51 protein-coding genes, 2 pseudogenes and 1 riboswitch (2 of these 54 cut by a window edge) are annotated in these 57,671 nt (G+C 44.8%); of the genes and pseudogenes, 41 read left to right on the plus strand and 12 right to left on the minus strand.

Features of this window, described 5'->3' with window-relative positions:
* On the plus strand, positions 1-287 hold the final stretch of the coding sequence (locus CVD19_RS03175) for a hypothetical protein (protein WP_101580429.1). 982 nt of this gene lie to the left of the window's left edge; 287 of the gene's 1,269 nt are visible here — the last part of the coding sequence; the start codon falls outside the window, past its left edge; the stop codon is at positions 285-287.
* 78 nt (positions 288-365) lie between these two features.
* Here the strand turns inward: CVD19_RS03175 and CVD19_RS03180 are convergent, their stop codons facing one another.
* The 3 genes from CVD19_RS03180 to bglX all read right to left on the minus strand — a co-directional run bounded on the left by CVD19_RS03180 (position 366) and on the right by bglX (position 7,027).
* The gene (locus CVD19_RS03180; RefSeq protein WP_101580430.1) at positions 366-1,337 is read right to left on the minus strand and encodes a LacI family DNA-binding transcriptional regulator; all 972 of its coding nucleotides are present in this window, start codon (positions 1,335-1,337) and stop codon (positions 366-368) included.
* Between the two features lie 166 nt (positions 1,338-1,503).
* Positions 1,504-4,845, minus strand: coding sequence for a GH36-type glycosyl hydrolase domain-containing protein (locus CVD19_RS03185; protein ID WP_101580431.1), 3,342 nt, complete (start codon positions 4,843-4,845; stop codon positions 1,504-1,506).
* Between the two features lie 19 nt (positions 4,846-4,864).
* Entirely contained in the window at positions 4,865-7,027 is a 2,163-nt protein-coding gene (bglX, locus tag CVD19_RS03190; RefSeq protein ID WP_101580432.1) for a beta-glucosidase BglX, read from the minus strand.
* Between the two features lie 909 nt (positions 7,028-7,936).
* On the opposite strand from bglX, the gene CVD19_RS03195 reads away from it, so the two are divergent.
* The gene (locus CVD19_RS03195) at positions 7,937-8,857 is read left to right on the plus strand and encodes a cation diffusion facilitator family transporter (RefSeq protein ID WP_101580433.1); all 921 of its coding nucleotides are present in this window, start codon (positions 7,937-7,939) and stop codon (positions 8,855-8,857) included.
* Here the strand turns inward: CVD19_RS03195 and CVD19_RS03200 are convergent.
* On the minus strand, positions 8,854-9,174 hold the full coding sequence (locus tag CVD19_RS03200; protein WP_101580434.1) for an ArsR/SmtB family transcription factor: 321 nt from the start codon (positions 9,172-9,174) through the stop codon (positions 8,854-8,856). The two genes, CVD19_RS03195 and CVD19_RS03200, sit on opposite strands and share 4 nt — an antisense overlap.
* Positions 9,175-9,534: 360 nt before the next feature.
* Between CVD19_RS03200 and CVD19_RS03205 the strand changes: the two genes are divergently transcribed.
* The 4 genes and pseudogenes from CVD19_RS03205 (at position 9,535) to CVD19_RS03220 (ending at position 12,830) form a co-directional block, all read left to right on the plus strand.
* Positions 9,535-10,011, plus strand: coding sequence for a DUF2975 domain-containing protein (locus CVD19_RS03205; RefSeq protein WP_101580435.1), 477 nt, complete (start codon positions 9,535-9,537; stop codon positions 10,009-10,011).
* An 11-nt stretch (positions 10,012-10,022) separates the two neighbouring features.
* Positions 10,023-10,244: a helix-turn-helix domain-containing protein gene (locus CVD19_RS03210; protein ID WP_101580436.1), complete on the plus strand. Its 222-nt coding sequence runs from the start codon at positions 10,023-10,025 to the stop codon at positions 10,242-10,244.
* A 224-nt stretch (positions 10,245-10,468) separates the two neighbouring features.
* On the plus strand, positions 10,469-11,617 hold the full coding sequence (locus CVD19_RS03215) for a cation:proton antiporter (RefSeq protein ID WP_101580437.1): 1,149 nt from the start codon (positions 10,469-10,471) through the stop codon (positions 11,615-11,617).
* A gap of 327 nt (positions 11,618-11,944) precedes the next feature.
* Positions 11,945-12,830, plus strand: a pseudogene (locus CVD19_RS03220) (YitT family protein).
* 182 nt (positions 12,831-13,012) lie between these two features.
* On the opposite strand, the gene ndk reads toward CVD19_RS03220, so the two are convergent.
* Complete coding sequence (gene ndk, locus CVD19_RS03225) at positions 13,013-13,474, minus strand: nucleoside-diphosphate kinase (protein ID WP_101580438.1); 462 nt, start codon at positions 13,472-13,474, stop codon at positions 13,013-13,015.
* Between the two features lie 321 nt (positions 13,475-13,795).
* On the opposite strand from ndk, the gene CVD19_RS03230 reads away from it, so the two are divergent.
* Positions 13,796-14,287, plus strand: coding sequence for an ABC transporter permease (locus CVD19_RS03230; protein WP_142383498.1), 492 nt, complete (start codon positions 13,796-13,798; stop codon positions 14,285-14,287).
* A gap of 77 nt (positions 14,288-14,364) precedes the next feature.
* Here the strand turns inward: CVD19_RS03230 and CVD19_RS03235 are convergent, their stop codons facing one another.
* Entirely contained in the window at positions 14,365-15,180 is an 816-nt protein-coding gene (locus CVD19_RS03235; protein WP_101580440.1) for a serine/threonine protein kinase, read from the minus strand.
* A 79-nt stretch (positions 15,181-15,259) separates the two neighbouring features.
* Positions 15,260-15,433, minus strand: coding sequence for a hypothetical protein (locus CVD19_RS24490; protein ID WP_180953487.1), 174 nt, complete (start codon positions 15,431-15,433; stop codon positions 15,260-15,262).
* Positions 15,434-15,691: 258 nt separating this feature from the next.
* Positions 15,692-15,776, plus strand: a riboswitch (cyclic di-GMP riboswitch).
* Between the two features lie 110 nt (positions 15,777-15,886).
* Between CVD19_RS24490 and CVD19_RS24495 the strand changes: the two genes are divergently transcribed.
* From CVD19_RS24495 to CVD19_RS03330, 18 genes and pseudogenes are all read left to right on the plus strand, one after another.
* The gene (locus tag CVD19_RS24495) at positions 15,887-16,018 is read left to right on the plus strand and encodes a DUF2187 family protein (RefSeq protein WP_180953488.1); all 132 of its coding nucleotides are present in this window, start codon (positions 15,887-15,889) and stop codon (positions 16,016-16,018) included.
* Between the two features lie 366 nt (positions 16,019-16,384).
* Positions 16,385-16,654 carry a hypothetical protein gene (locus tag CVD19_RS03250; protein ID WP_180953489.1) on the plus strand — a complete coding sequence of 90 codons (270 nt, stop codon included), beginning with the start codon at positions 16,385-16,387 and terminating at the stop codon, positions 16,652-16,654.
* A 35-nt stretch (positions 16,655-16,689) separates the two neighbouring features.
* Positions 16,690-17,265, plus strand: a complete 576-nt coding sequence (locus CVD19_RS03255; protein ID WP_101580443.1) for a helix-turn-helix domain-containing protein — start codon at positions 16,690-16,692, stop codon at positions 17,263-17,265.
* Positions 17,266-17,477: 212 nt separating this feature from the next.
* Complete coding sequence (locus CVD19_RS03260) at positions 17,478-18,458, plus strand: BMP family lipoprotein (protein ID WP_101580444.1); 981 nt, start codon at positions 17,478-17,480, stop codon at positions 18,456-18,458.
* A 579-nt stretch (positions 18,459-19,037) separates the two neighbouring features.
* Positions 19,038-19,187: pseudogene (locus CVD19_RS25800) on the plus strand (HAMP domain-containing protein); the annotation flags it as partial.
* Between the two features lie 93 nt (positions 19,188-19,280).
* Positions 19,281-20,129 carry a methyl-accepting chemotaxis protein gene (locus tag CVD19_RS25805; RefSeq protein ID WP_374702861.1) on the plus strand — a complete coding sequence of 283 codons (849 nt, stop codon included), beginning with the start codon at positions 19,281-19,283 and terminating at the stop codon, positions 20,127-20,129.
* Between the two features lie 322 nt (positions 20,130-20,451).
* Positions 20,452-20,913, plus strand: coding sequence for a MarR family winged helix-turn-helix transcriptional regulator (locus tag CVD19_RS03270; RefSeq protein ID WP_101580446.1), 462 nt, complete (start codon positions 20,452-20,454; stop codon positions 20,911-20,913).
* A gap of 2 nt (positions 20,914-20,915) precedes the next feature.
* Positions 20,916-24,044, plus strand: a complete 3,129-nt coding sequence (locus CVD19_RS03275; RefSeq protein WP_101580447.1) for an MMPL family transporter — start codon at positions 20,916-20,918, stop codon at positions 24,042-24,044.
* Between the two features lie 384 nt (positions 24,045-24,428).
* Positions 24,429-26,288 (plus strand): GAF domain-containing sensor histidine kinase, encoded by a 1,860-nt coding sequence (locus CVD19_RS03285; protein WP_101580449.1) that lies wholly within the window; start codon positions 24,429-24,431, stop codon positions 26,286-26,288.
* Complete coding sequence (locus CVD19_RS03290) at positions 26,263-26,910, plus strand: response regulator (RefSeq protein WP_101580450.1); 648 nt, start codon at positions 26,263-26,265, stop codon at positions 26,908-26,910. Before CVD19_RS03285 ends, CVD19_RS03290 begins: the two co-directional genes overlap by 26 nt.
* A gap of 176 nt (positions 26,911-27,086) precedes the next feature.
* Positions 27,087-28,526, plus strand: a complete 1,440-nt coding sequence (locus CVD19_RS03295) for a S8 family serine peptidase (RefSeq protein WP_101580451.1) — start codon at positions 27,087-27,089, stop codon at positions 28,524-28,526.
* A 561-nt stretch (positions 28,527-29,087) separates the two neighbouring features.
* Entirely contained in the window at positions 29,088-31,559 is a 2,472-nt protein-coding gene (locus CVD19_RS03300) for a S8 family serine peptidase (RefSeq protein WP_101580452.1), read from the plus strand.
* A 129-nt stretch (positions 31,560-31,688) separates the two neighbouring features.
* Positions 31,689-31,919 (plus strand): CsbA family protein, encoded by a 231-nt coding sequence (locus tag CVD19_RS03305; RefSeq protein WP_101580453.1) that lies wholly within the window; start codon positions 31,689-31,691, stop codon positions 31,917-31,919.
* Between the two features lie 490 nt (positions 31,920-32,409).
* On the plus strand, positions 32,410-34,389 hold the full coding sequence (gene uvrB, locus CVD19_RS03310) for an excinuclease ABC subunit UvrB (RefSeq protein WP_101580454.1): 1,980 nt from the start codon (positions 32,410-32,412) through the stop codon (positions 34,387-34,389).
* A gap of 7 nt (positions 34,390-34,396) precedes the next feature.
* Positions 34,397-37,276, plus strand: coding sequence for an excinuclease ABC subunit UvrA (uvrA, locus tag CVD19_RS03315; protein ID WP_101580455.1), 2,880 nt, complete (start codon positions 34,397-34,399; stop codon positions 37,274-37,276).
* A gap of 290 nt (positions 37,277-37,566) precedes the next feature.
* A complete protein-coding gene (locus tag CVD19_RS03320; RefSeq protein WP_101580456.1) occupies positions 37,567-38,727 on the plus strand; it encodes a DUF4097 family beta strand repeat-containing protein in 1,161 nt (386 codons plus the stop codon).
* Between the two features lie 11 nt (positions 38,728-38,738).
* Positions 38,739-38,939 carry a PspC domain-containing protein gene (locus tag CVD19_RS03325; RefSeq protein ID WP_101580457.1) on the plus strand — a complete coding sequence of 67 codons (201 nt, stop codon included), beginning with the start codon at positions 38,739-38,741 and terminating at the stop codon, positions 38,937-38,939.
* Positions 38,936-39,292, plus strand: coding sequence for a phage holin family protein (locus CVD19_RS03330; protein ID WP_101580458.1), 357 nt, complete (start codon positions 38,936-38,938; stop codon positions 39,290-39,292). The genes CVD19_RS03325 and CVD19_RS03330 overlap by 4 nt, the downstream gene beginning before the upstream one ends.
* A gap of 220 nt (positions 39,293-39,512) precedes the next feature.
* Here the strand turns inward: CVD19_RS03330 and CVD19_RS03335 are convergent, their stop codons facing one another.
* From CVD19_RS03335 to nagA, 4 genes are all read right to left on the minus strand, one after another.
* Positions 39,513-40,202 carry an N-acetylmuramoyl-L-alanine amidase gene (locus CVD19_RS03335; RefSeq protein ID WP_101580459.1) on the minus strand — a complete coding sequence of 230 codons (690 nt, stop codon included), beginning with the start codon at positions 40,200-40,202 and terminating at the stop codon, positions 39,513-39,515.
* Between the two features lie 113 nt (positions 40,203-40,315).
* Positions 40,316-40,549 (minus strand): DUF2164 domain-containing protein, encoded by a 234-nt coding sequence (locus tag CVD19_RS03340; RefSeq protein WP_257985011.1) that lies wholly within the window; start codon positions 40,547-40,549, stop codon positions 40,316-40,318.
* Positions 40,550-40,623: 74 nt separating this feature from the next.
* A complete protein-coding gene (nagB, locus tag CVD19_RS03345) occupies positions 40,624-41,358 on the minus strand; it encodes a glucosamine-6-phosphate deaminase (RefSeq protein WP_101580460.1) in 735 nt (244 codons plus the stop codon).
* Positions 41,355-42,545 (minus strand): N-acetylglucosamine-6-phosphate deacetylase, encoded by a 1,191-nt coding sequence (gene nagA / locus CVD19_RS03350; RefSeq protein ID WP_101580461.1) that lies wholly within the window; start codon positions 42,543-42,545, stop codon positions 41,355-41,357. Before nagA ends, nagB begins: the two co-directional genes overlap by 4 nt.
* A 357-nt stretch (positions 42,546-42,902) precedes the next feature.
* Here nagA and hprK point away from each other — a divergent pair, with 357 nt between their 5' ends.
* The 6 genes from hprK (at position 42,903) to CVD19_RS03380 (ending at position 48,296) form a co-directional block, all read left to right on the plus strand.
* On the plus strand, positions 42,903-43,838 hold the full coding sequence (hprK, locus tag CVD19_RS03355; protein WP_101580462.1) for an HPr(Ser) kinase/phosphatase: 936 nt from the start codon (positions 42,903-42,905) through the stop codon (positions 43,836-43,838).
* Between the two features lie 80 nt (positions 43,839-43,918).
* Complete coding sequence (lgt, locus tag CVD19_RS03360; protein ID WP_101580463.1) at positions 43,919-44,734, plus strand: prolipoprotein diacylglyceryl transferase; 816 nt, start codon at positions 43,919-43,921, stop codon at positions 44,732-44,734.
* 24 nt (positions 44,735-44,758) lie between these two features.
* Positions 44,759-45,703, plus strand: coding sequence for a nucleoside recognition domain-containing protein (locus CVD19_RS03365; protein ID WP_101580464.1), 945 nt, complete (start codon positions 44,759-44,761; stop codon positions 45,701-45,703).
* Positions 45,693-46,337: a pyrophosphatase PpaX gene (ppaX, locus tag CVD19_RS03370; RefSeq protein ID WP_101580465.1), complete on the plus strand. Its 645-nt coding sequence runs from the start codon at positions 45,693-45,695 to the stop codon at positions 46,335-46,337. Before CVD19_RS03365 ends, ppaX begins: the two co-directional genes overlap by 11 nt.
* Before the next feature lie 2 nt (positions 46,338-46,339).
* Positions 46,340-46,873 (plus strand): acyltransferase, encoded by a 534-nt coding sequence (locus tag CVD19_RS03375; protein WP_101580466.1) that lies wholly within the window; start codon positions 46,340-46,342, stop codon positions 46,871-46,873.
* A gap of 163 nt (positions 46,874-47,036) precedes the next feature.
* Positions 47,037-48,296 carry a cation:dicarboxylate symporter family transporter gene (locus CVD19_RS03380; protein ID WP_101580467.1) on the plus strand — a complete coding sequence of 420 codons (1,260 nt, stop codon included), beginning with the start codon at positions 47,037-47,039 and terminating at the stop codon, positions 48,294-48,296.
* A 116-nt stretch (positions 48,297-48,412) separates the two neighbouring features.
* Here CVD19_RS03380 and CVD19_RS03385 read toward each other — a convergent pair whose 3' ends face one another.
* The gene (locus tag CVD19_RS03385) at positions 48,413-49,258 is read right to left on the minus strand and encodes an MBL fold metallo-hydrolase (protein WP_101580468.1); all 846 of its coding nucleotides are present in this window, start codon (positions 49,256-49,258) and stop codon (positions 48,413-48,415) included.
* A gap of 406 nt (positions 49,259-49,664) precedes the next feature.
* Here CVD19_RS03385 and CVD19_RS03390 point away from each other — a divergent pair, with 406 nt between their 5' ends.
* The 10 genes from CVD19_RS03390 to CVD19_RS03435 form a co-directional block, all read left to right on the plus strand.
* The gene (locus tag CVD19_RS03390; RefSeq protein WP_101580469.1) at positions 49,665-50,849 is read left to right on the plus strand and encodes an ATP phosphoribosyltransferase regulatory subunit; all 1,185 of its coding nucleotides are present in this window, start codon (positions 49,665-49,667) and stop codon (positions 50,847-50,849) included.
* On the plus strand, positions 50,846-51,493 hold the full coding sequence (hisG, locus tag CVD19_RS03395) for an ATP phosphoribosyltransferase (RefSeq protein WP_101580470.1): 648 nt from the start codon (positions 50,846-50,848) through the stop codon (positions 51,491-51,493). The genes CVD19_RS03390 and hisG overlap by 4 nt, the downstream gene beginning before the upstream one ends.
* 6 nt (positions 51,494-51,499) lie before the next feature.
* Positions 51,500-52,768 carry a histidinol dehydrogenase gene (gene hisD, locus CVD19_RS03400; RefSeq protein ID WP_101580471.1) on the plus strand — a complete coding sequence of 423 codons (1,269 nt, stop codon included), beginning with the start codon at positions 51,500-51,502 and terminating at the stop codon, positions 52,766-52,768.
* Positions 52,769-52,791: 23 nt separating this feature from the next.
* Positions 52,792-53,379, plus strand: coding sequence for an imidazoleglycerol-phosphate dehydratase HisB (gene hisB / locus CVD19_RS03405; protein ID WP_101580472.1), 588 nt, complete (start codon positions 52,792-52,794; stop codon positions 53,377-53,379).
* On the plus strand, positions 53,380-54,021 hold the full coding sequence (hisH, locus tag CVD19_RS03410; protein WP_101580473.1) for an imidazole glycerol phosphate synthase subunit HisH: 642 nt from the start codon (positions 53,380-53,382) through the stop codon (positions 54,019-54,021).
* Positions 54,014-54,754, plus strand: a complete 741-nt coding sequence (gene hisA / locus CVD19_RS03415) for a 1-(5-phosphoribosyl)-5-[(5-phosphoribosylamino)methylideneamino]imidazole-4-carboxamide isomerase (protein ID WP_101580474.1) — start codon at positions 54,014-54,016, stop codon at positions 54,752-54,754. Before hisH ends, hisA begins: the two co-directional genes overlap by 8 nt.
* Entirely contained in the window at positions 54,748-55,506 is a 759-nt protein-coding gene (hisF, locus tag CVD19_RS03420) for an imidazole glycerol phosphate synthase subunit HisF (protein WP_101580475.1), read from the plus strand. The genes hisA and hisF overlap by 7 nt, the downstream gene beginning before the upstream one ends.
* Positions 55,503-56,147, plus strand: coding sequence for a bifunctional phosphoribosyl-AMP cyclohydrolase/phosphoribosyl-ATP diphosphatase HisIE (gene hisIE, locus CVD19_RS03425; RefSeq protein WP_101580476.1), 645 nt, complete (start codon positions 55,503-55,505; stop codon positions 56,145-56,147). The genes hisF and hisIE overlap by 4 nt, the downstream gene beginning before the upstream one ends.
* Before the next feature lie 320 nt (positions 56,148-56,467).
* Positions 56,468-57,433, plus strand: coding sequence for a nuclease-related domain-containing protein (locus CVD19_RS03430; RefSeq protein ID WP_180953490.1), 966 nt, complete (start codon positions 56,468-56,470; stop codon positions 57,431-57,433).
* A 233-nt stretch (positions 57,434-57,666) separates the two neighbouring features.
* A protein-coding gene (locus tag CVD19_RS03435) for a tetratricopeptide repeat protein (protein ID WP_101580478.1) crosses the window boundary here: on the plus strand, positions 57,667-57,671 show its beginning. Its footprint extends 1,501 nt past the window's final position; only the first 5 of its 1,506 coding nucleotides appear in the window; it begins with the start codon at positions 57,667-57,669; its stop codon lies off the right edge, out of view.

Consider the following 57,671-nt stretch of genomic DNA (forward strand, 5'->3'; position numbering starts at 1 on the left):
CAGGATTCCTGCCTGTTTATCCTGCCGGGATTTATGACCTGTATGCTCTATACCGCCTTCATATTCCATATGATGTCTACACCAATCCGGAAGACCAGGAAGATGAACGGAAATTCAGGGCAGCTTATAAGTATGGATTGCACAGATATTCGTGGTGGCATCTTGAGCAGCCAGAAAGATGGTATCCTACTGCTGTTACTCTGATAGACTGGAGTTCCATGTTATACGGTCTGACAGCTTTTAAACGGGGAATGACATTCTTTACCGAACGTCTTGTAAAAGGTTAAAACAAATAAAAACGCCCGCCGAACTCAGGAAAACTGGGTCTGGCGGGCTATTTCTTTCTATGCGAGACAATAACAAAATTAGTTGTTTTTCCTTTTGACAGATTCTCCTTCCAATAATGTCACTGGAATCTGTTTGTTTTCTACAGGCTGATTCGAAATCAAATTTATTAATTGCTCGGAAGCCAGCGCTCCCCAATTTTCCTTGGAATAATCAATCGTTGTTAAGCGTGGCTGTAAATAGTGGGATACCTCGATATTATCAAATCCAATAATATGGAAGTGATCACCAACGCGATAATTGGTTTTCGCCAAATAATTATACATGCCAATCGCCATTTCATCATTTAAGCAAAATACGGCAACAGGAGCAGAATACTCCCTTGCCAGTTGCCGGGCTGCTTCTTCTCCTGAAGACTTTGTAAAATCTCCATCCATTTCTATAATGGTCATGTTTTGTTTATGTTTAACAGTTTCCCTGACAGCACTAAGGCGCTGGTTGGAATCGTAAGAGCCATCCGGCCCTGACAGGATATACACTTCCGTAAAATTCTGTTTGTCAAAGTATTGAATGGCCGATTCCGAGCCGTTCTTATTATCAAGCAACACTTTCGTGATATTAGGGTGATTGATTTCCCGATCGAGAACTACCAATTTATGTCCAAGATCTGCGAAACGCATAATCTCTTCACTTGAAAACGTCTCATCCAAAATAATCGCTCCATCAATCATTCGTTCAGGTATGAAGCGATGTGATTGTGAGCCGCTGCAGACTATCAAGTCATAACCTTTTTGTGAAAGTGTTTCACGCATCCCCTGCAGCAGCTGGCCGTAAAAGGCTCCCGTATATTCTGAAAAAAAGACTCCAATAATTTTTGTTTCCCTTTTTTTCAGGTTCCTTGCAGCTGCAATAGGAGTGTAATTTAATTCTTTAGCAATGGCTAAAATTTTTGCCGAGGTTTCTGGTGTTACTTTGGAGCTTCCATTTAAAGCATAGGAAACTGTGGAAATGGACACACCAGCTTTTTTTGCGATATCTTTAATATTTGCCAAACATTATCACCTCATGTTCAATCATACACTTAACTTATCGATTATATAAAGGGGAGCAATGAAAAAGACGGCGGTTAAAGGAAACCGCCGTCTTTTTTTAAAAGATAGCTATAGTAAACTTGGCTGTTGTTTTTGGTCCAATCAAAATAGTTGAAACATAGCTTCTTTATAGATAGACCTCAATTATATTTGTATCTTTGGTCAGGTTTTGGTCAAGCTGCTGTCGATTAATCCGTAATCCGCCCTGGCGATACCGGTTTGAAATGCTTTCGGCATCCGTGATTTGACCATTGATCAATACTCGTTTTTCACTCTGATTATCTAAATGGTAGACAAACGTTACAGGGGCACCCATGATCTCAAAGTTAAAGCGCAGCTCACCAAAGCTTTGAGGAAGAACAGGGTCAATGACTAAATCAGTCTCATGGAAACGAATTCCTAGGCAATTGGAAATTAATTGATTCATATAGATTCCTGGGCCGCTGGAATAAATCCGCCAGCCGCCTTTAACCGGCACAGTCCCATTTCGCAATTCATCAAAACGCTCCTGTGCTTCATAGCGGGAGTTGAATTTACCATCTGAACTGCTAAAATACGTATTGCTTTGGCGGATTTCTGCATTTGGTACCACCTGTTTAATGCCGATTGGATTGATCACCTGCAAACCATTCCAGACTTCATCCACTTTGCCGAGTTTTGCCATAGCTTCAACGAAACGAATATGCGCATGAACATATTGGAGACCGATTTCACGCCCGAAATTCGCTGCCTGCTCAGCACGCTTGAAATGTGCGCTGACTCCTCCAATATATTTTGCCGGGCGGTTCATCAGCCGCACTCCGTCCGGGCAGAGCAATTTTTCTTTAATGATTTGATAATGTGTTTCTGCCTGCTCCGGAGTGAACAATTCGCTGATCATGCTCCGTGTCATCGGCAGGAGGCGGTAATTGATCCCTGTCTTGGTATCTTCCGGGTGGAGCATCAATTCCGCTGTCTCCGGGTTTTCCATATAGACAAAGCCCGGGATTACTTCAGTTTGCAAAATATACTTATTAAAGTCATTTTCAATCCCTGAAGCCAATTGTTTCAGCTCAACAGCTTCATTTTCATCGACTTTTCCCATTACTTTGGATAAGTGATTCAGAACCTGATAGGTCAATGAAACCGTCCAACTGCTTATCATGTATTTCTTTAACTGTGCATTCGCAGGCTGAAGCGTATCGTCCCAGTCACCGTCGCCATATGAAGACAGATGCGTGCCATGAAGGAAATTGTCCTTAATGTACGCGATTTCCTTCTTTGCATGTTCCAAAATGGTGGCTGTGTTTTCAGTAAACTGATATGTCTTTGTCGTTGTATACGGAACTTTTTCTTGCAAAATACTAAAATCATTTGTCGCGGCTATATAATCTGTCAGCATTTTAAGCGGCCATACGATGATATCACCATGGCTTTCATGAGCTTGAATGTTGATATAATTATCGAACATAAACCATTGCGGCCAGTTTCCAGTTTCTTCGTATTGATGAGAGAAAACGGTCTTGATGATATCGCGGACAGCATCGTAATTTTGGGTCGCCATGAAATATTCAGTTGGTCCCTGGCAAACATCCCTGGTTCCCCAAGCGGCACCGCTGTATTGCTCAAGGCCATGCGGTACAGAATAGTGGATTAGCATATTGTGTGTGTACCACCAGGCCAGTGCATTTACTTTTTCAAGCTCATCAGTTGTTTTTTCTTTTTGCGAAAGCTGGAAGCCGTTCATAACCTTGCGGTAGACATTGCGATAATTTTCTATTTCGGTTGATGCTTCCCTTTGCACAAACGGTATTTCTTCACCATGAAGAAGGCCTTGTACGGTCATTTCCCATTCAGGAGCAGCGCTTAATTCAAGCACCACAATGGAAGCTGATTGCGGAATCAGATTATTGCCAAACTTCCGTTCATCATCTACGGTAAAATCAGTGCCTTCAATTTTCATACGATAGGATAGATTCGGATAAGCCCTTGCATTATCAGAGTTGGAATCGGCACGGAATGTAAGCGTTTGGCTTTGGTGATCTATATGGAATGGTACTGCGTACTCGTTGTTATTCATGGACACTTGGTTTGTGACAAGGTAGCGGTAGAAATTTCCGCTCAATGAACGTACATTCAACTGGACTTCAGGAGAGTCGACCGTTGTAAAATTGGTAATAATAAACGTTTCCCCGGAAGTCTTGTAATACCAGCGCGCATAGTTAAAGCCCATTTCAAACAGGGAAGGCATAGTGAAGAGCTGGTAAACTCCCTCAATTTCAACATAAATCCGCTGTCCGGATGTTTTTAAGATATTTAAAGGATTCCTAACATTGGTTAACAATTTATTCATTGAAGTATTCCCAACTACCAGTTGAGCATTAAATACCCCATACATATAATTTGTCGTTGTGATAGTGTTTTCTTTCATTTTGCCGGTTTGGCCAGTCATGATAATATGGCCTGTGGGGCGTTCGACAAGCAATTCCTTTTCTTTTAAAACAATATGTTCATAAGTGTCTGTAAAGAAAGAAAGCAGCTTCCCGCCATCCCATTCTTCCTGGTGCCGATTCTGGAACAGGCAGTCAATTTCATCTTGATCAAAGGATAAAGTTTTTAGCGGTTCTCCAATTTGAGGGGAGATCACCGGTTTTTCGATAGGGTTGCATTCTTTTTTCGTTCCTTTTACCTCTGCCCATGCACTACGGATATCATCCTGAAATTCCAATGCAGTTATCGCTTCAGGGTGGTCTGATTTAAAGAGGCCGTAGAAAACGAACTGCGCCTGTCCAGACAATTTGATCTTCTCAGACTGAAGGGCAGTATAGGCAAATTCATATTGGTAAACTTTATTGGCAAGGGACGACTTAGTTAAAACTTCCGGCTTATTCGTCTCTTTATAGGACAAACCAAAAAATTGGAAGCCATCAGTTGAAAACCCAACTGTTTTTGTCAATGAACCTTGCTGCAAGTATGGGAACCCTACTGATTGGGGCTGGTTCTGGCGGGAACAAACGATATATCCTTTAAATTCGTCTTCTAAAACAGTGTGATCAATATATTGGGCCATATATGCTTCATTGGATCTCACAGCACTCGTATCTGCAAGGCCTAAATCCTGTCCATAAATAATATCGGCCTCGATACCATTTCCATCCAGGTTGATATCCCAAAACCAAATACCCTTGTCTGAAAGCATGAAATCCACTTTATAGCGCACTTCATCGGCAGACCCTTGCCAGGAAACGTGGGAATCCGAATAGTGTAAAGTGCTTTCTGAATGTATCCCAAGCAAAGGCACAACTTTGATTCCTTCATTTTTGTACAGCCTTAAGTAAAGGTTGTTTAAAGAACCATCAATCGGGTTTGTCATTACTTGGTTCAGCATAATGTTTTTGTACGTTATTATGGAAATATCCCCGCTGTTTAAAAATTTGAAGGACAAGTCTCCTGCTTGTAATTGGATGGTTGGATTCTGTAGTTTTAACATGGTCTTCACCTCGTGAATGCTATTTTTCTAGTTTAAAAGTCAGAGCGGTTACATCTTTGCTGTTTGGCCCCATATAAGCAGTGAAAGTCCCGGCATCACTTGTATACTGAAGGTCCTCATGATAGTATCGGAGTCTCTCTTCTGTAATTGTAAAGGTCACTTTTTTCGTTTCCTTCGGCTCCAAAGTGATTTTTTGGAAATCTTTCAATTCCTTTACAGGACGGACAATTTCTCCTGCAATATCACGGATATACAGCTGAACCACTTCATCACCCGCGACATCTCCTGTATTGGTGACGTTCACTGATAGAGTAATAGGTTGATCGGCATTCATCTTTTCAGCCGATAAGCTGGCATCGCTGTATAGGAAGGTTGTATAACTCAAGCCAAATCCAAACGGAAGAAGCGGTTCATTAGGAATATCCAAATAATGAGATACATAGCGCTCATATGTCTCAGACACTTTCGGGCGGCCTGTATTAAAATGGTTGTAGTAGACCGGAACCTGCCCAACCGAATATGGGAAAGACATTGACAATCGTCCGGATGGATTCACATCTCCATATAATATGTCGGCGATTGCTGCACCGCCTTCTGTTCCTGGATACCATGCTTCCAAAACAGCGTCTGCTTCATCAATAACACCATGAAGATCGAGAGGGCGACCATTAAATAAAACAGCAACTATTGGTTTATTAAATTTTTTAATTTGGGCAACCAGTTCTAGCTGAACGGCAGGTAAACGAATATCCGCCCGGCTGCCGCCTTCTCCGCTCATACGCGAGCTTTCCCCTAAAGCCAGGATCACGACATCTGCCTGGATTGCAGCCGCCAATGCCTGATTCAGTTCATCTTCTGCACCTGTTTCAATGTCACAGCCGTTAGCTACAGTAAGGAGAGAAGGATTGATTTTCATTTTTACGCCTTCATCCAATTTAATAGCTTCCTCTTTTGAGCCATGCCATGACCAAGGGCCCAATATATCTCCGTTCTGGGCAAACGGACCAATTAGGGCAATTTTCTTGTCTAGTGTTAAAGGAAGAAGGGAGTCTTCATTCTTTAAAAGCACGCAAGATTTTGCCGCCAATTCTCGAGCTGTCTTTCGATGCTCATCGGAGAGAACAACTTCTTTCTCACGATTTACATCCGCACCGCGATTTGGATTTTCAAACAGCCCCAATTTTTGTTTTAACTTCAAAATCCGAAGTACGGCCTCGTCAATCAAGGATTGATCCACGGTTCCATTTTCAACAAGCTGTTTTAAATTATCGATATAGCATGTTGTCATCATTTCGATATCGACTCCTGCCTGAATTGCTTTAACAGCAGCTTCCGCTCCATCTTCAGCAACTCCGTGAGGGATCAATTCCTTGACTGCACCCCAATCGGAAATCAAGACGCCGTCAAATCCCCATTCATCCCGCAGCAAATCTCTCATTAACCATTTATTGCCGGTTGCCGGGATGCCATCGACCGTGTTGAAGGCAGTCATGACCATCTCACAGCCTTCATCCAAGGCAGCTTTATATGCAGGCAAGTAAGACTCACGCATTTGCCTTTCCGACATGTTTACAGTGTTATATTCACGTCCACCTTCCGGCGCTCCATATGCAGCAAAGTGCTTCACACAAGCGGCTACCCGGTTAAGGTCATTTTTTAAATCCTTTCCTTGGAATCCACGAACGAAGGCACGTGCAAAAAGGCTATTTAAATAAGGATCTTCTCCTGTGGATTCCATAACTCTGCCCCATCGCGGGTCCCTGACTAAGTCAACCATTGGGGCAAATGTCACATGAACCCCTGAAACGGAAGCTTCTTTAGCTGCAACTTCGGCACTTTTTTCAGCCAATTCCATGTCCCATGAACACCCAATGGCTAACGGGACTGGAAAAATAGTTTTATAGCCATGAATGATATCAGCCATCATTAATAATGGAATACCAAGGCGATTTGCCTCAATATGTGCCTGTTGGATATTGATTACTTCCTGGGCACCGGAAGCACCTAAAACCGAACCTGCGTTATGTACATCATCATCATTAATTCCCATCTCTGCCATTGGCCCTGTGATTTCACCTTGGTTTGCAGCGCCTTTAAAGAAAGGGGTCGCTAATTGCATTAACTGACCTACTTTTTCGTCAAAAGTCATTTGCTGAATTAATTCGTTCAATTTTTCATTCATATCTATCCTCCAGGATTTCATCGTCTTATTGAAACGTTTCGATAGCTTTCATTTCTGTATTATAAACGCTTTCATTTTTGTGGTCAACTGGAAATCGAAACGTTTCTATTATTTATCCGAAACCGGGACAAGTGCATGGCCGGCATAGTTGGGTGACGGGATCCTTTCACGCAAAAATCTAGGGTGGCTGGCTACATGTGTACTATATCAATTTCCTAATTTTCACGATTTAGTTTGATTGGGCAGGGGAATTGCTGCTTCCAAAAAAGATGGAACCTATGCAAGTACCACACGTTCAGGAGTTAGAATTGGGGAATTGGCCATAATGAAAAAAAGGATATTTGAAAAATAAAAATTTTCATGACTATAATCTAATAGAAGTGGTTGATGTTATTAAGGGTAAGTTCAATCATATTGTTATTAACAATCTCTCTAAGCTGTGAGGGCTTATTTTTTCCGATAAATTGAGAAAACTAGATATTATTTTTTCCGACTAATAATGAAAATTTCAGTTGGAGACTTTATGATAATGTTTAATATTCCGGAAAAAAATGAAAAATAGACATAACAAAGCATTGATAGTTCAAACCTTCATTCCGTAAATTATTGAAAAATTACATTTGATGTAATTTTCCATAAGTATTTGGGTTGCATTGGTAAATATCCGGAATGATTTTTGAAAACTTGTGGAACGACTATAATTAGCCGGAAAGATTTTCATAACTGACAGGAATAATAATCAAATAAAAGAGAAGCGAAGAAAAAAATCGCTTCTCTTTTGTGCTTTGTGCGGTATTTCGTTTTTCTATCACTTATATAAATGTTTGGAAATCGAAAAAACATTGAACAATTAGTTCATTCAATTTATAATATATATGAGCATATATTCATATATATGGAGGTTATAAAATGGGACATCATCATGGACATTCTCACTCACACGGACATTCTCATAATCATACTGGAAACAAGAAGGTACTATTGACCGCGTTTATTTTAATTGCAGCTTTTATGGTTGTAGAAGTTATTGGAGGTATATTGACAAACAGCTTAGCGTTGCTTTCCGACGCCGGCCATATGTTGAGTGATGCAGTAGCACTCGGTTTAAGTTTTTTTGCGATCAAACTAGGGGAAAGAAAAGCTACAAAGAGTAATACGTATGGATTTAAACGGTTTGAAATTATTGCCGCTGCGTTAAATGGCCTCACCTTGATTGGCATTTCCCTGTATATTTTTATTGAGGCATACGACCGCTTTACAGACCCGCCCGAAGTACAAAGCATGGGAATGCTCACGATTTCAGTCATTGGTTTGCTTGTTAATATTGTGGCTGCATGGATACTGATGAAGGGGGATAAAGATGAAAATCTGAATGTGCGCAGTGCGTTCCTTCATGTCATTGGTGATATGCTGGGCTCATTCGGTGCGATTATTGCCGCTTTATTAATTTACTTCATTAGCTGGGGCATCGCAGATCCAATCGCCAGTGTTATTGTGGCCCTTCTGGTGATTATTAGTGGCTGGAGGGTGACTAAAGAATCCCTTCATGTGTTGATGGAAGGTGCACCGGTACAATTGGATGTGGAAAAGGTCAAGAATTCTCTTATAAATATCACAAATGTAAGAGGAGTTCATGATTTGCATATCTGGTCGATCACGTCAGGAGCTCCGATGTTAAGTTGCCATATCGCTATCGAAGGAGAGGGAGTGCATGACGATGTTCTTCATCAGGCACAATCCATTCTTCACGACGATTTTGGCATTGAGCATAGTACTATTCAGGTAGAACGGGACAATGGCTGTCCTAGCCATCATGGAGTATGTAATTAATGATGCAAAGCATGATCAATGGTTTGTTTGAGAATGCTCATTACATGCTCGTCATCATGTGAATAAAATAAAGTGGTACCTTCTCTTCTGAATTTCACCAGGCGGAGATTTTTAAGGAAGCGAAGTTGATGTGAGACGGTTGATTGGAGCAAACCAAGATTTTCAGCAATATCGTTTACAGAATGTTCCCCCTGGAATAATAGATGCAAAATGCGTAATCGGGTAGGATCTGAGAGGGCTTTAAAGGTCTGCGAAACAATAAATAGTGTTTCTTCATCCAACGACTCAAGTTCTTCCTGTTTTTTTTCATGTTCCATTTTAATCAGCCTCCTATAAATAGTATAACGGTATGCAGGATAAATAAAAATCTCGGGATTTACATTGTCCCATGATGAATTAAGAAAATAACATTTCATGTTGTAATTTTCCATAATTAGTTGGAATATCTGTCAATATTCTTTGTAAAGCTGGTTAGTCCTTTGAGATTATAATCTCGAAGGACTTTTGTTTTTTACGCTTTGTGAAGCTATACACCTAAACTAAAGGGAATGCTTTATTTTTGTCTAAAGTCAACATTTATTATCAACAAAAACATTATATAAATAAATAAAAAATTATTGTAAATCGATAAATAGAGTGTTAAATTCAAATTGACAATAATAAGTGAGGTGCTTTTTATGAAGCGAGGGTCAACACTATTTTTAAGGATGGCAGTTTTTCTTATTGGAACTCCAGTTCTTGCTTTGTGTATATTTGGGTTGTCTTGGTTAGCTAAAAATCCAGTGAATCCAGTTTATGCCCATATTCTATATCCCATTGTAATCGGTATGTATGTATCAGCGATACCGTTTTTCGTTGCATTGTATCAGGCTTTTAGACTTTTAAGTTATATTGACCAAAACAAAGCTTTCTCACAAATTTCTGTTAAAGCTTTAAAGAATATAAAATATTGTGCAATCACAATCAGTACCTTTTATGTGGTATTGATGCCATTCGTTTATGTCGTAGCAGAGAAAGACGATGCCCCAGGTCTGATCATAATTGGAATGGTCCCTATCTTTGCATCAATGGTGATTGCGATCTTTGCTGCTGTTCTTCAAAGGCTTTTAAAAGAGGCGATTGATATAAAATCAGAAAATGATTTAACGGTCTGAGGTGAAAAACAATGCCAATTATAATCAATATTGATGTGATGCTCGCTAAAAGGAAAATGAGCGTAACAGAACTTTCGGAGAGGGTTGGAATAACAATGGCTAACCTTTCTATATTGAAAAATGGAAAGGCAAAAGCAATCAGGCTGTCAACTTTAGAGGGAATTTGCAAAGCATTACAATGCCAACCTGGAGACATTTTGGAATACAAAAGTGACGAAGACACTCAAGAATAACAGACAACAAATTTCTTCAACAGGGCGTTAGTTGAAGATCCAGTTGCCGAACCAGGCGTTTTTCATTTTGTAGTAACAGTGCAGGAACTTGTGACAAGGAAATATAAATTTTTACTTAATAGTTGATTTCCTTCTTATTAAATTTCTTAAAGGGAACTTAAGAGTGCATAATTGAAAATAAATTCGGGTAGAGGATAGCACAGATGTGAAAAAGGTGTGGTTTGATGAATTTACCCTTGGCAATCGGGCTATTCCTGCTTATTTTATTCAGCGTGGGGATAATTGGCGTAAAGATGATCAATATCCCTGATATATTACTCTTCATTATTTTAGGTATCGGCCTTTCCGCGTTATTCGAAGATACGAAAGTGATTGAAGTCGCTGGTGAAATCGGGCTGGTCCTTCTCTTTTTCCTCCTCGGAATGAAATTCTCACTAAAAAGGCTCAAAGCCAACAGCAAAAAGGTCTGGAAGGCCGGTCTGCTTGATGCAATCCTTGGGATTGCCGTCACTGCAATTATTTCCTGCCTATTTGGCCTGAATTGGGTCGAATCCCTTCTTGTAGGAGGCATTGTATATGCAACTTCGTCCTCGATCACTGCGAAACTAATCGAAGACAAAAACCGTTCCAATAATAATGAATCTGACTTTATTCTTCTCGTCCTGATATTTGAAGACTTGATTGCGCCCATTCTCCTCACTGTACTCATCGGCCTCCAGGGACAAGGTTTTACTGGAATAGATTTAATATTCATTTTTCTCAAAATTGCCCTCTTGGCTGGAGTTGCCATATTCTTCAGCAAGGTTTTCTTCAGGAACATAGAACACCTGCTGGAAAAGATAAAATACGACGATTCCTTCATTGTTCTTGTCGTCGGGATGGCGCTGACATACGGAGGGATTGCCATCCTGCTCGGGCTCTCGGAAGTCATCGGGGCTTTTCTCGCCGGAATCATGGTAGCCGAGGTGGGTGTAAAGGAGAAAATCATCAAGGTCGCACTTCCGGTACGCAACATTTTCCTTCCTTTTTTCTTCCTGGATTTCGGGATGCACATCAAACTCACTACAGTCATTCCGCATCTAGGTTTATTGATAGTTCTCATTATCTGGTCGATGGTGCATAAAATTGCCGTTGGATATTTTGGCGGGCTATGGTATGGGCTGACAAAGAAGGAGTCATTGAGAGCAGGCTTATCACTTACACAAAGGGGCGAGTTTTCCGTTATCATGGCCGGGATTGCCACTGGTTCGTTAAAAATATTCGCCGGCATATACATTCTGATCATCGCGCTTCTCGGCACATTACTATTCCAGATAGCTCCCAGGCTGAACAAGATGATTTTTACAAATGGGTTCAATAAGAAAGCAGGATAATGAAAGAAATGCCCCTTGCTGAACAACTTTTTCGGTTTTCAGGCTAAGTCTGAAAGGTTAAAGGGTCAGTAAAATTTTCGGAATGAAAAAGGAAGACAACATCCCCGGCTTAATCTATGGCTGGGGGTGTTTTTGCATGCCGTAAAATAACTACGAAATGCCCCCTCATATCATCGTACTACAAAGTAGATAGAGAGCCAGAAATGTATTGAGGCCAACGGGTAGTTCTAAAAAAATAATAAGTGATTTAACTACTGACATCATTAAGATTATAAGTTGCCTTATTTTTTGATATGATATAACCAATTAGAATCAAGGAGGTAATACATGAGTGAGCTTGTAAACCAAAATGTAAAACATCGGAAATTGACAAAAATTCAGATTGTTATTCGTGTAATTGCCATTACAACAGGTGCGTTATCCATGGCAACAGGACTTGAAATTTTCTTAGTGCCTAATCATGTAATCGATGGAGGCATTACAGGGATTTCGATCATGCTCTCTCATATTACCGGCATAGAACTAGGAATCTTTTTATTTGTCTTAAATTTACCTTTCGTATATCTCGGTTATAAACAAATAGGTAAGACATTTGCCTTTTCAACGGTCTACGGAATCACGGTTTTATCTATCTTCACAACACTTTTTCATCCAATTCCCGCATTTACGCAGGATTTGTTGCTTGCGACATTATTCGGAGGCATGTTCGTTGGGGTCGGAATCGGAATGGTGATACGGAATAGTGGGGCTTTGGATGGGACAGAAATCATGGCCATCCTGATCAATAAAAGGGTTCCCTTTTCAGTTGGTGAAATCGTAATGTTTTTCAATGTTTTCATTTTAGGTGCAGCAGGTTTCGTATACACTTGGGACCGTGCTATGTACTCTATTTTAGCTTACGTTGTTGCAGCGAAAGCAATTGATACTGTAGTGGATGGTTTGGAACAATCCAAATCTGCCTGGATCATTAGTGAACAAGCGGAAGAGATAGGGGACGCCATATCTGCAAGATTAGGCAGGGGTGTAACGTATCTTCATGGTGAAGGTGCTTATACTGGAGACAATAAAAAAGTGAATATTCTGTGTGATCACACGCCTGGAAGAGTCCAAATTAACTTCGCTCATACGTGATATTGACCCTTCTGCTTTCCTGGCAATTGCAGATATTGCGGAAGTTCGTGGCGGCCGGTTCAAGAAAAAAGACATTCATTAATACTTGAATTTGATATTCATTGCCGGCAAGCTCAATTAGTTATGTTAAAAATTCCTTTTAGATCATGATCTTGATTGGCTTCTATTTGCTGAAGCTATGAGACAAAGCTAAAAAATAACGGTTCTTTCTTTCCAAACAACAAAATCCCCTTAGCATTATTAAGGGGATTTCAAAAATAATATTTAAACTGAACGCCGGTCTTCGAATGGATAATCGTCTTCTAAGCCTGGCCGTTTCAGCAGGCCAAAGAAGTTTTCGATTTCCCGTTCTGCGCTTAAGAGGGAATCTGAACCGTGGATTACATTCTCTTCTTTTATAGCTGCAAAGTCGCCTCGGATTGTACCTGGCAGTGCTTCCAGTGGACTCGTCTTTCCGATCATGAGACGGGAAACCTCAATTATATTTTCGCCTTCCCAAACCATCGCAAAAACAGGCCCGGATGTAATGAAATCCACCAATTCACCGAAAAATGATTTGTCCTGATGTTCCATATAGTGATATTCTGCTTTGCTGCGGTCAATAGTTTGAAGCTGTGCATGTAATAAAGTAAAACCTTTATTCTCAAACCGTTTGATGATTTCTCCGATTAATCCCCGTTTTACCCCGTCAGGCTTTACCATGATAAACGTGCGTTGTAACGTCATACGATCACCTCATTGTAAAATGTTTAAATGAGAACCACCAGTCACGAATTATATGAACTTCATGTTAAGGATGACTCTGGACATTATACATTATGGCAGAATTATACAGATTTCAAACCATCCACATATAAGGAAACATAACATTCAGTTCTGTTAGCAGTATTTTGATTTATCTGGTGCCTGGAAAGGAATATTCTGGAACACTGGTAATTTTAAAAAGCGATCGGTTTGTTGAGCGAAATGAAGAGCTCATACCTACAAGTGAAATTATACCCGTTGAGAATACGGATTTTGATTTCACTCAAGGCAGGAATCTTCCAAATGCCTTTTACATTGCCCGAGCTCGTTTATGCCATTCAGTTTGCCTCAATCTTTTATGCGATTGGACTGGATGAAATGATTCCGGGACTTATCATTGTCAATCTGATTATTGGAATTCCTTATTCGGTGTTCATTTTAATTCCCTATATAGAATCGCTCGATGCAAGGCTTGAATGGGCCGCCGACTCATTGGGAGCGGGAAGGATGAGCATATTCCGGAGGATCATTGTCCCTCAGCTGGTTCCCGGCATTACAGCCTCGGCCATTAATGTTTTAATCCGCATGTTCAGTGCCTTCACGATTATTCTTTTAATCTCGGGACCAAGAACACAGACGCTGCCGGTCATGGTATTCAGCGTGCTGAACAGCGGTGGCAACCAGCCGCCGGCAATGCTCAACTCATTGGCATTGGCGCTCATGTTCCCACTGTTGTTATTCTCTTTTGTAAGTTTGTGGATTTCAGCTTTTTCTCAAAGAAAATTAGGTGAATAGTGTATGTATGACAACACAAAAAGAGGGCGCCCCACTTGCAGCACCCTCTTTATGTTTAGACTCTATTCTGCAGCAGATCAGGACATGGCTTGAAGATCTGTAATGCGTAATAATTCCTCCTGGACGTACCGCCAGTCATCGTAAGGCTCGTCAAGCTGCAGCAGCCGCCTTATCAGTTGCCGTGCGGGAAGGCTGATTTGCAACTCATCTTCCCAGCTTCTTTCCTCTGCCTGCTCATGCTCGGGTGTATAGCCAGAGTAAAGCAAGAACAGCAGGAAATGCCCGAGGCCATAAAAATCGCTGCACACTGAAAGTTCCCTGTACGGGTTTTTGGCCGGCTTTTTTGCAGGATGACGGGTACCACTCGAAAGCTTTCTGGCCAGCCCAAAATCAATCAGTTTTAATTCGTCCCCGACAATCATGATATTCGGTATCCTGACATCCCTGTGCACGATTTGCTGGCTATGGAGATAGCCGATGATCTCATTAAGCTTCATGGCAACAGACAATGCTTCATTTTCATTGTAGATTCTTCCTTCGGAGAAAATTAGCTGCTCAAAAGTTTTTCCATTAATATATTCCATCGTGAAATATGGAATCTTATTGAATTCCCCGCATTCATAAAAACGCGGAAACGCAGGGTGAATGAAACCTCGCAGCAATTCTGTTTCATTGCGGAAGCTGCTTATGTTTCGCTGTGACAGCCTTTTTTGGAGGCGAAGTGCTTTTAGGACAGCTTGGCAGCCCTGCTTGTTGTCGAATACGCGGTAACTTCGTCCGTAGCTACCGGATCCCAGATATTGCTCGACCCGGTAGCGGCCATCAACTGTATAGCCCTCCGCCATTTTAGGCTCTATAGCATCAGAAACTCCTAGAATAATTGATTTTAACATCGAAATTCCTTCCAATCAGGTGCGTTAAGGCACAGCCCCGCAGCACATGTGCTAAAAAATAAGCTTTTCACTTGTTCTATCAGCTGCTGAAGAAGCTGCTGCCACGTGAGAAAAAGCCCTTGCTGCCGTGTTTCCGCTTGTAGTAATGGTGGCCATGTCCGGTATGCCTGTGATGGCGATGCCTGTCACTTGAACTGTAATGTCTTTTGTTGAGCTTCTGTTTTAATATTGATTCAATCATTTTTTTAAGCATCGTTATTACCTCCATTTTGGCTATTATTCGTAATACGTTTCTGAACAGTTAAAGTTTCAATCCTGAGTGAACCCGCTTCTGGCACTTCTCCTCATTTTATAAACGCGAATAGAGCATCTTCCAAGAGGATAAGAACACATTGTTATCCTCTTAATCGTAATTTAAACTAGGTCATTTTTACTATTTTTGCTTTGTTATGTAAATTTTTGGCGAAAATTGTTGATAATTCTATTACTAAGTTTTAGTATAAAAGTAATAATTTGATAAAGGCAAACTTGCTGAAAGGTAAGGACGCAAAGCCGCGAGTCTAAGGTGGGGACACTATGATAGTCGGGTTGCCAAAAAGTCGGATTAATAAATATTCGTTAAAGGATGGCTTTAACGACTTTGTCCACTCTTTTTGGAGTGGGCTTTTTTAGTTGTATCACTATGAAAGAAGGAGGAAACCAGCACATGATAAAAAAAGCCGGCAAGTCTGTGAACATTGGCGATACGATCCGTTTTTCCAGAGCGGATACAGAAATCGATGGCGAAGTGAGAGTTGTCCGGGAAAACTCTGTCATAGTAAACATGCCGAGGAATTAGGCAGGCAACTGGAAATCGAAAATGCGTGTACGGTTGTCAATCATGCCAGATATGAGATCATCAAGCGGTCACCCCACCCGATAGAGCCACCAGGAGTCCAGAATATTTCACGGCGCATTATATAGTAATGAGGAAGAGAGCGACAAAGATTTGATTATTTTAAAACATTATTACCTAAGTGAACTTGAGCGTGAAAAATTTGAGAACGAGTTATTTATAGTAAACCCACACATAGGCAAGGATGACATATTATCACTTGATGACAAAGAATTGGTTGCATTGTACGAAGAACAGACACGAAACCGGCAAATATCTCGTATCGGTGCCAATTCACCCATTATGTAACGGAAAGGGCGGTTGATCACTGTGGCATTTTTCTTTGGTACGGTTGACTTTTTTGAAAGAGAAATTCTCAACCATTCAGCTAAAAGCCCACTGGGAATTTCGACTGAAGACAAGATGTATAAAAAATATAAAACATTACAGAGAGAGCTGTTACACGATTTCGTATGCGATGAAAAAATCAGAAAAGATTGTTTGGTAAACCTTGATTTTGCATACAGAAATCTGGCCGGGCAGGATTATCTGTCCGGATTGAACGGTCCATCATTTCACAAGGGCAGCCAGTGTTCTTAAAGTTAAGGAGAGGGAAAGGAGTTATTTTAATTGCTATGCCAGACTTGCAAAAAGAATTACGTTTTATAGAGGAGAACTTGGGAGCAATTCCTTTAAAAACGATCGCTGACAAGCTGGGAAAACCGGTCAATACAATTGAAATGACGTTAAAGAGAAAAAAGGGATCAGCCAGTACAAAAATACACACTGGGATGCTAACAGCTGGTGAACTTGCAAAGATCCTGAAGGTGGACCGCAATACAGTTATGGGCTGGATTAGGAGACACGGTTTGGCTTCCGTCCAGCGAGTAACTCATACTTCAAAAAGGTTTACCTTTATTGATATAGAGCTATTTTGGAGTTGGGCGGCTGACAATAAAGATAAAATTGATTTTTCGAAACTATCTCCACATGTACTTCCGCCACAACCGAAGTGGGTTGAATTCGAGAGGAAAACAAGCAAAACTATAACTAAATACAAGGCTTGGACTGTCCAGGAAGAAAAACGATTATTAAAGTTAGTCAGCACAGGAATGAACTTCGAGGAGATAGCTGCGATAATGGATAGAACACCGCATTCCATAGAAAAAAAGCACAGCAGGATAAAGGCAGCTCTCCCGAGAATAAAATAAGGGCAGCTAACATGCTCCACATAATGGACGCTGGCTACTTGCCATGCGTTTATTTTTTTGGGAAACCGGATTGCAAAATGACAGTCACACTGAAAATTTGTTAAATTCATAACAAATACAAAATTAAAACTTCTTTTTTGTGTTTAACCTTTTTACATAATGGCCGTTATAAAGTTTATGACAAAATATTCTTTGAATAGGAATGATCTTCTTTGAAAAAGGCACTGGTTTTATTGTTTTCATTTTCCTTGTTTATTGCAGTTTCTGGATGTTCTAAACAATCCCAGGAATCTGATACCAAAAGCAGGATAAAAATAGGCATCATGCTATCTGATGCTGGCTTGGGCGACCAATCCTTCTCGGATGCAGGCTTCGCCGGTCTTGAAAAAGCACGGGATGAAATGGGCGTCTCCTTTGACTATAAGGAAATTGCGGACACAAAAACATATGAAAAAGGCTTAGAAGAGCTGGTAAAGCAAGGCAATGACCTAGTTATCGGACTCGGATTCTCAATGCAGGAGGCCGTCAATAAAATCGCAAAAAAGTATCCGAAAACTTCTTTTTTGCTAATTGACTCAGAATCTGACCTGACAAATGTACATTCCGTTACATTTAAGGAGGAAGAAGGTTCCTACTTAATCGGGGCGATCGCTGGCATGAAAACAAGCAGCAATGTCGTTGGGTTTGTCGGCGGATTGGATGTTCCCCTCATCCGAAAATTTGAGAAAGGCTTTGTTGAGGGTGTCAAAGCTGTGAACCCCGACGCAAGGATCCTTTCACGCTTTGCAGGAAGCTTTGGCGACGACAAGCTTGGCGGGCAGATTGCGGCAGAGATGATCCAGCAACAGGCTGATTATATTTACCCTGCTGCCGGATTTACCGGAGTGGGTGTTTTGAATGAAGCCCAGAAATCAGGGGTTTATTCTTTTGGTGTGGACAGCGACCAATTTTATCTGGCAGAAAAGGCTGTGATCACGTCAATGCTGAAGCGTGTCGATGTCGCCATCTACAACGTGGTAAAGGAAATGGTTGAAGCGGGAAAACTATCGGAAAAACAAATGAAACTTGGTATCAAGGAAAGTGGCATTGATATTGCTCCTATAAGGGTCATTACGCTTTCGCCAGAAGAAAAAAAGCAATTGGACGTTTTTAGGGAAAATCTATCAGAAGGTAAAGTCCAGCTACTGCCGTAGCAAAGGAAAGGAGCTTACAGCATGAAACTAAAACAAAAAATTTTAATGATTTCCCTGATTCCTTTGCTTTTATCAGTCAGCCTGATTGGATATGCCGTTTTACAGATGAAATCTTTAAAATCATCCACTACTGTTATTGTACAGATGTTAGTGAATGTCGAGGAATTAAATAGTTCTGCCAAAAGCCTGCAAAAATCCCTTAATGCCTACTCATTAAATGCTAGTGCGGCTAATGCTAATGAGGTTAAGCAGGATTTACAATTCACCGGCTCTATATCTGGCAAATTAGAAAAGAAACTGTCCAGTGAAACACAAATAAAGACCATAAAGAAAATTATATTGAAATACAATCAGCTGTCCACCGCTTCATCAGAGGCCATAAAGGAAGCAAACCAGGCTGAAGCAAAACGCCAGTCTTTGCGGACAAAAGGGATGGCCAATGATGTAATTGAATTAAAAAGAATGATCAGTGACGAATACAACAGCATGCAGCTGCGGCTCCAAAACCATATCAATTGGATTGTATCCTTTTCAATCATCGCGGCGCTCATTTTAGTCGGAGCCTCTGTAGTTACCTCCATGATTTTCACAGAGCGTATTGTGAGGCCGATCAGGCTGATCACTAACCACGCCGGGCAAATTGCCGCCGGAAACCTGGCGGTGAGTAATGTAACAGTTACTAGTAAAGATGAAATCTCTGTTTTGAACCAGTCATTTCAGGAAATGGTGCGGAATTTACGGCGCCTCATAGAACAAGTCAGCAACAGTTCGAGCCAGGTAGCAGCTTCTGCAGAGGAGCTGATGGCAAGTGCTGAAGAAACAATGAAAGGTACAGAACAGATTACAACGTCCATCCAACAGGTTTCGGCTGGTGCTGAGCAGCAGACTGTGAAATCAGGTGAGTCGGCGCGGGCAGCCGAGGAAAGCACCATGGGGGTCAAAAAAATTGCGGAAAATGCAGCTTCGGTTTTAGAACTTTCTAGATCCGCCAATGACAAAACACAAGAAGGCTCTGAATATGTTAAAGAAACACTGCATCAAATGGACTTGATTCACGCCTCTGTAGAAGAAAGTGATGCGGCACTGAATGAATTAAATAAACGTTCCAAAGAAATTGGGGACATCCTCAACTTAATAACTGGTATCGCAAATCAAACGAATCTCCTTGCTTTAAACGCTGCAATTGAAGCTTCAAGAGCTGGTGAAGCAGGCAAGGGATTTGCTGTTGTTGCGGATGAAGTCCGTAAACTGGCAGAGCAGACAAGGGATTTTGTGGCACATATTGCAGAAATCACTACAGAAATGCAGCAGGACACCGGGAAAAGTGTAGAGTCAATGCAATTCGTTAAAGAAAAAGTGGCTGGCGGCCTGGCCATAGCGAGCAGGACTGAGGAAACGTTTCATGATATCCTAGATTCTGTCGAGAATGTGGGAGAGCAAATGCAAAGCATTACTGCTATATCCAGCGAAATCACTAACGAAGTATCACTCGTTTCAAAGCGGGTGATTGAAATGTCCGATGTTGCGGGCAGCACTTCCTTGGTCGCCGCCGGAGTCGCATCAGCATCCGAGCAGCAGCTGGCATCAATGGAGGAAGTAAACGCAGCCGCGGCTTCGTTGGCCAACCTGGCAGAGGAGCTGCAAAACACTATTTCGAAGTTTCACTTATAGGGATTGGGATAACGTATCAACTATTTATAGTGGTGTTAGCTTGTAGATAAGGTCTTTTTCAGACTCGTCTGCAAGCTTTTTTTATAAAAGCAGGTCTTTGATAATTAAATTATATTAATGTAGGATTTTTGTATGCTGAACAAATTTAATATGGTAAAAGAGCGATTCTTCAATTTGAAGTAACGCTCTTTTTTAATTTAACAAGAAATTCTTGACAATTAACTCTGATTAATGTTAAATACATTAATAGTTAAATAGTTGAACAGTTTCTTTATTGAATAGTTTGTCTAAAGAACAACATTGAAGAGGTGGATGCACTGTTATGTCAGAAAAGAATATACAAGACCTGGTGGATAGGTATATAGCTGTTTCGTTCTCGGTCACAAAAAAAGGGGAGTCACTGATTAAAGAGCAAATTGGCAGTGACCTGACCAGCGACCAGCATTACACATTAAGGTATATCAACCGGGTCGGCTCATGTACATCTTCGGAATTGGCAGAGGAATTTGAAGTGAAGAAAAGCGCGATTACGGCAATCATCAACCGTATGTGGGAAAAGGGGTTGATTAAGCGTACCCGGGATGAAAATGACCGAAGGGTGGTTTATTTGACATTAACGGATAAAGGGGCCGAACTGTATAAAAAAACGGAGGAACGAATTCACAAGCTTGTCGGTTCATTCATTTCAAAATTTGATGCATCTGAAATCAAGCAATTCATTGATACGTATGAAAAGCTCAACAAAGTATTAATTGAAATCAAAGATAAACAGCTGGAGGTATAACAGTGAATTTCATCATCAAGAGAAAGTGGTTTGTCATCGTTGTCTGGATTGCGGTTGTCGCCGGGTTATTCATGGCAGCTCCGAACATGGCGGAACTCGTCCGTGAAAAAGGCCAGATTAATGTGCCTGAAGGCTATTCATCGACCTTGGCCGACGAGATTATGGAAGACGTGCAGAAACAGGAAGGCGGCGGTGATGAATCACAGGTAGCCCTTGTGTTCCACGAAGATAAAAAGCTCACTGCATCACATATTGAGGAAGCCGAAAAAGCAATCCGAAAGCTGGAGGAAAAGAAAGAAAGCCTCGGAATTACAGAAATCCTTACCCATTTTAATGATGAAGCCTTAAGGGACCAGCTTGTCTCTGATAACGGAAAATCGATTCTGGCGTCCGTCACCATCAACTGGAACGGCCGGGAGCCAGGCGACGTAAGCAAAGCTTTATATGATGCGATTGAAGACGTCAACGTTGATCATTACTACACAAGTAATTGGATGATCAATGAAGATTTGGTCACAAGCTCCCAGGAAGGGCTGAAAAAAACAGAGGGCATAACTGTTGTCTTCATTTTGATCGTTCTGCTGCTGGTGTTCAGGTCAGTTGTTGCCCCCATCATCCCATTGTTGACAGTAGGCTTTACCTACCTGGCATCGCAATCAATCGTCGCTATGCTGGTGGATAAATTCGACTTCCCGATCTCAACATATACGCAAATTTTCCTTGTTGCCGTATTATTTGGGATTGGCACGGACTATTGCATTTTACTGCTCAGCAGGTTTAAAGAGGAGCTGTTCGAAAGAGAGAGTGTGGCAGAAGCCATCGTGGAAACGTACCGGAATGCCGGGCGCACTGTATTTTTCAGCGGTGTCGCTGTCATGATTGGCTTTGCAGCGATAGGATTCTCGCAGTTCATCCTCTACCAGTCTGCAGCGGCAGTTGCCGTAGGGGTTGCCGTTCTGCTCGTTGCGCTGTTCACAATTGTGCCATTCTTTATGGCAGCTATGGGCAATAAATTATTCTGGCCATCCAAAAGTTCTGCTGAACATGGTGAAAGCAAGCTGTGGGGGACAGTCGGCAAATTCTCACTGGCACGCCCATTCCTTGCTTTGCTCATTGTCGCAGCCGTCTGTGTGCCGTTTTTGGCGAATTATGACGGTGATTTATCCTACAACTCGTTAGAGGAAATCGGTGGGGATGTCCCTTCCATCAAGGCCTTCAATGCGATTGCCGATGGCTTTGGCCCTGGTGAAGCGATGCCGACACAGGTGGTGCTGAAAAACGATGACAGGCTTGATACGGCTGAATATATCGAAATAGCAGAGGGAATCAGCCAGGAGCTTGACAAGATAGATTCAGTAGAAACTGTCCGCTCTGTGACGCGGCCTACAGGGGAACCGATAGAGGAACTGTTTGTGGCTAAACAGGCGGAAAGCCTGGAGGAAGGACTTGGACAGGGAAAAGACGGTATTGATCAAATCAGTGCCGGACTCGAGGAAGCCGGGAGTGAACTGGCCAAGTCAGAGCCAGAGCTTGCCAGTGCCCAAAAAGGAATCAATGAGTTGATTGCCGGCACAAATGGAATCCAATCAGGCTTAGGTGAAATTCAGGAAAATCTGAAGAAAATTGAGGATGGAATCCGCCAAGGATCGGCAGGGTCGGACCAATTGAAAGCAGGATTGGGAGAAGCGAAAGCTGGAGCGGTAGAATTACAGGCAGCATATAGGGAAATCCTTGATGGATACAAATTCATGCAAGGAAAACTGGCCGAGCTGGATAAAGGTTACCAACAGGTTGGAGGTGGCTTGGGGCAGTTATCGGGGGCAATTGCCCAAATACAGAATGATCACTTCCTTTATTTAGAAGGGAAATATGCTGGCCTCGCGAATGAGCAGGCTTACCAAGGCATTAAAGGTACTGTCCAATCGTTGCAGCAGGAATTGCCTAAATTGTCAGTAGCGGTAAATGAACTGAACACAGGCCTTGCCGAAATCAGCGGGGGAATGGCCCAGGCAAATGCCGGCTTTGAAACGGCGATGGGCGGCCAGGGTGAATTGGCCGCAGGACTTGAGCAGCTTATCGACGGCATCGAAGCCCAGCAAGCCGGTTTGGAACAGCTTGCTGATGGCCAGGGGCAAATTGTAAACAATGTCCCACGACTGGAGGATGGACTTGCCGGTATCAATGGCGGCCAGCAGCAGTTGCTTACAGGATTCGGTCAACTGGGCGGGCAGTTGAATCAATTGACCGGCGGTCTGAACGAGAGTGCGAAAGGATTGGGCCAAGTATCTGACGGGATTGGAGCTGCCCAGGACTATTTATCCGGACTTTCTGGAACAAAATCTGCCGGTGGCTTCTATCTGCCTGAAGATGTATTGGAAAGCAAAGACTTTGAACAGGCGCTTGACGTGTATATGTCCGATGACCGCAAAACGATGACAATGGATGTCATATTTAATGAGAATCCATATTCCAATGAAGCAATCGGCCAGGTCGACGAAATCAAGGAGGCTGTTGAACGGGCGACCAAGGACACAAAGCTTGAGAACGCTACTGTAGCCGTTGGCGGGATTACAAGTGTCAACGCCGATCTGGACACGATGTCAGGGCAGGATTATTCCCGCACAGTGATCCTGATGCTTGCAGGGATCTCAATCATTCTCGTTTTCTTGTTCCGCTCTATCATTATGCCAATCTATCTGATTGGGTCATTGATTTTGACTTATTACACATCAATGGCAATAAATGAGGTCATTTTCATTGATATCCTCGGTTATTCCGGCATTAGCTGGGCAGTCCCATTCTTTGCGTTTGTCATACTGGTCGCGCTTGGTGTTGACTACAGCATTTTCCTCATGGACCGGTTCAATGAATTTAAAGATCTGTCTGTAGCTGATGCCATGCTGCTCGCGATGAAAAAGATGGGCACAGTCATCATTTCGGCCGTCGTTATCCTTGGAGGGACATTTGCGGCAATGATGCCGTCCGGAATGCTGTCATTGCTGCAGATTGCCTCAATCATTTTGGTCGGCTTGCTGCTGTACGCCTTTATCATGCTCCCACTGTTTGTGCCGGTCATGGTCAAGAATTTCGGCCAGGCAAATTGGTGGCCATTTAAACGGGAAGAGGCCTAGACCATATTAATGCTTGAGATCGCCGGACATTTCGCTGCCAATAGAACTTTAGTACTACAATAATACCCCTTACGGTGAATAGAAATTGTGGCACGCTTCTGTAATAATGAAATTAAACTAAACCTTGAAAAAGGTTTGGCCCAGCATTGGTTAGTGGCTTGCCATTCGACCAGTGTCTGGGTTTTTTTATTTGGAAAAGGGTTGAAGGAATAGTGTGTTAGTACTTTTGTAAATGAATACGGTCCGCTCCCCCTTGCTTCCGGTGTTCCTGCCAGGCCACATGCCATTTTATTGAAAGGATTGGCGGTTTGTTTTATTTGTTTTTTTAATGAATAACCGATAAAATCAAATAACAGAAAATTCAATAAAAGGGGGTTCCAGCCGTTGGATCATACATTATTTTTGAAAAGAGAAAGGTATTCCAGGCTTTTTCTTTCACTTATTACTCTGCTTGGCTGGAGCGTTATATTATTTTCATTTATGGGTTTTCAAAAAGTAGCCGATCCGGTTGTATTAGCGCTTCTAATTGCGTTCTTGTTTATCAGTGAATACTACCCGATACCTGTTTGGAGAGGGTTTACAACCATTACCTTTCCGCTTGTGTTTATAATTTACCTTTTACACGGACTCGCCTGGACGGCGCTTGTATATGGAGGGGTAGTCCTTTTCGTCAACGTGCTACAGCGCCGGGCGTTGAGGATTATCCTGTTCAATCCCGCACAGCTGGTATTAAGCTTTTATACAGCTACCCTTATCAAAAACCTTTTGCACCCATTCATAACTGCATTGACGGAAAATGTGGTCGTTCAAGGAATCACCGAGTATGTTCTGGTCCTTGGCTTCTTTTTTATCATTAATAACGGAATCGTTGACCTGGTACTCATGATCCGGCCGCAGCCGTATTCTTTAAAAATGTGGAAGCAGAAGACAATGACCGAGCTCAACAATGCCGGTGTTTCTCTCGTGTACGGAATGCTCCTTTATTTGCTTGGAAGCCAAAACCGCGGGCAAATTGATGTGTTTTCCTACTTTTTCTTCTTTTCGCCTCTGGTCGGATTGGCGCTGTTGAGTTCATCGATCGCCCGATTGCAAAAAGAAAAGAAACGGCTCAAGCTGCTTTTTTCGATTACAACAGAATTAAACCAGATGCTGCCTGATGAGGAGTGGCTTTCCACGATCAAAAAGAGCTTTAATGAGTTCATCAATGTCGAGGCAAGCATATTATGGATAAAAGAGGATGGCGTATGGCTGCGTCGCTTTGATGATGGCCAGACCAAAAAAGAATGTGAATTGTCACCCGAAACATTTGAAAAATTTTCTGAAATAAAAATCCCGATCATTTATAATGACCGCAAAAAAGATTCAGGAATTGCTGCTTCGTGTTTTGATGAAGAGCTGAAATCTTTTATCTATTCTCCACTTGTTATTGAAAATGAAACCGTGGGCATGTTCATTGTCGCAAGGAGCAGGACAAAAAGCTTTGAGGATGATGATGTGCGTTCCATTGCCACACTGGCAAACCAGATGGCAGTCGTCATAAAGACAAGAATGCTGTTCTCTGAAAAAGAAAAACGGGTCATCCTTGAGGAGCGCAACCGGATTGCCAGGGACATCCATGATGGTGTGGCCCAGACTCTGGCAGGGGCGGTAATGAAGCTTGAAACAGCCGGGAAAAAATTCACAAAAAATCCCGACGAGACAATTAAGCTTGTTGATGAGAGCGTTGCGCGGCTTCGCCAAAGTTTGAAGGAGGTCCGGGAATCGATCTATGCTTTGCGTCCGTATCCAACTGAACGGGTTGGGCTGACAACCGCCATCTCCACCAAGATCGATTCGATTTCAAAGGAATACGGGCTGGACATTGAACTGGAAGTAAGGGGAGCCGGGTTCTCTTTTAGCCCGATGGTCGAGAAGGTTCTGTTCGATACATTCCAGGAGAGCCTGCAAAACATTATTAAGCACGCAAACGCAACGAAGGTGGATGTTCTGTTAAGCAACCAAACGGAGCATATTTTAATGAAAATAAAGGATGACGGAGAAGGGTTCTCGCTTTTCCAGGCAATGCTGAAAGCGCGGAACCAGCCGCATTTCGGGATTTTGCAAATGAACGATGCTGCTGACAAAATCAATGCCTCGCTGCAAATCGACAGCAAGGAAGGAGCAGGAACAGAAGTAACGATCACGGTGCCGAAAATGGGCCTTGAAGGGGGAAATATTGTTGATCAGACTCATGCTAGTGGATGACCATGCCGTCCTGAGGGACGGCTTGAAAAATATATTGGAAACAGAAGAAGATATCCATGTCGTTGGCGAAGCGGTTTCCGGGGAAGATGCCCTGTTGAAAGTCAAGCAGTGCCAGCCTGACATGATCCTGATGGATATCAATATGCCGGTGAAAAACGGTGTTGAAGTGACCGGTATTTTAAAGAAGCTTTACCCTGACATAAAAATCCTTGTCCTGACGATGCACAGCCATGAAGAATACTTCATGTCGGCGATCCGTGAAGGGGCGGACGGCTATTTATTAAAGGATGCACCGTCTGACCAGGTGGTCGCAGCGATAAGGGCTGTTGCCCGCGGCGAGTCTGTCATCCACCCTTCCATGACGAGGAAACTGCTTGCCTTTCACCAGCAAAAACAAACAGAGCAGGAGGATAGCACGCTGACCGATCGTGAAAAAGAAGTCCTTCTTTGCCTGGTCGAAGGCTTAACCAATAAAGAAATTGCCGGGCGTTTGTACATCAGTGATAAAACGGTCAAAATCCATGTAAGCAAAATTTTTAAAAAGCTGAATGTAAAAAGCAGGTCACAAGTTGTCATTTATGCGGTCCAGAACCAGCTTGTGCCAATTCCGCCGGGCTCCTGAAAAGGGGCCTGTTTTTATTTTTCCTGAAAAAGCGACTAATCCTCCCGAATCCAATCCTACTACTTAAGTAGTAAAAAAGTTAGTACTGTGGATACGTTATTTTACCCCTTATGCAGAATAGCTGTTCCGTGTAAAACGTGAGAGAATACAAGAAAACTGGAATAGGAGTTGAAACTATGAAGCTGAAAGCTGCATTATTGTCGTTTTTGCTTTTTACGGCCACCATTTTTACTGCAGTTTTGCCAGGTGCTTCAACAAAAGCAGTTGAGGCGAACAGGACGGTCATTGACTCCAGATTAACGAAGGAACTGCTCTCAGCTGCCGGGCCTGTTGAGGTTCTGATTACATTCAAACATGGAGAAGGGGTTTCTTCTCATGACCTCAACCTATTAAGATCGGCCGGTATCACTGCAGGGATTGGATTGAAGAGCCTGCCGATTGCCGGAGCGCTCGCAACCAAATCACAAATCGAAAAGCTGGCACAGAACGATGAAATCCTTTCAATCTACATAAATAAAAAGCTGCAATATGACAACGCGGCGGCCACAGACCTGACAGGTGTTGACAAGGTCCGCACCCATGACACAATGAGAAAAATGAACGGCGGCCTGCCTGTGTCAGGCAAGGGAATCGGCGTTGTCATTAATGACAGCGGCGTTGATGGAACCCACAAAGATCTGCAATATGGCAGCCATCTTGTCCAGAATGTCCTTGGTTCGACGAATCTTCATGCAATCGACACGCTGCTGCCGATCACATATGTTGAAGGTATTCCAAACACCGATAATAATTCCGGGCACGGAACTCATGTTGCCGGGATTGTCGGCGGAACAGGCGCCATGTCGGGCGGCAAATATGAAGGGGTGGCACCAGGCGCGAAATTAATTGGCTACGGATCAGGTGCCGGGCTTGCGATGCTTGATACACTTGGCGGGTTTGATTATGCACTCACCCACCAAAAAATGTACAACATCAGGGTCATTACGAATTCCTGGGGCGATACTAGTGATGCGGGAACAGACTTTGATCCGTTCAACCCGATCAACTTAGCCACCAAGAAGCTGTATGACCGCGGAATTGTCACTGTGTTCTCTGCCGGCAACTCCGGTCCGGAAGCCTCCACGATTTCAGGCAACTATAAAAAAGCTCCATGGATCGTCGCTGTGGCCGCAGGCGATAAATCTGGCAAACTTGCAGACTTTTCGTCACGCGGCGTGAAGGGCAAAGGCGGAACTGTATCGGTGGATGGAGAATCTTGGACTTGGGAAGACCGCCCGACTGTCACTTCCCCGGGCGTCGATATTATTTCAACACGCGTGCTGTCGCCAATCCCGCTGCTCGGTGCAACAGATGACGCCCAGTATATTGAACTAGGACATCTGCCTTACTATACAACGATGAGCGGTACGTCAATGGCCGCCCCTCACGTTGCCGGGATTATTGCACTAATGCTTGAAGCCAATCCGCTTCTATCACCCAAGGAGATAAAAGAAATCCTCCAAACGACTGCTACGCCAATGGCGGGGCATGAAGCGTGGGAAGTGGGCGCCGGCTATGTAAATGCGTATAAATCAGTAGATTTGGCATTCAAAAAACGTACAGCCCTGAAAAGGTAAAATAGATACTGGTGGAGCAGCTGATAAATATTAGCCATAAAGCGCGTCTTCCTAGTTAAAATTGAAATTTATCACCCACGATGTTCAACTGTTGATGTTTATTAGCCAGATTTTTAATTTATTAGCCACAATTCACATTTTATTAGCCTAAATGACTGCTTTATTAGCCGGGATGTTCAGCTTTTGTTTAGCTGCTAATACTTATTAGCCGGATTGATCGTCTTATTAGCTAGATTTTAAATTTATTAGCCACAATTCACATTTTATTAGCCTAAATGACTGCTTTATTAGCCAGAAGCACGAATGCGCAACTCAAAGTAACTGATCGGAGATTTACTCCATAAAATTTCAAAATTACTATCGTTTCCGCCATCGGCCTGGGAAAATCCCAGGCTGATTTTTTTCCATTAATACTACTTATATATAACTTTTGTACGATAAAAGAATACATCTTCCGACACTACATTTTATTACCTTTGTGGAATAGTAGTTTTTCCTTCTTTTTAACATAATTAAGTTAGGAACTTTTAAAATATTTTCCCGTGGAGAGGAGAATTTAAAGTGAAACGATTGGTCTATGCTTTATTCGCTTTGTTGCTGGTCTTTCCATCGTTTTTTAACCGGCAGGAGGCTGTCCAGGCCAACGCTGCTGGAGCAGTGGTCGACCCGCTAATAGAAAAGGCGCTGGGATCGTCCAGTTCCTTGCAGGTGATTGTAACGTTTAAAGGTGATGGGGCACCATCGGGTGACCAGCTGGGTATTTTGAAAGCACTTGGAATCGAGACAGGACTAACATTAAAATCATTGCCGATGGCTGGAGTGGTAGCGACAAAATCACAAATTGAAAAGCTCGCAGCAAACGAAAATGTCCGCTCCATATATTTAAACAAAAAATTAAGCTATTTTAATGCAGATGCGACTGCAATTACTGGTGTTGATAAACTTACTACTGACGAATCATTCCGGAAAGCAAACGGAGGATTTCCGGTTTCGGGTAAAGGCATCGGCGTGGTAGTAAACGATAGCGGGGTTGATGGAACCCATAAAGACCATGAATTTGGAAAGAATCTCGTTCAGAATGTAATGGGATCAACAAATCTTAGTGCCCTTGCCCCTGGACTGTTGCCCGTAACATATACAGAAAACGTCCCAAATACTGATACCAACTCCGGGCACGGCACCCATGTAGCCGGAACGGTTGGCGGCACAGGGGCTATGTCTTCCGGCAAATATGAAGGGGCTGCTCCAGGTGCGGATTTGATCGGTTATGGATCAGGCGCAGCGCTGTTCATCCTGGACGGACTTGGCGGCTTTGACTATGCAATCACCCATCAGCAGCAATACAATATCCGGGTGATCACCAATTCCTGGGGATCTTCAGGCGACTTTGACCCGAACGACCCGATCAATATCGCAAGCAAAAAAGCATACGACCGCGGCATTACGGTCCTTTTTGCAGCCGGAAATGAAGGCCCTGGCGAAAATACACACAATCCATACGCGAAAGCTCCATGGGTCATCTCAGTTGCAGCAGGAGTGAAAAACGGCACCCTTGCAGATTTCTCTTCGCGTGGAACTAAAGGGGCCGGCGGAAAGTTCACTATCGATGGCAAGGAATGGACATGGAAGGATGAACCAACCATCACTGCTCCTGGTGTGGATATTGTATCGACCCGTGTGCTCGCGCCGGTATCCAGCCTTGCTGCTGATCAGGATGCAACAACGCTCGAGCCAGGCCACCTGCCTTATTACACAATCATGAGCGGAACTTCGATGGCAACCCCGCACGTAGCGGGAATCGTGGCATTGATGCTTGAGGCAAATCCTGGGCTGTCACCTGAGGAAGTAAAGCAGATCCTCCAGCAGACGGCGACCAATATGCCTGGCTATGAGAGCTGGGAAGTCGGAGCCGGCTATGTAAATGCATATTCAGCAGTTGACAAGATTTTTAATGGTAAAAATTACGGGAAAACGGTAAACCAATTCCAAACCTTCAATAGTAAAGTCAATTCGACTACTGAAAGAACAGAGTTTTCGGTAGATTATAATCCAGTGACTCTTGCTTCTGCGAATCAATACGAATTCAACGTCGCATCAGGGCTGTCAAGCCTTGTCGCAAAAGTAGACGGACAGGGATTGTTTGGGCAAACCGGGAATCCAATCAATCTGGTACTGAGTGCTCCAGACGGAACGGAACACTCTTCAGGGGTCAACCTGCTGTTCCCGCTTTACTACGACCGCACAGTTTCAGTAACTTCACCGGCACCTGGAACATGGAAAGCAGAAATCAGGGGGCTTCGCGGAAATGAAGTCAATCCAGTCGGTGCAGCGTTGCCGGAAACGGTTAAAGGAACCCTGGCGTTTACAAAAGTGAGCGGCTTTACCGGCCTGAGCGACATCAATGGGCATCCGGCAGCAGATGCGATAAAGATTGGCGTGAATGAAAGGCTGTTTGATGGATATTCAAATGGAACTTTCAAACCGGATTATCTTTTGACAAGGGCAGAGCTGACGAGATACCTCGTAATGGGAGCGGAAATCCGCCAATCGCTTCCGAACACAGGACAAAGCTCGTTCAATGATGTAGCAAGCAGCGACCTGCCATTTGCCGAAGCAGTTGCCGCAAAAGGTGCAGCTTTCCGCGACCAGCAGCATGTTCAAAAAGGAGTGATTCTTCCAAAAGCAGCCGGCAAATTCGCACCTAAAGATGGCGTCACACGTGCTGAACTTGCTTACTCGCTGGTCCAGGCGCTTGGGTTGCAAAAAGAAGCCGAGAGCTTTACAGGTGAGCTCACAGTCCAGTACAAAGATGAGCGCATTGTTGTAGAAGACGCAGGCAGCATCCCGGCTAACCTGAAAGGCTACGTACAACTGGCGCTTGACCTGAGTATCCTGAATGCCAAGTTCGCGGTCGTGCAGGGGCCATATGACCTGAAACCGACTGTCAAGGCGACATTCAGCCCGACAGCAAAAGTGGCCCGCGGTGATTTTGCGGTCGCAATGACCAGATACTATAATGCTTTTCTAAAATAAATTTTTAGAAGCAGGCCGCTTTGTCGGCCTGCTTTTTGCAATAGTATTCTTGTATTAGGCAGCCAAAACGGATATTCTTGAAGTATCGAATATTGAAAGAGCAGATTTCAGATTCAATGAGGTGTAACAATGGTAATCAAGTACCTTTCCGCATTTCTGCTGCCCGGAATTTTGGTCGTATTTTTTACGAGAGTAGCCTACAACCATTTTTTAGGGCTCGGCCTTACCGTCGCACTGATAGCCGCGTCGGTTTATAAGGGCTATACCGACTCCTGGCTGCTGATCATAATAGACGCATTTTCCTTAACCGTTGGTTTTTATTTTGCCAATCAAATGATGCAGCGGAAACGGAAAAGCTGAGAGCGGACTCTATCAAATGTAATATGTAAAACTGCCGACAGGGATTCGGTGGTTTTTTTGCGTTATGATTGCCTTCACTCACGGATTAAAAGCAACTGTGGCACGTTGTTTTAGTAATGATTTCCAGCTGTATGGAAAATAATCATACTTACTAGGAAAATAAATGCAGTTACCGGGAAATCATCGAACATACCGGGAAAATAAATGGAGTTACCAGGAAATTGATATTTTATCTTAGAAAGTACCTTGAATTCATGAAACAGGGTACAAAATCTTTCTATTTACTGCACCTGCCCCCATTTTTATCCTGTATATCCAAAAAACGAATACCCGTTCGCATATTATTGGTTTATTAATGCCTGTTTGTGATAGAATGGTGATATGACTTTTTAGGTAAATCAGCGCGGCACCCGGGCCTCCACAACCTGAACACGCTGATTGATATATAGACGATGGATCGTGTGAATTTTTTATAACAGGGGGCTATTTTGTGAAAGATCAATTTGAGTTAGTGTCAAAATATTCTCCACAAGGTGACCAGCCCGAAGCGATTAAAAAGCTGGTCCAGGGAATAAAGGAAAATAAGCAGCATCAAACGCTGCTCGGCGCAACAGGAACGGGCAAAACTTTTACAATCTCGAATGTAATCAAAGAGGTCAATAAACCGACCCTTGTCATTGCCCATAATAAAACTCTTGCTGGACAGCTTTACAGCGAGTTTAAGGAATTCTTTCCGAACAACGCAGTAGAATATTTTGTCAGCTATTACGATTACTACCAGCCGGAAGCCTATGTCCCGCAGACAGATACTTTCATCGAGAAAGATGCGAGCATAAATGATGAAATCGATAAGCTCCGGCACTCGGCGACTTCTTCCTTATTTGAGCGGAAAGATGTCATTATCATAGCAAGCGTTTCCTGTATTTATGGCTTAGGTTCCCCGGAAGAATACCGGGAAATGGTGGTGAGCTTAAGAACCGGGATGGAAATTGAACGGAACCAGCTTCTTCATCGACTCGTTGATATCCAATATGAGCGGAACGATATTGACTTCAAGCGTGGGACATTCCGGGTCCGTGGTGATGTGGTAGAGATTTTCCCGGTGTCACGGGATGAACACTGCATGCGCATTGAATTTTTCGGGGACGAAATCGACAGGATCCGTGAAGTGGATGCCCTCACAGGCGAGATTATCGGTGAACGCGACCACGTTGCGATCTTCCCGGCTTCCCACTTCGTCACCCGTGAGGAAAAGATGCGGATTGCGATTGAAAATATCGAAAAGGAGCTGGAAGAAAGGCTGGCCGAACTACGCGCGGAAGAGAAACTGCTCGAAGCGCAACGCCTTGAACAGCGGACCCGTTATGACCTGGAAATGATGAGGGAAATGGGCTTTTGCTCCGGAATCGAAAACTATTCCCGCCATCTGACATTAAGGCCGGCCGGTTCTACACCATACACACTTCTAGATTACTTCCCGGATGACTTCCTCATCGTCATAGATGAGTCGCATGTTACGCTTCCACAAGTTCGGGGAATGTTCAATGGTGACCAGGCCCGGAAAAATGTACTGGTAGAACATGGTTTCCGTTTACCATCGGCTATGGACAACCGTCCGCTTACATTTGACGAATTTGAAAAGCATGTGCACAAGGCTATTTACGTGTCGGCGACACCGGGCCCGTATGAGCTTGAACATACACCGGAAATGGTTCAACAAATTATCCGCCCGACCGGATTGCTTGATCCGACAATCGATGTCCGTCCGATTGAAGGGCAGATTGACGATTTGATTGGAGAAATCCAAGAGCGCATTAAAAAGAATGAACGTGTGCTTGTCACGACGCTTACGAAAAAAATGTCCGAGGACTTGACGGACTATTTGAAGGAGATCGGAATTAAGGTCCAATACCTTCATTCGGAAGTGAAAACACTGGAGCGGATCGAGATCATCCGCGAACTGCGCCTCGGGAAATACGATGTGCTTGTCGGGATTAACCTTTTGAGGGAAGGCCTGGACATACCGGAAGTATCGCTTGTCGCGATTCTTGATGCTGATAAGGAAGGTTTCCTCCGTTCGGAGAGGTCGCTTATCCAGACAATCGGACGCGCAGCCAGAAACGCGAATGGCCATGTCATCATGTATGCCGACAAGATGACAAATTCTATGGAATTGGCGATTAGTGAAACAAAGCGCCGTCGGGCCATTCAGGAAGAGAACAATGAAAAGCACGGGATTACCCCGCAGACGATCCAGAAGGAAATCCGCGATGCCATCAGGGCAACGTATGCCGCCGAGGAACAGGAAGAGTACAAACCGGCAGAAGGAATGAAGAAACTCTCCAAGCAAGAAAGAGAAAAGGTAATTGCAAATATGGAAAAAGAAATGAAGGAAGCAGCCAAGGCATTGAATTTCGAACGGGCTGCCGAGCTTCGTGACCTTATACTTGAGTTAAAAGCGGAAGGATGACGAACTTATGGCGATGGAAAAACTGGTTGTTAAAGGCGCCAGAGCCCACAATTTAAAAAATATTGATGTCACCATTCCGAGAGATAAGCTGGTGGTGCTCACAGGGCTTTCCGGTTCAGGAAAGTCCTCGCTGGCTTTTGATACAATTTATGCCGAAGGGCAGCGCCGCTATGTGGAATCGTTGTCCGCATATGCACGCCAATTCCTCGGGCAAATGGACAAACCGGACGTCGACGCGATCGAAGGACTGTCGCCCGCCATCTCGATTGACCAGAAAACAACGAGCCGCAACCCGAGGTCAACCGTCGGAACAGTGACGGAAATTTACGACTATTTGCGCCTTTTGTTTGCAAGGGTGGGGCGGCCATTCTGCCCGATCCACAATATTGAAATCTCTTCACAAACAATTGAGCAAATGGTTGACAGGATTCTTGTATATCCAGAGAGGACGAAGCTGCAAATCCTTGCCCCAATCGTATCAGGCAGGAAAGGGACCCATGTCAAGGCGCTTGAGGACATTAAAAAGCAGGGCTATGTCCGTGTGCGCGTTGACGGAGAAATGCATGACCTTGGCGATGAGATTGAACTAGAGAAAAACAAGAAGCATTCCATTGAAGTAGTGATCGACAGGATCGTAGTCAAGGAAGGCATCAGCGCCCGCCTTGCTGATTCACTGGAATCAGCGTTGAAGCTGGCTGACGGCAGGGTCATCATTGAAGTAATAGGCGAGGAAGAGCTGATTTTCAGCGAGAACCACGCCTGCCCGGAGTGCGGTTTCTCGATCGGGGAACTGGAACCGCGGATGTTTTCCTTCAACAGCCCGTTCGGTGCCTGTCCTGATTGCGATGGCCTCGGAGCCAAGCTGGAGGTTGACGAGAGCCTTGTCATTCCTAATAAAGAGCTATCGTTAAGGAAGCATGCAATTGCTCCATGGGAACCAACTAGTTCCCAATACTACCCGCAGCTGCTTGAGGCGGTCTGCAACCATTATGGCATTGACCTTGACACTCCAGTCAAGGACCTGCCGGAACACCAGCTTGAAAAAATCCTGTACGGCTCGCAGAATGACCGGATTTACTTCCGTTACCAAAATGATTTTGGCCAGATAAGGGAGAGTTATATCCATTTTGAAGGGGTGCTCCGCAATGTGGAGCGCCGCTATAAGGAAACGAGCTCTGATTATATCCGTGAGCAAATGGAAAAATATATGGCTGAGCATCCATGCCCAACATGCAAAGGCTACAGGCTTAAGAAGGAAACTCTCGCTGTCCTGATCTCAGGCCGGCATATTGGTGAAGTCACCGCGCTTTCAATCGAAGAAGCGCAACAGTTTTTCACCAATCTTCAGCTTTCTGAAAAAGAGATGAAGATTGCCAATCTTATTTTCCGCGAAATCATTGAACGGCTAGGCTTCTTGAATAATGTTGGATTAGACTATCTGACCTTGAACAGGGCGGCCGGGACGCTTTCAGGGGGAGAGGCTCAGCGCATCAGGCTGGCCACCCAAATCGGATCCAGGCTGACAGGGGTGCTGTATATCCTCGATGAGCCATCGATCGGGCTCCACCAGCGGGATAATGACCGTTTGATCGATACTCTGAAGAATATGCGCGATATCGGCAATACATTGATTGTCGTTGAGCATGATGAAGACACGATGCTGGCAGCCGATTATTTAATCGATATCGGGCCTGGCGCAGGCGTGCACGGAGGGGAGGTCATCTCTGCCGGGACGCCTGAACAGGTCATGAATGATCCGGCATCTCTAACTGGGCAGTACCTTGCCGGGAAAAAATTCATCCCGCTTCCACTTGAACGCCGCAAAGCCGACGGGCGCTTCGTGGAAATCAAAGGCGCCAAGGAAAATAACCTCCGGAATGTGAATGTGAAGTTCCCGCTTGGAACTTTTATCGCGGTCACGGGCGTTTCGGGATCAGGAAAAAGTACGCTCATAAACGAAATCCTCCGTAAAACACTGGCCATGAGGCTTCACAATGCCAAGAGCAAGCCAGGTCAATTCAGGGAGATCAAAGGTATCGAACATCTCGAAAAAGTGATCGATATTGACCAGTCCCCAATTGGCCGGACACCAAGATCCAATCCAGCAACATATACGGGGGTATTTGACGATATCCGGGACGTATTTGCGTCCACCAATGAAGCGAAGGTAAGAGGCTATAAAAAAGGACGGTTCAGCTTTAACGTAAAAGGCGGGCGCTGTGAGGCGTGCCGCGGCGACGGAATCATCAAGATCGAAATGCATTTCCTGCCGGATGTATATGTTCCTTGTGAAGTGTGCCACGGAAAGCGTTATAACCGTGAAACGCTTGAAGTGAAATATAAAGGCAAGAACATTTCCGATATCCTCGATATGACCGTTGAGGACGCACTCGAATTTTTCAGTAACATTCCGAAAATCAGCAGGAAGCTGCAGACCATATTCGATGTGGGTCTTGGCTATATCACGCTCGGCCAGCCTGCCACAACCCTGTCCGGCGGAGAAGCGCAGCGTGTCAAGCTGGCGTCGGAGCTGCACCGCCGTTCAAATGGGCGGTCCCTGTATATTCTTGATGAACCGACAACCGGGCTTCATGTCGACGATATTTCCCGCCTTCTCGTTGTCCTGCAGCGGCTTGTCGAAAACGGGGATACCGTGCTCGTCATTGAACACAACCTTGATGTGATCAAAGCGGCTGACCATATCATCGACCTTGGCCCCGAGGGCGGTGACCGGGGCGGCACCATCATTGCATCCGGAACGCCTGAACAGGTGGCTGAGGTGCCAGGTTCATACACAGGCAAGTACCTGAAGCCAATTCTCGACCGCGACCGCTTAAGAATGAAACAGCATGTTGAAGAGAGAGAGAAAAGTGCGAGTAGCATCTAAAAAACAAAACCCGGCCGGCAAAAGAGCTTTTCCCGTAAAATGGGAAGGGCTCTTTATCGTTCATTTATTCAAGATGGATTGGTGCCATTGAAGGATCTAATGCCTTGAATTCATAATTTTGAAGGCTTAAATACTCCAGTAATACTGGCACGTTGATTTATGTTTTTCAAAAATAAGATGCACAATGAACAAATTAACTGAAACTTCTAGCATTTAGGAGCGTATAAAATGTTGGGCATAAAACGCAGTGATTCATGGATAAAAATATATAAAACGGGAGGCACTTAATAATGAAGGAAGAACGCAAACGGATTCTGAAAATGGTTGAGGACGGCAAGCTGTCGGTTGATGAAGCTTTAACTCTGCTTGAGGGGCTTGAAAAAGCAGGCAATAATATGGAACAACCGGCAGGTGGACAAAATATAGAATCCGCCTCAACTATAAAATTTGAGGAAGTGAAAAAAGAACCAGAGGCATCCGTGAAATTTGAAGAAGTGAAGAAAGAAGAATACGGATATGACAAATTTCAGGCAGTCAAAGACCGAGTGTTTGATTTTGTTGATACCGCGCTCAAAAAAGTAAAGGACTTGGACCTTGATTTTAATTTTGGCCAATCAGTTGCTATCAGACATATTTTTCAACAAAGAGAGGCAGATATAAACAAGATTGATATTGATTTGGCCAATGGGGCAGTACAAGTGATTCCCTGGGACGAGAACGAGGTCCGGATCCAATGCGATGCTATGGTATACCGGGTGGAGAACGAGGATGAAGCAAGAAGTAAATTTTTGCAGGAGGCAATTTTCTCCGTTGAGGGGCAAAAACTCCGGCTTGCGGTTCAGCAAAAATGGATGAAGGTGGAGACTATTGTTTCTATTCCCCGGGAACAATATGACAGTATAAAAATCCGGCTGTTTAATGGACCGATTCAAACTGGGCATTTAAATGTGAAGGATTTTAAAGCAAAGACAGCAAACGGAAAAATCAAGCTTGAAGGACTGAATACCGAAAAACTCGAAGCTGAAACTGGACATGGCGCAATTGATGTCAAAGGTAGCAAGGCAAGGGAAATTGAACTGGAAACCCTTCATGGCGCGATAAAAAGTGAAGGAGATTTTGCAATTGCCGACCTGCAGTCCGTCAATGGAAACATTACCTGCACTCTTCATAACCAGGATTGTGAAACAATTGAAGCAAAAACCGCAACTGGCAGCATTGAGCTCATTATTCCGGCCGCTGCGTCGGCAAGCGGGAATTTAAAATCAAATCTTGGTGGTTTTACAGTGGATCTCAAGGATATAACAGTAGTAGAGGAAAAAAATGAGATGGTGCAGAAAATGATGCGTTTTAAGCCGCTTGTCGAAAATCAAAAGCAGATCAGATTATATGCCGACACAAAGACAGGTTCGATTTATGTAAGAAATTCTGCCGGTGTCAGTTTAGAAAAATAGGAGTGTTTTGAATGAAGCTCAGCCGTTCCAGTACGAACAGAAAACTGGCAGGCGTATTGGGAGGAATTGCTGAATCAACTGGAATCAGCGCATCCCTGCTGCGGATTTTATTCGTGATTCTGTTGTTCACTACCGCCTTTTTTCCATTGGCGATCGTGTATTTCGTTCTCATGTTTGTCATGCCTAAAAAGAAGGACGGGTACTGGCAATGAGATGGTTGATTGGAATTGTCATCAACGCTGTGATTTTCATCGCGCTTGCCGGCTATTTTGAAGAGACTTTTTTCATAACCGGTTTTGGTGCTGCATTGGGAGCTAGTTTTATTTTGTCGGTTCTTAACATTCTGGTGAGGCCAATTTTGATTTTGTTTACGTTGCCGGTCACCATTCTATCTCTCGGGCTGTTTCTTTTTGTGATAAACGCGATAACAATCATGCTGACAGATACATTGATGGGCCACTCGTTTGAAGTGGATGGCTTTGGCATGGCCCTGTTGACTGCTGTGATTATGTCGATTGTCAACCTTGTTCTTCAGAAAACCATTTTTGAAAACTCCAAGGAGTAAAGGGAAAGCCGGCACATATCCAGTTCCAATGCAATCAAGAAACTTAAATGGAAAGGCATTCATCCCCTTATGCTGAAGAAAGGGATGAATGCCTTTTTTTCTATTCTTGGGATTTAGTACTTACACTTTTCCCTTCTCATTTTCATACAAATAAAAACACAGAACAAATCGTTCGGTAAAGACGGGCGATCCCGATTAAGATTGGCCCTGGGGAGAGGGATCATTCGAAATAAATAAACGGTTCGTATCCGTCTTTTCTCAAACGGTCAGCAAGGGCTTCAGCGTTATTTCGGTCTTTAAATGCTCCAACCTGGACTTTATATAGGCCAATTCCTGCCGGAGGGGGTGGAGGAGCTGGTTTTTTTGTCAGCCGATATTGCTCGGCTACAGCCCTGGTGATAGCATCTGCACACGTTTTCCTGTATGAATCAGAGCGAAGCAGTTTAATTTCCTCTGGATTCGTCATAAACCCACACTCTGCCAGCACGGCGGTCATTTTTGTCTCACGAAGCACGTGAAAATCAGCCGTTTTCACACCCCGGTCCTTTAGGCCAGTAGAGGCGACAAGGTTCCTCTGGATTTTTGCTGCAAGCTGTGCGGCCTCCGCAGGTCTAGTTGGGTAAATATATGTTTCTATACCGCCTGCATCATTCCATGTGTTTCCATATGCGTTGGCGTGAATCGAAACATAACAATCCACGTTTAATTGGTTGGCCTTATCTGTCCGCTCTTGTAGCGGGACTACCCTATCATCAGAATGGGCAAAGTACACCGTGACATTTTCATAGCCCTCAAGAAACTGTTTTGCGTAATTGGCAACCACCCGGTTGAATTCATATTCCTTCATTCCATCTGGGCTGCGCTTACCCGGCTCATTATACCCGTGTCCCGCATCTAGCATAATCTTCATATTACCACCTCGTTTCGTTAAAAGATGTTATTACATCTGTATAATATGAAGTAAAGCAAGAAAAGGACAGGGACTTGGCGAAAAATGGACATGAATGTGTTTGGTATCCAAAATTAGTATTTCTGCAAATCAAACAAGTCTTCCATCTTTTCAGACAGGTATTGGTAAGAATCCTGTACCCCCAGATTATAGAAGTGGGGCCCCAGCTTCTCTGTGATAAAATCAAGCAGCATCATCGCTCCGAGATCTCCCAATTCTTCTCCACGCTCCTCAAAGTAGTACTTCTGAATCAAACCAGCCATTTCATCTCTTGTTTCCTTGTTCAAAATAAATTTCTTCGCAGCCACTATTATTTTCTCCTCCCTAAAATGAATAAAGGGGCCTGACCCCCCAGCGCGTTAAAGCATTACCACGGTGGAGGTCAGGCCCCGTTAATGTATTTCAGTGCGGCTTCGTCGGCGAAAATGGTTACGTTGCCGTGATTTTTCAGTGCCGAAGCGGGGAATTGTTCATCCACTGGCCCGTTGATCAAGCGGGCCAGTGCGTCTGCTTTTGCCTCACCAGAGACTACCAAAAAAATTTCCTTGCTGTCCATGATCGTAGCAATGCCCATAGTAATGGCATGGGTTGGCACCTCTTCTATTGAAGCAAAAAACCTTGAGTTTGCTTTGCGGGTGCTGTCAGCCAACTCCACAATATGGGTTCGGCTTGAAAACGGGGTGCCGGGCTCATTAAAGCCAATGTGCCCGTTGTGGCCAAGCCCTAACAGCTGCAGATCAATTGCGCCGTGGTCCTTGATGAATTTCTCATATCGGTCGCACTCCGCATCAAGGTTTTCAACAGTTCCATCAGGAATGTATGTCTGGTCAAGAGGGATATCGATATGGTCGAACAGCTGTTGGCACATAAAAAAGTGGTAGCTGTTCGGATCCTTTTTGCCGATGCCGATATATTCATCAAGATTGAAGGTTTGGATCTGTTTATATGAGGTCCCATTCTGCTGATGGTCATTTATCAGTTCCCTGTACACTCCCTTTGGCGTGCTGCCTGTGGCAAGTCCCAATTTTAGGCCCGGATTGGATTTGATCCGCTTGATCATTTCCGCTGCTGCCATCCGGCTCATTTCCCCGTAGTCTGCTGTTCGGATGGTTTTCATAAGTTTGCACCCCTTTGTGAAAAGCTTTTAACCCCGCGGCAGAATGTCATCACTACTTGATGGTTTGCGTCAAGAATCACGACGTCCGCATCTTTTTCTGGAGCGATGCTGCCTTTCCGGTCAAATACGCCAAGCTCTTTGGCCGGGTTCACACTTGCAAGCTGTACGGCTTCCTGCAGCGAAATACCGGTGAAATGAACCATATTTTTAACCGAATCGTTCATTTTCAATATGCTGCCGGCCAGTGTCCCATCACTGAGCAGAGCCTTGCCATCTGCGACATTAACCTCCTGTCCGCCGAGATCATATATTCCGTTTTTCAGGCATTTTGCCCGCATTGCATCTGTTATCAGAATCATGCCGTCAACGCCCTTCGCATTCAGCGAAACATGAACCATTTCAGGCCGGACATGAACCCCGTCAGCAATAAGCTCTACCATCAATTCTTTAAACAAAAGTGCAGCCCCAGCCACACCCGGCTCCCGGTGGTGCATGCCCCTCATCCCATTATAAAGGTGGGTCACGTGGGTTGCTCCTGCATTGACTGCTTCAGAGACCTGTTCATAGGTAGCGTCAGAATGGCCGATAGAAGCAATTACGCCATGGTCGGCCAGATACCGCACAAGCTCAAGTCCGTGTTCCTGTTCGGGTGCCAGTGTTACCAGCTTGATCGTGTTCCCTGCTGCAGCTTGCCATTCTTTAAAAACTTCAATATCCGGCAGCAGGATATGGTCTTTCGGCTGGGCGCCTTTACGGATTTCATTGATGAAGGGCCCTTCGAGATGAACCCCGAGAATTTCCGCTTTTCCTGGTCCGTTGTGGCTCCGCTGATAGTCAGCGGCATTTTTGAGTGCCCGAGTGATCAGCCCTTTTTCCTGAGTGATCGTGGTGGCCAGAAAGCTGGTTGTCCCTTCTGCGGGCAAGACAGTTGCGATCGTTTCGAGTGCCTCAGGTGTACTGTCCATCGTATCAGCCCCGCCAGCTCCGTGAATATGGACATCGATGAAACCAGGAACGGCAACCTGTCCGGGTTCAAGCTCAATAACTTCCGTACCCTCGCTAAATTCCGGCCGGTCTTTGATCCCGCTGGCGGCGAAGATTAACCCGTTTTCAATATAGATAAATCCTTCATCTGTGATGCCCTGTTCCAGCATTATTTTTCCTTGGATTAATGTGCGGTGTTTCATTGCAGTCCCATCTCCAGTTCAAAAAATTAATACCTTTATTATAACGTTGCCCCCACGCCATTGTCATATGGTTCAATCCTTCTTTGGGTGAAGGACTGGGACTATTCCTTATTTCCTATAGATAAAAATCAATTGAAAAACTTGCACCGCCGTAAAAATTTGTATTATTCACTCAGAAAATTCGTGTATCATAAATGTATTATTTAAACTTTTGGAGGGTGACCGCAAGCAGAGTGGACAAACCGGCTTCTTTTTGTTCTACATAAAAAAATGCTAAAATAAAAAAGATTGTTATGGCTGAATTTATTTTTTTATTGTGATATAAATGGCAATCAGATTCATGAAGGAGGAACAGCTTTGATTAAAGTCCGCACAAGAGATATTATTGAGCATTTTGACCTGGAGCTGGTCAGCGGGGAGGAAGGTGTGAACCGGCCGATTACAACAAGTGATATTTCCCGTCCGGGCCTTGAAATTGCCGGCTATTTTGAATACTATCCTGCAGAACGCATCCAACTGCTTGGTAAAACAGAGCTGTCTTTTTTTGGAAAACTGAGTGAGGCAGACCGGAAATCAAGGATGGACCGGCTATGCACTGATATGACACCAGCCATCATTGTCACAAGGGACATGGAGGTGCCGGCGGAGCTGGTGGAAGCAGCTGAACGGGAATCCGTTCCTGTCCTCCGTTCGAGGCAGAAAACGACCAGGTTTTCCGGCCATCTGACCAATTACCTCGAAAGCAAGCTGGCCCCGACAACTGCCATCCATGGAGTCCTCGTTGATGTTTATGGTGTGGGAGTCCTTATTACAGGAAAAAGCGGGGTCGGGAAAAGTGAGACAGCTCTTGAACTGGTCAAGCGCGGCCATCGCCTTGTCGCCGACGACTCGGTGGAAATTCGCCAGGAGGATCAGGATACACTTATCGGGAGCGCACCTGAATTGATAGAGCACCTATTGGAAATCAGGGGGCTTGGAATCATCAACGTCATGACACTTTTCGGGGCCGGGGCGGTCCGGACATATAAGCGTATCACACTTGTTATCGACCTTGAGATTTGGGATCCGAAAAAGCAGTATGACCGGCTTGGACTGGATGAAGAGAAAATGAAAATCATCGATACGGACATCACGAAACTGACGGTTCCGGTTCGGCCTGGCCGAAACCTTGCCGTCATCATTGAAGTGGCAGCGATGAATTTCCGCCTGAAGCGAATGGGTGTCAATGCCGCAGAGCAGTTCTCGGCACGGCTTACAGGTGTAATTGACGAAGGAGACCACGACGAGCATTAAGATGGTCTCAGTAAACAACAAGCAGACGATGGTCAGTAAACAAGGGGCAGACAAGGAAACTTATATAAAGGAGAAAAAACATGGATGAAAAAATACAGCCGCTAGATCCAGTGGCATTTACGCTCGGCCCGATACAGGTCCACTGGTATGGTGTCATTATTGGGGCAGGCATAGCGATCGCTCTCTGGCTGGCAACGCGGGAAGCTGAAAGGCGGGGCCTTGGCAAAGAATTGTTTGCAGATTTAATGCTGTGGGCAATCCCGATCGCAATCATTTGTGCCCGTATATATTATGTGATTTTCCAATGGGATTATTACAGCGCGAACCCTGGGGAGATCCCGAAAATCTGGCACGGCGGCATCGCGATTCACGGGGCCTTGATTGGTGCTGTGGCGACTGCCTATGTTTTTGCCCGTTTTAAAAAGGTTTCCTTCTGGAAGCTTGCCGACATTGCCGCTCCAAGCATCATCATTGGCCAGGCGATCGGGCGGTGGGGGAATTTTATCAACCAGGAAGCCCATGGTGGAGAAGTAAGCCGTACATTTTTAGAAAATCTGCTTCTTCCCGAATTTATCATCGACCAAATGTATATTAACGGCTCCTATTACCACCCGACATTTTTATATGAGTCTCTTTGGAACCTTCTTGGCTTCATTTTGCTCATGTCACTGAGGAAGGTTAACCTGGGCCGTGGCGAAATTTTCCTCAGCTACGTAATCTGGTATTCCATCGGACGTTTCTTGGTGGAAGGACTGCGCACGGACAGCCTGATGCTGACCGAAAACTTGAGAGTTGCCCAGACAATCTCGATTGTGTTGATTATCGTTGCTGTTGCACTTATCATTTATAGAAGAATAAAAGGCTATGCAAATGTAAGGTACTTAGAGAATCAATAAAAATCGTCAACAAGGGGGATGCAAATGTTTTCATCAATAAAAAAGGGGATCGAGGTTGGCCTCAGCACCACATGGACACTGGGAAAAGTCATTTTTCCGGTAACTTTGATCGTGTCCATCCTGAAATTCACTCCTGTTTTGCCATGGATAATTGATGTCATCGCCCCTGTCATGGCCTTGTTCGGTTTATCCGGTGATGCGGCCATCCCGCTAGTTCTGGGGAATTTTCTGAACCTGTATGCTGCAATCGGGGCAATTTTAACGCTTGACCTGACTGTGAAAGAGGTTTTCATTATTGCTGTAATGCTTTCTTTCTCACATAATCTTCTGATTGAGTCGGGTGTCGCAGTGAAGGTTGGGGTGCGGCTGTGGATTGCAGTGTTGGTCCGGATTGGGCTTGCCGTTATATTGGGACTAGTCATTAACCTTGTTTGGAAAGGCGGCTCGGAACTTGCTAAGTACGGAATGATCCCGGCAAAAGAAGAGCAGTTGTCCGGGTGGCTGCCGATTGTCATGGATGGACTTGAGAAGGCCGCTCTTGGTGTTTTCCAGCTTGCCATCATTGTCATTCCTCTTATGGTTGGAATCCAGATTTTAAAGGATTTAAAATGGCTTGATATTTTCTCACAGTGGCTTGCGCCTGCAACAAGAGCACTTGGCATGAAGGAAAATACTTCGATGACCCTGGCAGCGGGGCTCCTCTTTGGGCTTGCAATGGGCGCCGGCGTTTTAATCCAGGCTGTACAAGAGGATGGGGTCAGCAGGAAGGATGTAACGATTGCGTTTGTGTTTCTTGTCGCATGCCATGCGGTGATCGAGGATACCCTGATTTTCGTACCGCTTGGCATTCCGGTGGTTCCGCTTTTATTGATCCGGCTTGGCGTCGCCATTTTGCTGACTGTCATAGTTGCATTCATTTGGAACCGCGCAGAGCTTGTAAAGAGAAAGGAAGCAGTGTATGAGCAGTAAAATAGATACGGTCCTGTTTGATCTAGACGGGACTTTAATAGACACAAATGAATTAATCATTTCATCATTTTTGCACACCTTCGAGGCATTTTTTCCAAACCAGTACAAACGGGAGGATGTCCTGCCCTTTATGGGCCCGACTTTGACGGACACGTTTGAGTCTGTGAATCCGGGTGGGGTAGCTGAAATGATTAAAACTTACCGGGAATTTAACATTTCTAATCACGACCTGCTCGTAAAAGAATTCGAAGGCGTGTATGAGACCGTCCGGATATTAAAAGAAAACGGCTTTAAGCTTGGCATCGTGACGACAAAAATGCTGAATGTCGTGCAAATGGGCCTGAAGCTTACTGGCCTGGATGAGTTCTTCGAGATTGTTGTTGCCCTTGACCATGTGCAGAACGCAAAGCCCGATCCTGAGCCGGTCTTAAAAGCGCTCGAGCTGCTTCGTTCAAAACCGGAAAATGCGATTATGGTGGGAGACAACCACCATGATATTCTTGGCGGGAGAAATGCCGGGACGAAAACGGCCGGGGTTGCCTGGTCGGCAAAGGGCCGGGAACATCTGGCGGCATTTGATCCTGATTATATGCTTGAAAACATGGCCGACATTTTGCCGATACTCGGGGTGTAGGAATGAGGAGAACAACACGTTATCCGGTTCAAGGTGCCAATTCCCTCTGGCATGTCTATAAAACAGTCCCTTTCTGGAAGGTTGTCAAAAATTTTATTGTTATCCAATTAGCCCGTTACACTCCTTTTTTGGGGATGAAAAATTGGCTGTACCGGACTTTTCTGCGGATGGAGGTCGGTGAGCAGACATCGTTTGCCCTGATGGTCATGCTGGACGTCATGTTCCCCGAAAAAATCAGCGTCGGCAGGAACACGGTAATTGGCTATAATACGACAATTCTTGCCCATGAATATTTGATCAAGGAATACCGGCTTGGAAATGTTGAAATCGGCAATGAAGTGATGATCGGTGCGAACAGTACGATTTTACCGGGAGTGACGATCGGGGACCAGGCGATCGTGTCTGCGGGGACGCTTGTACATAAAGATGTCCCGCCTGGCGCGTTCGTGGGCGGCAACCCGATGAAGGTCATTTACACAAGGGAAGAGCTGGAAATGCGTTGGGCTGCTGACCCGGTATACCGGAACAATCAATAACGTGTTGAACCCCTGCTGTCATGTTGGGAGCAGGGGTTTCGTTATTTCAGAAAAATGTTTTGAGTGAATTTTTACCCAATTCTGCCTAATACTTAATTAATTGTCTTTTCCTCGGGGTTATATTATATTTTATTAGTATAACTATTTTTCGGGGAGGGATTCGATGAAGAAAATTGGGTTGGCTTGGCAGATTTTAATAGGTTTAGTCCTCGGTATTATAGTTGGGGCAGTCTTTTACGGAAATCCGCAAATCGCGGCTTATTTGCAGCCAGTTGGTGATATATTTTTACGTTTGATTAAAATGATTGTTGTTCCTATCGTCATTTCCAGTATCATTGTGGGGATTGCGAGTGTAGGAGATACAAAGAAACTTGGCCGCCTTGGCGGAAAAACGATTATATACTTCGAAATCATCACTACTATTGCGATCATTCTGGGAATCGTCATCGCAAACATTTTCCAGCCGGGTGCCGGAATCAACATGCAAACTCTTGATAAAGTGGATATTAACAGCTATGTGGATACTGCTGAAGAGGTAAAGAACCATGGCATGGCTGATACATTGATCAACATTGTTCCTACGAATGTGTTCAACGCGATCGCGGAAGGAAACATGCTCGCGATCATTTTCTTCTCGGTTTTATTCGGCTTCGGATTGATGGCCATCGGTGAAAGAGGGAAGCCGGTGTTGGCTTTCTTCCAGGGAACTGCTGACGCGATGTTCTATATGACCAACCAAATCATGAAGTTTGCACCGTTTGGTGTGTTTGCTTTAATTGGAGTGACTGTTTCAAAGTTCGGCCTCGAGTCACTCGTTCCACTTGGAAAACTGGTGGTTGTTGTGTACTTGACCATGGGGTTTTTCGTCGTCGTAGTACTTGGCAGTGTAGCGAAAATGGCTGGAGTAAAAATCTTCCACCTGCTTTCCTACCTGAAGGACGAATTAATTCTCGCTTATTCAACGGCAAGCTCGGAAACTGTCCTTCCAAAAATCATGGAAAAAATGGAGAAGTACGGCTGTCCGAAGACGATTACTTCTTTCGTCATCCCGACCGGTTATTCATTTAACCTGGACGGATCAACACTGTATCAGGCGCTGGCTGCGATTTTTATCGCCCAGATGTACGGGATTGACCTCACGATTTCCCAGCAGATTTCACTGATGCTCGTATTGATGGTGACCTCTAAAGGGATCGCCGGTGTACCAGGAGTATCATTCGTAGTGTTGCTTGCAACACTTGGAACTGTGGGAATTCCAGTCGAAGGGCTTGCGTTCATCGCCGGTATCGACCGAATCCTTGATATGGCCCGCACAGCGGTCAACGTTGTCGGTAACTCTCTCGGAGCAATTGTCATTTCAAAATGGGAAGGACAATTCCGCCCGCAGCATATTTCTGCAGAAAATGAAAAAATGGCATCATAATTGGCAAGAGGAGCTATAATTTATGGCTCCTCTTTTTTTGCTTATTGCCGGATGGCAAGATTGGGCTTGAATTTAACGGCATGTCCAAATGGACACGAAGTGATATTTGGGTTTGACTATTCTTTGTCTTTTACATACCGCCCATGATCGGGCTTTGCAATTGTGTCGAAATCCCGGGCAAGTTTTTCAAGATTGCTGGAGAGCTCGGTTCCAGCCATTGGCCTGCCATGCCCGGTGATTGCAGCTGCCGGCTTCAATGCTTCAAGCTTGATTACTGACTGTTTGGCTGATTGCCAGTCAGGTGTCAAATACCGCGGCGGGCCGCTGATTTCTTTTTCTTGCACTAACACTTTATACAGAGATTCCTGCTTTGTCGTGACAAAAGCATCTCCGGCAATCAGTACCCTGTCCTCATCCCGGAACAGGGCTATGTGCCCTGGAGTATGCCCGGGCGTGTGGATCCACTTCCAGCCTGGCATTTCCGGTACAGTGCCATCTGCAGGCAACGGCTTGACATGGTTGCCCAAATCAATCCCCTCATGAGGATATATGGCTGAAACCTTAGCAAGCAATCCACCCTCCACTGACGGATCGGGCTCCGGGTAGTTTTGCTGCCCGGTTAGAAACGGAAGCTCAAACTCATGCGCATAAACAGGAACATTCCAGCGCTCAACAAGGTCTTCAAGTGCCCCGACATGGTCAAAGTGGCCATGGGTTAAAATGATCGCCCTTGGTGGACGGCCCTCGCCGAAAAGATTCGCGGCTTCCTCCATGATTTTATGAGTGGATTTTGGCATTCCGGCATCCACAAGAACCCAGTCACTCGTTTCGCCAAGGAGCCCCACAAAGCAAAGGTTGACAATTTGGATCGTCATATAATGCACATCCGGCGCGATTGAGTCGAGTTTCCCGCTCGCAACCGACGTCATAGGTATGACTCTGTCCTGTGAACTATTGTCCATGCTGTACTCCTCCTTTCTTTTTCCATAATGCTTTACCCATGCTCGTGAACATTAACCTTAAGGTATCCATTGGCATATTCACAATTTGAGCCTCCTTTTACGTTCTCCAAAAATCATCCGGTAAACACAAGAAAATTTGCGGTATGGATAATTCTGAGTGAGAAACGGGAAATTTACTATCTGAAAAAATAAAGCCGAGTGATCACTCAATGCCCAATTTGAAAAGTTAGTTATTTTTAGTTGACGCAATGAATATACAACGTTAAACTACAAATAACTTCAACTTACTACCACATTAGCGAACTAAAGCATTTTGATTCACATATTTATTTAAGAGATAATAAAGGTTAGCAACATACTGCCAAACATATTGGAAAACCAGACCGCAATAAAAAGGGTGACATAAATGAGCCGATTGTTCATGTTTGAAAAACCGCTCGGGATGAGAGATACATTGCCCGATTTATATGAAACAAAAAATTATATCCGATGTGCGATCGAGGATGAAATGAAACAGTGGGGCTATCAATTCCTTGAAACTCCGACTCTTGAATATTATGAAACGGTCGGTTCAGCTTCCGCGATTTTGGACCAGCAGCTGTTCAAACTGCTGGACCAGCAAGGCCATACATTAGTGCTAAGGCCCGATGTAACAGCCCCGATTGCCAGGGTAGCCGCATCAAAGCTTCTAAAGGATGATCTCCCGCTGCGGCTTGCCTATTCTGCAAATGTATTCCGGGCACAGCAGAGGGAGGGCGGCCGGCCAGCGGAGTTCGAGCAAGTTGGCGTCGAGTGCATCGGGGACGAAACGGTCAGTGCGGACGGTGAAATGATTGCACTTGCCATATCTTCCTTGAAGAAAACCGGGTTGTCAGATTTTCAGCTGTCTGTCGGCCATGTAGGGTTTGTCCAGGAATTCTTCCTGCAGATCCTTGGCACGGAAGAACGTGCCAGGACACTGACAAGATTTTTATACGAAAAAAATTATGTAGGATACCGCGAGCATGTGAAATCATTGCCGCTTTCTTCAATTGACAAGCAACGGCTGTTTGGCTTTTTGGAGCTGCGCGGGGGCGAGGAAGTCATCCAAAACGCACTTGCACTTATTGAAAATGAACAGGGAAAAGCAGCAATTTACGAACTGAATGAACTATGGGGGACGATCCAGGACTATGGAAACAGCGCCCACATAAAATTTGACCTGACGTTGATCAGCCATATGAGCTATTATACTGGCATTTTGTTTGAAGTGTACGCGGGAAGGGTCGGGTTTCCGATTGGCAATGGCGGGAGGTACAACCAGCTGCTGCAGAAATTCGGAAAAACCGCTGCAGCCACCGGTTTTGCGATCCGTCTTGACCGGCTCATGGAAAGCGTTGGCGAACTAAAGGAATCAGTTCCATTACGCTGCATTGTATTCAGCGCAGAGAACCGGAAGGATGCCTACCGCCAGGCTGCTGAATTCAGGGATGCTGGTGAACGGGTCGTGCTGCAGGATATTAGCGGCGTGAAAAATCTTGATGCCTGTGTTAGCCGGTTTTCGGAAGTCACATATTTACTCGGAAAACAAGGGAAGGAGTCTTCTGAATGAACAAAACGCTGACAATAGCAATGCCAAAAGGGCGGATATTCCATGAAGCTGCCGATCTGCTTGTCAGGGCAGGCTACCGGCTCCCTCCCGAACTCGATGAATCACGTAAGCTTATCATTGATGCTGAGGAAGAAGGCTTCCGCTTCATACTGGCAAAGCCGATGGATGTCGCTACATATGTAGAACATGGGGTGGCTGACCTTGGGATTGCCGGAAAAGATGTGCTGCTGGAAGAGGAGCGGGATGTCTATGAGCTTCTCGATTTAAAAATCAGCGGCTGTTATTTGGCAGTAGCCGGGCTTCCGGGAACAAAAATGAATGATGTCTCCCCAAAGGTGGCCACAAAATATCCGAACATTGCCGCTGCTTATTTTCGGGAGCAGGGGGAGCAGGTTGAAATTATTAAATTGAACGGTTCCATTGAACTGGCCCCTCTGATTGGGCTTTCAGACCGGATTGTCGATATCGTTTCTACAGGCCGGACGCTAAAGGAAAATGGGCTTGTAGAATACGAACAAATTACAGGGATTACATCAAGGCTGATTGTAAATCCAGTGAGCTACAGGATAAAGGATGAAGTGATCAGCAACCTTGTGCGCCGGCTGAATCAAGTGATAGAAACCGAAAATATCGAGCAAGGGTGAGCCGCTTTGAAAATATTGAAGCTTAATGAAAATATCTCCATTAAAAGAACGGTTGATGGAGGAACAGAGGAACAGCGGAAAGCAGTAAAACAAATCATCGCAGACGTCCGAACAAACGGGGACGAAGCATTAAGACACTATACTGAAAAATTTGACAAGGTTAGTCTAGCGTCTTTCCGGGTTGAGAGAATGGAGATCGACGAAGCTTATCTCCAGGTCGATGCTGACTTAGTGGGAATCATTCGCGAAGCAGCGGCAAACATCCGCTCTTTTCATGAAAAACAGCTGCGCCAGTCATGGATGGCTACAGAGAAAAATGGAACGATCCTCGGGCAAAAAGTGACACCGCTCGATTCGGCAGGAGTATATGTACCGGGTGGAACAGCCGCCTATCCTTCATCAGTCTTGATGAATGTCATTCCTGCGAAAACGGCAGATGTCGGTAAAATTGTGATGGTATCCCCACCCGGACCGGATGGGAAACTGCCCCCAGGAGTATTGGTAGCGGCTGATATAGCCGGGGTTGAGGAAATCTATAAGGTTGGCGGTGCCCAGGCGGTAGCTGCCCTAGCTTATGGAACTGAATCGATTCCCCAGGTAGATAAAATTGTCGGTCCCGGAAATATTTATGTGGCACTTGCGAAGCGTGAAGTTTTCGGTGATGTGGCAATCGACATGATTGCCGGTCCTAGTGAAATCGCCGTGCTGGCCGATGATTCCGGCTTTGCAGATGAGATTGCGGCAGACCTGCTCTCCCAGGCTGAGCACGACCCGCGCGCATGCAGTGTGTTAATCACTACATCTGAAGCTCTGGCAACAGCTGTCCGTGATGAAGTCGCAAAACAGCTGAAGGAATTGCCGAGGGCAGATATTGCGGCACAATCGATTGAAAACTATGGAGCCATTTACGTTGCAGAAACGATGGAGCAGGCGATTGACGCGGTTAACCAGCTTGCCCCGGAGCATCTTGAGGTTATCACTGAAAACGCGATGGCGCTTCTTGGCAGGATCAAGCATGCTGGCGCGATTTTTATCGGGCGCTACAGCTCTGAGCCAGTTGGCGATTATTTCGCTGGCCCGAACCATGTGCTCCCGACAAACGGAACAGCCCGGTTTTCAAGCCCGCTCAATATAGATGATTTTCAGAAAAAATCAAGCATTATAATATACAGTGACAAAGCATTAAAGGAAAACGGGGAGAAAATCGCAAAATTTGCCCGGCTTGAAGGCCTGGAGGCCCATGCGAGGGCAGTTGAATCCCGCCTGGAAAAATAGCGAGCTGATGGAGGACATTAACAATGGAACGAACTTCAACCGTTAAAAGAAAAACAAACGAGACAGATATTGAATTATCCTTTGGAGTCGATGGGGAAGGGAAATCCAGTCTGGATACTGGTGTGCCATTCCTGTCGCATATGCTTGATCTTTTCACGAAGCATGGGCAATTTTACTTGGAGGTGAACGCCAAAGGGGACATTGAAGTCGATGGGCATCACACGACAGAAGACATCGGTATTTGCCTTGGGCAGGCGTTGAGGGAGGCTCTAGGTGACAAACGGGGCATTAAACGCTACGGAAACGCCTTTGTGCCGATGGATGAGGCACTCGCACAGGTCGTCGTCGATCTCAGCAACCGGCCGCATCTTGAAATGCGTGCCGAATTCCCTGCCCAGACTGTCGGCACCTTTGACACGGAGCTTGTCCATGAATTTTTATGGAAGCTTGCCCTGGAAGCACGGATGAACCTGCATGTGATTGTCCATTACGGAAAAAATACGCACCACATGATTGAAGCCGTTTTTAAAGCGCTTGGCCGGGCCCTTGATGAAGCGACGACGGTAGACCCGCGTATTAAAGGGGTGCCTTCCACGAAAGGAATGTTATAAATGATCGGCATCATCGATTATGGAATGGGAAATTTGTTCAGTGTAAGCAAGGCCCTTGAACGGCTTGATGTTCCCTATTTCATATCAGAAAACTTGGGTGAACTCATGCAGGCAGATGCGTTGATTTTGCCAGGGGTCGGCTCATTCCGTGACGCGATGGAAAGGCTGGACCAAAGTGGCCTGGCTGACATGGTGCGGGAATACGCTGCTTTAGGAAAACCGCTTTTGGGAATCTGCCTTGGCATGCAGCTTTTATTTGAAGAAAGTGAGGAAAACGGGCTTTCAAAAGGCCTTGGATTGCTGACAGGCAGGGTGCAGAGATTTCCGGGAGTCACAGCGGAAGGTGAAGTGTACAAGGTTCCCCACATGGGCTGGAACAGGCTATCATACCTGAATGACTCGCCGCTTTTAAATGATATCAATGAAGACTTCGTTTATTTCGTCCACTCTTATTACGTTGCGACAGATGACAGGGAGGCACTGATTGCTGTGAGCCGCTACGATGTGGAAGTGCCGGCCATTGTGGGAAAGAACAATATTTTTGGGATGCAGTTCCACCCTGAAAAAAGCGGCGGTCTTGGAATGGAACTTCTCCGTAACTTTACCGGACTGGCAGCGAAAGGACGACGGTATGATGAGTGATTTTACAATTTACCCAGCAATCGATATGCGAAATGGAAAATGCGTGCGCCTGCTGCAGGGAGATTACGACAAGGAAACTGTCTATGGAGATTCCCCGTATGATATGGCCAAAAAATTTGCAGACGAAGGCGCCAGCTGGATTCACATGGTGGACCTCGACGGTGCGAAGGATGGCAAAAGGGTTAATGACTCATTTGTGATCCAGGCTGCCCGCGAGCTGGGCGTCAAAGTGCAAATTGGCGGCGGCATCAGGCGTGAGGAGGATATCGCCCATTACCTTGAAAATGGCGTGGCCCGGGTTATCATCGGGAGCATCGCTGTTTCCAATCCGGAGTTTGCGGAGGAGATGGTACGGAAATATCCCGGCCGGATCGCGATCGGCATTGATGCAAAGAATGGGTTTGTTGCAACACACGGGTGGCTGACTACCTCAGAAGTAAAAGCGGTTGACCTCGGAAAACGGTTTGCCGAAGCGGGAGCGGAAACGTTCATTTTTACGGATATTGCCACTGACGGAATGCTGTCAGGGCCAAATCTTGAGGCGATTGAGCTGATGGCTTCTGAGACGGGGAAATCGGTCATTGCGTCCGGCGGGGTCAGCAGCCTTTCCGACCTTGCTGCTTTAAAAGCGCTCAGCTTTGCAGGAGTTAGCGGAGCGATCGTAGGCAAAGCACTCTACGAAAGGCGTTTTACCGTTAAAGAAGCATTGGAAGCAGGTGGCTTGCAATGTTGACGAAACGGATCATCCCGTGTCTCGATGTTAAAGAAGGCCGGGTAGTTAAAGGAGTACAGTTCGTTGCGCTCCGCGATGCAGGTGATCCTGTCGAGCTGGCACGTTTTTATGATGAGCAGGGTGCGGACGAACTGGTATTTCTGGATATTTCTGCTTCCCACGAAGGCCGGAAGACAATGGTGGAGGTTGTAAAAGCTGTTGCTTCGGAGCTTGCCATCCCGTTCACGGTCGGCGGGGGCATCAATTCGCTCGATGATATGAAGCGGATATTGCGGTCGGGTGCGGATAAGGTTTCCTTGAATACGGCTGCTGTTTTAAATCCAGGGCTGATCACCGCGGGTGCGGACTATTTTGGCTCGCAGTGCATTGTGGTCGCGATCGACGCCAAATATGACCCTGAGTTGGGTTCATGGCGGGTCTATACCCATGGCGGCAGAAAAGCGACCGAGCGTGAAGTGATTGCCTGGGCGCAGGAAGTCGTCCGAAGGGGAGCAGGGGAAATTCTGCTGACAAGCATGGACAGTGACGGTGAGAAAAAAGGCTTTGACCTGGCTTTGACCAAGGCAGTGAGCGAGGCAGTCACCGTTCCGGTAATAGCGTCCGGAGGCGCCGGCCATGCCGGGCATTTTGTGGATGCCTTTGTTAACGGAAAAGCCGATGCTGCGCTTGCGGCGTCCATTTTCCACTACAAGGAAACTTCAGTCAAAGAGGTGAAAACGTACCTCCGTGAAAAAGGAGTGAGTGTTCGATGAATTTGGAAGAATTGCAGTTTGATGTAAATGGGCTGATCCCGGCTGTTGTCCAGGATTCGGCCACAAAAGAGGTGCTCACAGTTGCCTATATGAACAGGGAGTCGCTCGAGAAATCACTCGAAACCGGGGAAACCTGGTTTTACAGCCGCTCCCGGCAGGAACTGTGGCATAAAGGGGCGACAAGCGGGAATACGCAGAAAATCATAGAAATTAAGTTTGACTGTGATGCAGATTCTCTTGTTGTGCTGGTTGAACCTGCTGGCCCAGCATGCCATACTGGTGAACGCAGCTGCTTCTCCGACAGCCTTTACAAAAGTGATGATGTGACGGGCCTAGCTTCTCTCGAGGATTTCTCAATTCTCGCGGAGCTTGAGAAGGTGATCCGGGATCGGGAAACTGAGATGCCTGAGGGCGCTTATACGACGTATCTTTTTGAAAAAGGTGTAGATAAAATCCTGAAAAAAGTTGGCGAGGAAGCGGCCGAGGTTATTATTGCCGCCAAGAACCGTGATGCGGAAGAATTGAAATGGGAAGCTGCCGACCTGCTTTATCATTTGATGGTCCTTTTGCAGGAACAAAAACTACCTTTAAAAGAAGTACTTGGTGTATTGGAAAAAAGACACACTGGCCAGGATAAATAATCCCGGCCGGTGTGTCTTTTGATTAAAGTTGTTTTTGTTGATTTGGCGTGTTAGCTAATAAAATGGTGGTTAGGCTAATAAATTTAAATTCCGGCTAATATGCTGCAGATTGTGGCTAACACATATAAAATTCAGGCTAATAAAAGCTTCAAACAGGCTAATAAAAAATCATGGTTTAACTGCTTCATTACTCCTGGCTAATAAAATGTTAATCTCGCTAATAAATCACCAATCTATTTTGTCAAATGATGGTGTCTAAGCAGGGATTTTGCCGTGTAATACCGAATAAACACGGATAATCCAATAAAGGAGTGATGCTTTTGATTGCGAAACACAGGACGTTGCCGGTAAGTATTCTGAAACGAGAGGCATTATTAAGGAGGCTGCCGGCAAATCACCCAAAATATTCTGTTGTTGAAGGAGATTTGTATAAAAGGAAGGCAGGATTCAGAGGTGAAGAGGAAGTGGATTATTATCTGCGGCAGCTGCCCGGCAAAAATCATATGATTTATCAAGACATTCGTTTGCCGAATGGAAGCGACCATTTCCAACTGGACACTCTTCTTGTATGCCGTAATTTTATGCTTGTGATTGAGGTAAAAAACATTTCCGGAACTCTATACTTTGATCAATCATTTAATCAGCTAATCAGAACTCAAAACGGCAAAGAAGAAAGCTTTCCTGACCCGATATTACAAGCTAAACTTCAACGGTGGAAACTGTCAGAATGGTTACAATACAACAAATTTGAAAGTATCCCAATTGAGTACCTGATTGTGATGGGCAAGTCTCCCGGTATCGTGAAAATCTCTCCAGGTAGTGAAAAAATTTTTCAAAAAGTGTGTCCGGCATCAAATATACTTTTCAAAATTAAAGAATTGGAGAGATATTATAGTAAGGAGAATATCAGCTTACAAGTGTTGAAAAAACTGAATAAACTTCTACTGAAATCGCATTGTCCGCATGATATGGATATACTCAGGCATCATTCAGTGGCTGATAAAGACATCATAACTGGGGTACAATGCCCATCATGTTCAGTATTTTCCATGGAACGGAGATACGGTAAATGGTATTGCCAAAAATGTAATACGAAATCAAAAGACGCGCATATCCAGTCTCTGAATGATTACTTCCTTCTATTCCACCCTTCAATCACAAACCAACAATTCCGTGACTTCCATCATATAACATCTATCCATACAGCTTGTAAGCTTCTTGCCAAATTGAATCTTCCTCACACCGGCATAAACAAAGGCCGCGTGTACCACCAGCCACCTTTCTAAGACCGGCATAAACAAAGGCCGGTGTATCACCAGCCAACTTTCTGAGACCGGCATAAACAAAGGCCGGGTGTATCACCGACCACCTTTATAAACAGAACCGTGTGTCGACCCAATTTTACAAAGTATCACAAAACCAACGAACAGTTCACATTCTTTCCAACACTCCCCCTCTTCTCGAACTTCCGGTACCTATGGTATAATACTTTAGTTAATAATCGATTACGGAGGATTCAATGGG

Origin of the sequence: Bacillus sp. T33-2 (assembly GCF_002860205.1) — a bacterium.
Lineage (GTDB): Bacteria > Bacillota > Bacilli > Bacillales > Cytobacillaceae > T33-2.

What these genes read in the sequence shown, in the direction of transcription:
- CVD19_RS03330 (WP_101580458.1), top strand. Translation starts at nt 38,936, where the DNA reads ATGAGATGGTTGATTGGAATTGTCATCAACGCTGTGATTTTCATCGCG.
- CVD19_RS25805 (WP_374702861.1), top strand. Translation starts at nt 19,281, where the DNA reads ATGAAAGGTACAGAACAGATTACAACGTCCATCCAACAGGTTTCGGCT.
- CVD19_RS03205 (WP_101580435.1), top strand. Translation starts at nt 9,535, where the DNA reads ATGAAGCGAGGGTCAACACTATTTTTAAGGATGGCAGTTTTTCTTATT.
- hisIE (WP_101580476.1), top strand. Translation starts at nt 55,503, where the DNA reads ATGAATTTGGAAGAATTGCAGTTTGATGTAAATGGGCTGATCCCGGCT.
- nagB (WP_101580460.1), bottom strand. Translation starts at nt 41,358, where the DNA reads ATGAAAACCATCCGAACAGCAGACTACGGGGAAATGAGCCGGATGGCA.
- hisB (WP_101580472.1), top strand. Translation starts at nt 52,792, where the DNA reads ATGGAACGAACTTCAACCGTTAAAAGAAAAACAAACGAGACAGATATT.
- CVD19_RS24490 (WP_180953487.1), bottom strand. Translation starts at nt 15,433, where the DNA reads ATGCTTAAAAAAATGATTGAATCAATATTAAAACAGAAGCTCAACAAA.
- CVD19_RS03195 (WP_101580433.1), top strand. Translation starts at nt 7,937, where the DNA reads ATGGGACATCATCATGGACATTCTCACTCACACGGACATTCTCATAAT.
- hisA (WP_101580474.1), top strand. Translation starts at nt 54,014, where the DNA reads ATGAGTGATTTTACAATTTACCCAGCAATCGATATGCGAAATGGAAAA.
- CVD19_RS03230 (WP_142383498.1), top strand. Translation starts at nt 13,796, where the DNA reads ATGCCTTTTACATTGCCCGAGCTCGTTTATGCCATTCAGTTTGCCTCA.
- hisF (WP_101580475.1), top strand. Translation starts at nt 54,748, where the DNA reads ATGTTGACGAAACGGATCATCCCGTGTCTCGATGTTAAAGAAGGCCGG.
- CVD19_RS03210 (WP_101580436.1), top strand. Translation starts at nt 10,023, where the DNA reads ATGCCAATTATAATCAATATTGATGTGATGCTCGCTAAAAGGAAAATG.
- CVD19_RS03335 (WP_101580459.1), bottom strand. Translation starts at nt 40,202, where the DNA reads ATGAAGATTATGCTAGATGCGGGACACGGGTATAATGAGCCGGGTAAG.
- CVD19_RS03215 (WP_101580437.1), top strand. Translation starts at nt 10,469, where the DNA reads ATGAATTTACCCTTGGCAATCGGGCTATTCCTGCTTATTTTATTCAGC.
- CVD19_RS03185 (WP_101580431.1), bottom strand. Translation starts at nt 4,845, where the DNA reads ATGTTAAAACTACAGAATCCAACCATCCAATTACAAGCAGGAGACTTG.
- CVD19_RS03305 (WP_101580453.1), top strand. Translation starts at nt 31,689, where the DNA reads ATGGTAATCAAGTACCTTTCCGCATTTCTGCTGCCCGGAATTTTGGTC.
- CVD19_RS03325 (WP_101580457.1), top strand. Translation starts at nt 38,739, where the DNA reads ATGAAGCTCAGCCGTTCCAGTACGAACAGAAAACTGGCAGGCGTATTG.
- lgt (WP_101580463.1), top strand. Translation starts at nt 43,919, where the DNA reads ATGGATGAAAAAATACAGCCGCTAGATCCAGTGGCATTTACGCTCGGC.
- CVD19_RS03365 (WP_101580464.1), top strand. Translation starts at nt 44,759, where the DNA reads ATGTTTTCATCAATAAAAAAGGGGATCGAGGTTGGCCTCAGCACCACA.
- CVD19_RS03380 (WP_101580467.1), top strand. Translation starts at nt 47,037, where the DNA reads ATGAAGAAAATTGGGTTGGCTTGGCAGATTTTAATAGGTTTAGTCCTC.
- CVD19_RS03375 (WP_101580466.1), top strand. Translation starts at nt 46,340, where the DNA reads ATGAGGAGAACAACACGTTATCCGGTTCAAGGTGCCAATTCCCTCTGG.
- nagA (WP_101580461.1), bottom strand. Translation starts at nt 42,545, where the DNA reads ATGAAACACCGCACATTAATCCAAGGAAAAATAATGCTGGAACAGGGC.
- bglX (WP_101580432.1), bottom strand. Translation starts at nt 7,027, where the DNA reads ATGAATGAAAAATTGAACGAATTAATTCAGCAAATGACTTTTGACGAA.
- CVD19_RS03270 (WP_101580446.1), top strand. Translation starts at nt 20,452, where the DNA reads ATGTCAGAAAAGAATATACAAGACCTGGTGGATAGGTATATAGCTGTT.
- CVD19_RS03295 (WP_101580451.1), top strand. Translation starts at nt 27,087, where the DNA reads ATGAAGCTGAAAGCTGCATTATTGTCGTTTTTGCTTTTTACGGCCACC.
- CVD19_RS03200 (WP_101580434.1), bottom strand. Translation starts at nt 9,174, where the DNA reads ATGGAACATGAAAAAAAACAGGAAGAACTTGAGTCGTTGGATGAAGAA.
- hisH (WP_101580473.1), top strand. Translation starts at nt 53,380, where the DNA reads ATGATCGGCATCATCGATTATGGAATGGGAAATTTGTTCAGTGTAAGC.
- ppaX (WP_101580465.1), top strand. Translation starts at nt 45,693, where the DNA reads ATGAGCAGTAAAATAGATACGGTCCTGTTTGATCTAGACGGGACTTTA.
- CVD19_RS03385 (WP_101580468.1), bottom strand. Translation starts at nt 49,258, where the DNA reads ATGGACAATAGTTCACAGGACAGAGTCATACCTATGACGTCGGTTGCG.
- CVD19_RS24495 (WP_180953488.1), top strand. Translation starts at nt 15,887, where the DNA reads ATGATAAAAAAAGCCGGCAAGTCTGTGAACATTGGCGATACGATCCGT.
- hisG (WP_101580470.1), top strand. Translation starts at nt 50,846, where the DNA reads ATGAACAAAACGCTGACAATAGCAATGCCAAAAGGGCGGATATTCCAT.
- ndk (WP_101580438.1), bottom strand. Translation starts at nt 13,474, where the DNA reads ATGACGTTACAACGCACGTTTATCATGGTAAAGCCTGACGGGGTAAAA.
- CVD19_RS03255 (WP_101580443.1), top strand. Translation starts at nt 16,690, where the DNA reads ATGCCAGACTTGCAAAAAGAATTACGTTTTATAGAGGAGAACTTGGGA.
- CVD19_RS03235 (WP_101580440.1), bottom strand. Translation starts at nt 15,180, where the DNA reads ATGTTAAAATCAATTATTCTAGGAGTTTCTGATGCTATAGAGCCTAAA.
- uvrA (WP_101580455.1), top strand. Translation starts at nt 34,397, where the DNA reads ATGGCGATGGAAAAACTGGTTGTTAAAGGCGCCAGAGCCCACAATTTA.
- CVD19_RS03390 (WP_101580469.1), top strand. Translation starts at nt 49,665, where the DNA reads ATGAGCCGATTGTTCATGTTTGAAAAACCGCTCGGGATGAGAGATACA.
- CVD19_RS03320 (WP_101580456.1), top strand. Translation starts at nt 37,567, where the DNA reads ATGAAGGAAGAACGCAAACGGATTCTGAAAATGGTTGAGGACGGCAAG.